The following is a 57,671-nucleotide window of genomic DNA, read 5'->3' as shown; positions in this document are numbered from 1 at the left end:
TATTTCTTCTTTTTTAGTTTTGCTTTCACCGCTGCAACAAGAAGTTTCTTTAACAATAGGGATAGTCGGAATTTCTTTTTTAGAAGAACAACATGATGGTGTTTCTTCTTTTGCAGGTGCGGGGGAAGAACCTTGACAGCAATTTTCTTGAGTGTCCTTCTCGTTCTTATCTGTCATGACAGTTTTCTCCTTTTTGAGATAAACAAGCATCGTTTTTATCACATGATGCTACTTCATTTTGTACTTCATGAAAGACAACATCAAACATAGTGAGTAACTGTTCAATTTGCTTATTACGTAAGGAGTAGTGGACATATTTTCCTTCTTGTCTACCTAGAATGATTCCGCATCCTTTTAAGCAGTTTAGATGCTGGGAGATATTTGACTGGTTTCCTTGGGTGATTTCTACAATTTCAGATACTGTTTTTTCACCATCCATCATACATTGAAGAATTTGTAGTCTTGTTTTATCAGCAAAGCCACGGATGAACTTGGCTTTTACATCTAAATCATGTGAGTTGCACAATTGTATCCTCTCCATTCGTATTAGTAATGACTAATATGTTTATTCTTTATTCATATTAGCACCCACTAATATGTGTGTCAAAATGAATCAAGAAAAGTCTGATATTTAACGGTATTTTATACGCTGAAAATGTAAAGAGAGCATTAATCAAAGAAGACCCTAAAAATAAAAACAAAGAGCTTTATACTGAAAATGCCGACAAGTATATATCAGAACTACAAAAATTACATGATGAAACAGTAAACAGAATTCATCAAATTCCTGAAGAAAAACGTTTCTTAATCTCTAATGATGAAATGGAATACAGATACAATTATTAATGGGTTACAAAAATAAAATCTAACTAGCGTAACTATTGGAATTTTATAAAATAAGAGAAGAAAGGGCCAACTCATGTGAGTTGGCCCTTTAATTTTTACGAGTTTTGATAGTGCATCTGTTACCTGTTTTGTTCTAGTTAAATGTGACTTTACTTCTCCTAGCATGGAGACAGTTTCAATTTGGAGAAAGCGTAATAGAAGTATTTATCGAGGGTAATGAATTATCTAAATCTGTAGGTAATCTTAAAATAGTATAATCATATAGAGCAAACGATTATACTATTTTAAGGAACCCATAAATATAAAGTTTCTTTTAATTAGACTTATTGAGCTTGTAAAGATAAAACATTGCTTTATCAATCGCATAAAAAATTTGCAACAAAACTAATGAAACCAACTGCTTCTGCTACAAGGGTTTTTATGGTCGGCCAATTCCAATATAATGTAAACCATTTTTTACTATTTCATTTTGTTCAAGACAATTGCGGCCATCAACGATTTTACATCCTCGCATTAATTTTTTTACTTGTTGCCAATCAAGTGTTTTAAATTCATCCCATTCTGTGGCAATAATTATACAATCCGAATCTGTAATAGAGGACTCCAATTCAGTATGTTGTGTAACTTGTTTTTTTACATGCGAAGGGAGAATAGCTATTGGATCATAGGTATGAATCTCGTAACCGAGTGGAATTAGTTTTTCAATAAGTGTTACAGCCAGAGAGTGGCGTGTATCATCTGTATTTGGTTTAAAGGAAATCCCTAAAATTGTTAATTTTTTCGAAGAAGGATCTTTTAAATTGTTTTTGATTTTTTCTATATAGAGATCTACTTGTGTCGAATTGATAGATTGCACAGCTTGTAAAATAGGGACTTGTACTTGTTTACTATTTGCGGTGTAAATTAATGAATTTAAATCTTTTGGAAAACAGGATCCTCCATAACCAAGTCCTGCTTGAAGAAAGTTGGAATTGATTCGGAAGTCATACCCAACTCCTTTTGCTACTTCAGTAATATCAATGTGATAAGCGTCACAAATTCTAGCAATTTCATTTATAAAAGATATTTTCGTAGCCAAAAATGCATTCGAGGCATATTTAATCATTTCCGCGCCATCTAAACTAGTATGAAAGACGGGTGCTTGAATACCTTTATATAGTGCTTGCATAATTTCTAGTGACTTTGTGTCATCTTTTTGTATACCTATGACTGTTCTATCTGGAAAGAGCATGTCACGAATAGCCGAACCTTCACGAAGAAACTCTGGATTAGAAACGATATTGAAAAGTGAGGAATCTACACCTTTCTTTATAAGCATTCCGCTCATAAATTGGTTGGTACCTGGTGGAACCGTACTTTTCGTAATAATAGTTTTATATGATTTTATATTTTGAGCTAATATATCAATTACAGAGTAAATATATTTTAAGTCTGTTTTTCCATTGGACATGGCAGGAGTTCCTACAGCAATAAGAACAACTGGTGTTTGTTGAATAACTTGACCAACATCACTCCGGAATTGTAACCGATTGCGATTTTTGTGCATAAGTTCTGTTAAACCCGGTTCATAGATAGGATACTCACCTTTTTGGAGAGCGTTAATTTTATTCTGATCTTTATCAACACAAATAACATGATGTCCTAAATCGGCTAATACTACTGCTGATGTTAGCCCAACATAGCCAGAACCTATAATACATATATCCATAAAAAAATCACCCTTCTGAAATTAGTACTAGTTTTTACTTAAATATTGGTGGATAAGTTCATCTAGGATATTATGGATTAATCGAGAAATGAACGCTCCAACATATAACGTTTTACCTTTTCAAGGCGATCTATCTTACCATATATATAAGAAATAGGCTATCTATTATACTCTCAATCTGGTTTAAAATAATAGCAGGTCGACGAATATAATGGCCAATAAACCGATGGTGTTCTTTTATGATCCCTTTTTAAAGTTTAGATTGAATATGATTCGTTTCACCTGAAGTATGTCTTTTGAAAGAATCTTACTCCAGTGTGATTGGAAGTATTCTTATACTATATTTGATTTTAATTTGTTCCAATAATTATGTCTATCTAAGATAATATGTTTCAGTATTTTTGGTTCCATGACTAAAAACTATCACAACCTGAATAGTTAGGATAGTTCCAAATTTTGTACGAAATCTAAACAAAAAACGTATATTTTCGTAGCTTATAAAAAAAGGATCAGATGTCTTTGTATTAGGGTTTTTGCATTGGTTGAAATTACCAAACAAAAATATGACAACTGCCGAAATATTTTTGTTGACACTTAACGTAAGCGCTTTTATAATCAAGTGGACAATAATGAAAATCACTATCACTTAGGGGTAGCAGGGGGAAGCCATTCATGACATTCAAATTAAAAGTATTATCTGCAGCAGCGGTAACATCTCTTCTTTTTACGGGTTGTGCAAAAGAGGAAACAAAAGTATCGGAAGCACAAAATAAAAAGACGGAACAGACAGTGAAAAAAGAAGAAACAAAACAACAAGAAGTGGATTTTGTACAAGCTTATAAGGATGGAGTAGCTGAACTTGAAAAAGCGAAAGAGGGCAAAGAGGTTGACTTTGATAAAGTAACAAAGTTATATAAAGAAAAATTACAACCTCTTGTTCAAAAGCGAGATGGTGAATTTAGCGAACAAATCGATCAAACAATTACGGCTGCATTAGAAGCAGGTAAAAAGAAAGAAATGGAACCAATGGTTGTAAAGCAGCTATTTGATAAATTAATGCAAAAAGAATTCTTCCAATCAATGCGTCATGATTTCAAAGAAGTAGATGAAAAATGGGGCAAAAAAGATGATGTGAAGAAAGAAATGGATGAAGCGCTTGCTTTCTATAAAGGTGTAGAGGGCACAGTTGGAAAACGTGATGCAGCGTATGGCACACAAATGGCTTCTCAAATTAAAGGCGGCTTTGATGAAATGCAAGCAGCCATTGATAAAGACGACAAACTTGCATTTGCACTTGGTAAGCAAGTTGTAGATAAAACGATAATGAAAACATTCTACCTAGCGACAGGTGGAGTTCCACATGGTTATGCTACAAAAATGGTAGAAGCAGCAAAAACTGATGAGAAGACAGCGAAGATTGAACAAGCAGAAGGATGGGCATTTTATCAAGCGATCTATCCGTATATCAAAAAAGCAGCTCCTGAAGATGCAGACTTTATCTTAAAGCAGTTTGATTTAAAAACTGATATAAAAACAGTTGATGCAAAAGCAGTAAATCAAGCGTTTGTACGTGGATTCTCAAAAGTTGCATTAGGTGAGTATAAAGAAAGCCAAGAGAACTTTGGAAAAGATAAAGGTCCGATTACAGCATTAGAAGGCGCGTTGTTCATTAATATCATCGAAAATGATTTGAAAACAGTACTTGGTGAACAGGAAACAGTAGAGTTAACAAAAACAGCACAGTCTTATTTAGAAGCAGTAAAAGCGAAGAAGAAAGAAGATGCTGATAAATTGTTACCACAACTTGAGGGTGCGTTAAATAAAGCTGTTGAAGCAGCGAAATAATCTGCTCATACGTATACCTTTTGGAAGAAACCTTGTCTTGACAAGGTTTCTTCTTTTACATAGTGTGGTAAAGGGTGGTGAAATGAATGAAAGTATTAATTACTGGAGGGGCTGGTTTTATCGGGAGTCATCTTGCTTTAAAGTTGTTAGAACAAGGAAAGCAAGTTGTACTACTTGATAATTTCCACTCCTATTATGCGAAATCACGAAAACAGTTTCAGCTTGAACGAGTGCAGCGATATGGAAATGTACCATTTTACGAGTGTGATATTTTACATAAAGAAGATGTGAAAGCTGTTATGCAGCAAGAGAAGGTTGATGCAGTTATTCATTTAGCTGGATTTCCAGGTGTGAGACCATCACTTGAAATGCCAGATGCTTATATTGATATTAATATAAAAGGGACAAGTAACGTATTAACATGCGCAGGAGAAGAAAATGTAAAGAAAGTTATTGTGGCATCCTCTTCTTCTGTGTATGGTGAGCAAACAGGAATGCCTTTGAAGGAGGAAATGGCAAATGGCCGTGTCTTATCTCCTTATGCAGCATCGAAATACGGGGCAGAGTCACTTTGCCATGCTTATCAATATATGTATGGATTTCAAATGAATATTTTACGATTCTTTACTGTATATGGTCCGTGGGGGCGCCCTGATATGGCGATAGCGAGCTTTATTCGAAAATTATTACGTGGTGAAGAAATTGTTGTATATGGAAAGGGAACAGGAAGAGATTACACATACATTGATGATATTACAGAAGGGATTGCTCTTGCGTTAGAGTCGAATAGAAGCGATGTCTACAATCTAGGTTCGAATGCACCAATTTTAATGACTGAATTGCTTGCACAGTTAGAGAAGCACTTCCCGCTTATGCGCGTAAAGAGAGAGGCGCATCGTCAAGGAGATGTAACATCGACATGGGCTGATATTTCGAAGGCGAGAAATCAGCTGGGATATGAACCTCGTGTATCATTTGCAGAAGGGTTGGAGCAGACTATTGCTTGGGCGAAAGAATATCCGGATACTGTTTAATCTTTGCGGTATTTTCTTGTTATGTGTTTTTTTTGTTATATCGTGGCAGTCATTTGAAATGTCTTCTTTGTGGGGAAAACTATATGAATTATGGAAACATCCTTATACCTTAATAGTTCTTATTGTGATGTATGGCATTGCATTTTTCTTTCGTGCATACGCTTGGAAATTGTATCTTCATCATCATATTACAATGAAAGAGGCTTTATATGGATTGTTTTATAGCTTGTTTATTAATCATGTTTCTCCATTGAAAGTAGGGGATGCTGTTCGCATTGCGATCATTACAAAAGAAAAGAAAGTGACGTTAGGAGAAGCGACACAATCAGTTGTTATTCTTCGTATATTAGATTTACTTATTCTTGGTGTATTTGGAACAGTAGGGATGTTTATATTGTGGGGGAATGTTTTACTGAATGTTCCCGTTATCCTCGCTTGTATATGTATCGGAAGTGGTGCATTGTTTCTTTTGTATAAGAAAGTACCACAATTTGTAGAGGGACAATGGGAGCAATTAAAGGCCGTTTTGTTTACAATGCAAGGCGTTATCATTATATTACTAATTGTAATGAGCTGGATTTGCGAGGCTTTTGTAATTTATGAGATTGCGAGTTCACTTACATTCATACAGGCGGTTTGGGTAAATAGTATGACCATAGCAGGACAAGTATTTCAATTAACACCAGGCGGTCTTGGGACATATGAAACGGTAATGACGTTTGCGCTAAGGGCGCTTGGAGTAGAGGAAGTGGCAGCATATGAATGGTCATTAATGAGTCACGGTTTTAAATTTATATTTTCTTACGGTGTGGGTGCAATCCTGCTCGTCTTATACCCAATGGAGTTGCGTTCACTAGTCAGTCAGAAGGAGGAAAACATCCGGTGGAAGAAGTAAAAAAAGCATCAAAGTTTGAAAAAGTTGCAGCCCGTTGCTGGAACTTACTGAATGAAGGAAAACCGTTTACGCCTATTTTTGTATTCGGTACATTTTTATTGTTTTCTATCCCGCAGTTTGGACAAAATGGTTTTATTTCAGCATTTTTTAGTAGTTTTGTCCTCATTGTACCTTTACTTGTTTTATATTATTTGTTTGATTTTCCACTGTTTTTAAGAAATTATTTATGGTTTCCGTTTATTGCATATTTAATTGTATTTAAGATGGTCCATTTGCCATTATTCTTTTTTGCATTAGGATTATATTTCTTCTTTACAATTCTATTTTGGGGAACCTTATATTATCATTTGCGAATTGGTACATCATGGTTGAACTTCACACGGTTTTGGAAGCTGGTTTTAAAAAATAGTGATTCTACAAGTGGGAATGCACAAGAACAGATGCCAAAGTTCTTACTATTACTTTCGCTTTGGTATTACTATTACGATTTCTTTCAAGAAGGCGGTACATTTAACGGTGTAGATTGGAAAGTGCTGTGTATATTTTATGGTGCTCTTCTTATATATACGCTTATTTTACACCGTAATTTATTTGATTGGCAGCCAAAGGCAATTTCTAGCTATACAGAAAACATGCCTGAAAATCAAGAGGCATTAAATGAAAAAGTAGTTGTGATTGTGATAGATGGTATGCGAAAAGATCGTTTTGAGGCAGCACATACACCGTACTTAGATTCCCTTCGAAAACAAGGGACAGAGTTTTTAAATATGGAAACTGTATATCCAGCTCGTACAGTTGTATGTTTCTCATCTATGTTTACAGGAACGTATTCTTTTGAACATGGAATTAAATCGAATATGGTTTGGAAGCATGGAGTGAACGTAGAGAGTATTTTTGATTCTCTTCGTAAAGTAGATAAAACAGGGAAGATGTTGGCGGTTGCTCATCTTGTCGACGCGTTTGGCGATGATGTGGAAACATTTACTGCTGTGATGAAAAATGATGTTGTTGACTCGAAAATTATGGAGAAAGCAAGAAAGATTATGGATGAACAAGATCCAGATCTATTTATCGTCCAGCTTATTTCTACAGATCAAACAGGTCATAGCCGCGGCGTACTATATGATGAATATTTACAAAAAATTCATGAAGCAGATCAGCATGTGAAGCAATTTATTGAGCATTTAGAGAAAACAGGAAAAGCAGAAAATACGACATTTATCATTTGTGCAGATCATGGACAAGCGGATGGGATTGGTGGTCATGGGCATTTAGACGAAGGAGAACGGTTTGTACCATTCTTTATGTTCGGCCCTCATATCGCTCAAGGTATAAAAGTAGAAGAAAAGAAGAGTCTTGTTTCTATGGCCCCTACAATTGCTTATTTATTAGGAGCGCCGTATCCATCTCATAGTCGTGGTCCTGTCTTAGTGGAGGCACTAAAGGAGCAGGAAAAAGAATGAAAGTAATTGTTTTTATACCCGCATTAAATGAAGAGGATTCTATTGCACATGTCATTCAAAAGGTACCGCGCCATTTTCATCCAAGTGTAAAGGTAGAAGTACTTGTTATCGATGATGGCTCAACTGATAGAACGGTAGATGTTGCAAAAAAGGCCGGGGCTGATCATATCGTTTCATTTGAAAAAAACGGAGGACTTGGTGCAGCCGTTCGAGCAGGTTTGCAGGAGAGCTATCGTCTTGGGGCTGACATTAGTGTAATGATTGATGCTGATGATGAGTACCCAGCTAATGAAATTCCGAATGTACTTGAACCTATCTTTACTGGAGAAGCAGATTATACGATGGGTTCTCGTTTTCGAGGAACCATTCAAGGGATGAGATTACATCGACGTCTTGGGAATTATTGTTTTACGACGCTGCAATGTTTGTTATTGCGAAAGTGGATTCGCGATGGACAATCAGGTATGCGTGCTTTTTCTAGACAAGCGATGGAGCATGGGGAAATTATTCATGATTATAACTATGCCCAAGTTATTACTTTGAATTTAGTACGAAAAGGCTTTCGAGTACAAGAAGTACCGATTACGTATAAAGTAAGAGAAACAGGCGATTCTTTCATATCTTTTCGTAAGTATATGACGCGTGTGCTTCCGGCAATTTGGAAAGAAATGAAGCGTCCAGTAGAGAAAGTTATAATTGACTATGCTGCACATGTATTAACAGAAGATAAGAGGTGCTCGTAGCGAGCAGTTCTTATCTTGACAATAATAATCAGTAACCTTGGGAGGAACTTTCATGAAAAGAATCATTACATCATTATTTGTTGGTATTTTCTTACTATTCTCTGTGCAAACAAGTGCATTTGCTTATTCGTATGGAAATCCGAACGAAGAAAAAGTAGCTGAAGCATACAAGCAGATGGTTACCAAGTTAGATGAAAATCCGGCAAACTTTAAAGAAGCAAAAAAAGCATATGAAAATGTGCAAGAAGAAATTGATCAGCATATGGGAAAAGAACCTTCTAAAGCAATGATGAAGGACTTTGATAAACAAAATAAAGAAGATATTATTGCTGATATGCAAAAAATTCTTGCGCTTAATATTAATCGTCGTTTAACAAATGTAGACGAAAATTTTAAAGACTATGATACAAGCAAACGTTTATTAGCTAAAGCATTTGCTACATATGAAGCGTTATCACCAGTTGTTGGTGAGCACAATAAAGAGCTGGATAACAAGCTAAAGGATGAATTTAATAAAGCGTTAGAATCATTAGGAAATCCAGGCTTATTTGGAGTAGGTCAAAAAGAAGCAAATCAAGAGGCTTTCAAGAAAAGCAAAGACGTTATTTTAACAGAGTTACAAAAAGAGTTTAAAATTAAAGACTTTAAAGTTGGACACTTTAGTGCAAATAGTCAAGAAGATAAAGCAGCTTCTGATAAAACGGAAAAAACAGAGTGGACAGATTTAAGCAGCCTGAAAAACTGGGCTCCAATCGTAATTATTGTACTTATACTTGTTGGGGTCATTGTATACGCTGTAAGAAAACGCAAGTAAGGGTGAGGGGGAAGAGCAATGCAACTTCAGGCATTTCTTATTACATTTCGTGAAGTATTAGAAGCGTTGCTTATCGTTGGGATTATTACAACGTACTTAAAGCGCACAGATAGTAAACAGTATGTGAAATATGTTTGGCTAGGAGCAGGGCTTGCGGTTGTAGCAAGTTATATTGTCGCCCTAGTCTTTCAAGTTGTATTTACTGGTTTTGCTGCTATGGGTAGCGAAATGTATTTAAAAATATCCATTATTTTCGTTTCAGCCATTTTACTTACACAAATGGTATTTTGGATGGCAGAACATAGTAAGAATATGACAGCCAATGTGGAAAATAAAATGAATCAGTATATTACGGCTGGGAATATAATTGGAATGGTCGTGCATTCTTTTCTTGTTGTACTTCGAGAAGGTGTAGAAACTGTATTCTTCTTCGCAGCTATTACCGGTGGAAATATTGGAGAAGCGATGAAAGGCTGGGGAGCAATATCTGGTCTACTCGTTGCAGCAGTTGTTAGCTTCTTATTCTTTAAAGGAACGATGCGTATTTCACTCAAAGTATTCTTTAAAGTAACAGGTGGATTTATCGTATTAATTGCAGCAGGACTTCTTGTACAAGGCGTTTCTATGCTTCAAGATTTAAAGATACTTGGCAGCGTAATGCCACACGTATATGATATTACATGGCTATTACCAGAGCATCCTATTGATTATGATCATTATCTCCGCGATCATGGTACTGCACCACTTCTTTCTGGTGATATCGGTATTTTCTTAAAAGCATTTTTAGGATATTCCTCGATGCCATCTATTGAAGAAGTACTTGTGTATATCGGATATTTTGTTGTGTTGTATATGTTAATTGTCTTTAAAAAGCCGGTTAAAAAAAAGAAAGAAATAATGGAAGAAAATAAGTCAGTTAGTTAAAGTACAAGGTGTTTTCCTTGTACTTTTTTTGCAGAAAGGAAATGAGATGAAACAAGTACTACGTATATGGGCAGTTATCCTTGTTATTAGTGTGATTTGTATTCGTTTTTTCTACGCAAGTCCGTTTGCAGCAACGTGGGACGAAGTCGATTTTACACTTGCATTAAAGCAATATGACATATTGGCGATGCAGCCCCATTTCCCAGGGTATCCTTTTTTTATTTTAGGGGGAATGATAACGCATATTTTTATAGAAAATCCTGTGCAATCGTTAGGGGTTTTTAATGCCATCATGGCACTCGGCGCAGCTTTTCCGATGTATTGGATTGCACGTTATTATGTAAGTAAAACGAGCGCTCTTATTGTTGTAGCTGTCTTACAAACGAGCGGGTATTTCTCTATTTTAGTAACGCAGCCTATGTCAGAAGGTGCAGCATTAGCAATTGTATGGTGGTATATATGGAGTATAGAACGTGCCTTTCGTACAAAGTGTTTTCGAGCTCAATTCTGGCCAATCCTCTTCTTTGCGCTATTAATGGGTATAAGGTTATCGTATGCACCGTTTGGAATTGCACTTATTTTGTTATTATGGCAACAATGGCATGAAGAAAAATGGCGATTTATAATCTTATTTTGTACAGCTGTCCTTTCGCAACTAGTTTGGGTCAGTGCTCTTATTTGGAACATTGGTGGAATCACGGGGTTGTGGGAAATTTCTTTTGGATTTGTAGAAGGACATTTTACCGAATGGGGTGGAGCAGTTACAGATACGAGTGAACCACTTATTTCACGCCTCTATCGTTTGCTTTCTGAAAACATCATCTTTGCAGGAATAGGTATCCACTCTTATTATTTGGTAGCTTTCTTTTTGTTCTTTTTGTTCCTGTTTGTTTTACAATGGAAAAACATACGTTGCTATCCAAAGGTTTTGATTGCTCTTGGAATTTTCTATTTTCTTTGGAATTTATTTGGACAAAATATTGATAAACCTCGTCACTCTTATCCGATTGTAGCGATGTTACTATGCGTACTTGCTATTTCATGGTTAAAAAACAATCGTGGTATTATCTTGCTTTTATTTGCAACGAGTCAACTTATGGTGAGTATACCGCTCATGAAAGAACAACAAGTGGAGGTACCAGCAACATATCAACTCGCGTCATATTTGGAGGAGAAACAAGAGCCGTTTATTGTATACACTTGGGAAGAGACGAGGGTTATGGAATATTTACAAGTGCCGTATGAACATAAACGGTTTTACACATATTCATATTTTTTACAAGATAAAAAATATCATAAAAATGATAATATATATGTTACCAATCATCTTATTGAAGGATTTCAAAAACAAGGAATTCATATAGAAGGACAAGTTGAAAAGGAAGCCGTCTTTCATTCAAACCCATTATTTGATCCTGTTTATCATGAAATAGTTTTATATAAATGGAAAAAGGATTCTGTTGTAAAGTAAGTTAAAGTGCAAGGAATATTGTGATAATTTATACTTTCATTAAGTGTGGGGCAGTATTTTTACCTGTAACGTTTATACTATTTGTTTTCAGAACGATAACTATGCCAATTCGTTTTTTTGATATAATAGATGCGAAGCAGGAAATAGATAGAAAGATACTGCTAGTAATTTATACTTAAAATGTAGGGAGATTGAACAGAGTTATGGGGAATGAAAAAGAAATTAGTTCCGCTAAATTAATATGGAAGATGACGCGCCCGCATACATTAACGGCGACGTTTTCTCCTGTAATATTAGGGACTGTGGCATCACTTTATGTTGCCGAGATTCATTGGCTTTTATTTATTGCGATGATGAGTGCATGTTTAGCATTGCAAATAGCAACGAATTTATTTAACGAGTATTATGACTTCAAACGTGGGTTAGATACTGCTGATTCTGTTGGAATTGGTGGTGGAATTGTCCGTCATGGATTAAAGCCAAAAAACGTTTTAACAGTTGCGCTTTTATTGTATGTCGTAGCAGCATTTATTGGCATTTATATTTGTATGAATAGTAGCTGGTGGTTAGTAGTCATTGGTTTAATTGGGATGGCGGTTGGCTATTTATATACAGGTGGTCCATTACCAATTGCGTACACCCCATTTGGAGAATTAGTTTCTGGCTTGTTAATGGGGACATGTTTTGTACTCATTGCTTTCTTTATTCAAACGAATACTTTAACGATTGAAAGTGTATTGATTTCCATTCCAATTGGGATTTTAGTAGGTGCAATCAACATGTCGAATAACATCCGAGATATCGATGAAGATATTAAAGGTGGAAGAAAGACGTTAGCTATCCTCCTTGGGAGAGAGAAAGCAGTGGTAACACTAGCTGTAGCCTTTTTTATTGCTTATTTATGGATCGTTGTGATTGTATTGATGGGTTATATAAGCCCTTGGGCATTAATTATGTTCCTAGGTTTGAAAAAGCCAATCTCTGCAATTCAAGGTTTCCAAAAAGGAGTAAAGGAACCTGGATATATGCGCATCGCAATGAAATCAACAGCGATGACAAATACGATTTTTGGTTTCTTATTATCAGCAGGATTATTAATCAGTTATTTGTTTTAAATAAAAACCCCCAACAATCGGGCAATATTGTTAAGTGATTAACCCTCTATTTCTCAATTTTAATACAGAGAAATGGGGGTTTTTATTTTGGGATTTACAACGCTAAGCTCATTTTCCTGACGATTACCTCGTTTTTAACAACGTTAAGAAAGCTTTAGTGGCCTTAAAGAATCTAATGATATCACTTTCTCCGAATAAAAATGGTATTCTCCTAAAAAATTACTATGTTCCCAGCCTAAAGGGGACATATGGTGCAATAAAGCTATGGAAAGGGAAGAAATAATCATTTCTTATTCCATTGGTGGCAGCACCTTTTATTAGAATTGTCCCCTTGGTTTAACAAATGCTTTTTTGTAAATAATATGTTCGTTAAACAATTAATTAAGGGGGACTTGTATGCCACAGGATCGAAAAGTAGAAGTTCAAAACGATGCATACGAAGAAAAAGAGATCATACCAGATAATCCACAATATGTACCGCGTCACATGCAAATGGAGCTGCCTCACGAATTTTCCATAAATCCTCTGTTTGCCCGCGAAGGAGAAGCAGTCGTTCCGCGCTTTCACATGCCTGATAAAGGCATGTTACCAGAAACAGCGTATCAAATCGTCCATGATGAAATTGCTCTTGATGGCAATGCCCGCTTGAATCTTGCAACATTCGTTGGCACATGGATGGAGCCTGCCGCAGAGCAATTATATGCCAAATCATTCGACAAGAACATGATTGACAAGGATGAATATCCACAGACAGCTGAAATTGAGGAGCGGTGTGTCCGCATTTTAGCCAACCTCTGGCATTCGCCCACCCCCATTACAACTATGGGTGTTTCAACAACTGGATCGTCGGAAGCATGTATGCTCGGGGGGCTTGCGTTAAAGAGACGCTGGCAAAACGCACGCAAAAGCGAAGGGAAACCGGTGGATCGTCCCAATATTGTGTTTAGTTCTGCTGTTCAAGTCGTTTGGGAAAAGTTCGCGAACTATTGGGAGGTTGAACCACGCTATGTGAAGGTTAGCCCAGAGCATCCCCAATTGGATCCTCAGGGGGTCCTCGCTGTCGTGGATGAAAATACGATTGGTGTAGTACCGATTCTCGGTGAGACTTATACCGGACTTTACGAACCGGTTGCCGCCATTGCGAAAGCGTTGGACGATTTACAGGAGAGGACGGGTCTCGACATTCCCATGCATGTGGATGCGGCTTCGGGGGGATTTATAGCACCGTTTCTTCAACCAGATTTAGTCTGGGATTTTCAATTACCGAGGGTGAAGTCCATCAATGTATCCGGACATAAATATGGATTAGTCTACCCTGGATTGGGTTGGATAATTTGGCGGGAAGCTGAAGATCTCCCTGAGGATCTAATCTTCCGCGTCTCCTATTTGGGCGGAAACATGCCGACTTTTGCTCTGAATTTCTCTCGTCCTGGCGCACAAGTGCTCCTGCAATATTACAATTACCTACGTTTGGGGAAAAGTGGGTACTATGATGTCCAGAGGGCTTCTCAGAAAGTCGCTCTTTTTCTTAGTAAGGCGATTCAGAAGATGGAACCGTTCGAACTTTTGTCCGATGGTTCGGATATTCCGGTTTTCGCTTGGCGACTGAAAGATGGTTACACATTAAACTGGAATCTTTATGATTTATCTCGACAATTGCGTGTGTTCGGCTGGCAAGTACCCGCTTACCCATTGCCTCCAGATATGGAAGAGGTGACGATTATGCGCGTTGTGGTTCGAAATGGATTATCAATGGATCTCGCGCATTTATTTTTGATGAACCTCAAACAGGCCGTTGCCTTTCTGGATTCCCTGGACGGGCCTATGCCACATGATACGAAATGTGATAATGGGTTTCATCACTAAATGGGGACAGATCCCGTAGTCATTAAGTTGAGCTAACCACCGGTGAAATTAACTATCTTAGATGAATCCTTCCATTAAGAAATTTATTGGAGGGACTTTTTATGGATATTAAATCGACCAATAAGAATATGCTTTATACAGAAGAAAAGTTTATATCAATTATCGGTTTGGGGAACAGATTAAGCACCCGATCTGATAAATAGACGGAGAGATTCCACCTATTGATTCAAAAAATATGAAAATGGGTAATAGAATCTTTAGCCTATGGGAAAAGTAACATTATAAAACAAACTAAAAGAGCCAGCTCATACGAGTAGGCTCTTTTAGTTATCTACTATTTCCAATTGTCCTCTTATTTTCTCCGGAATGTCCTTTTCAGAAATAACGTCGTAAGAATAGACATACTTACCTTTCACATGAATTTTCAAGTAAGTTTTTCTTATAAAATCATTAGGAGTGTTCGTTCCTACTGTATATTCTTTCTCATTCCTTAATTCATCAACACCTTTTAGTGAGTACATAGCTCTTCCTTTATGATGGTAATCTGGAACGCCATATCCCTTCGCAACGGCGTATACATTTTTTTCTTCAGCAATCGGATTAAATCTGTCTAAATCCCCGCGTAATATGAAAGGTAGTAAGTATATAGGGAGGCCTATTCCTATTATGCAAATTACAAATTTCTTCATGATTATTTCTCCTTTTGTTCATTTACATGTTTCAGTATAGAAAAAAATTCTTATGAATAAAGGGAGATTTTCTTAAGATTTTCTTAAAAAGAATTTTAAGGTTATTTTAACCAAAATTTTCATGGAAATCCCTTTAAAAAGAACAAGAGTTCGTATATAATGAGAACAAACGTTCTTTTATTAGGAGTGATTACCTTGTATGATTATTTTCTTTTACCTAATCGTATTATTCTATGTGTAGATCTTCGTAGCTTTTATGCGAGCGTATCATGTATTAAAAAAGGACTGGATCCACGTTATACAAAATTGGCCGTTGTAGGAGATGTGAATCAGAGCGGATCAATTGTGTTAGCAGCAACACCGCCATTAAAAGCGTTAGGGATCAGGAAGATGGCAAGATTGTACGAAATACCGAAGCGACCAGATATTATTATTGTGAATCCAATTATGCATACGTATATGAAGTGTTCAACTTTCATAACTGGTTTAGCTTTGCAGTATGTCGCGCCCGAAGATTTTCATCAATATAGTATCGATGAATTTTTCATGGATATGACTGCAAGTATTCATTTGTTTGCAAATAATCCGCGCGAGTTCGCATTAAAGTTCAAGCGAGAAATATATGAACGTACGCGGATTGACAGTACAGTTGGCATTGGTCCGAACTTATTATTGAGTAAAGTAGCGATGGATGTTGAAGCGAAAAAGAATAGGGATGGAATTGCGCAGTGGACGTATGACGATATACCCGAGAAGTTATGGAGCATTAGACCGCTCAGTAAATTTTGGGGTATATCGTATAAAACTGAAATGAAATTGAACCGAAAAGGTATACATACAATAGGGGAGTTAGCGCAGTATCCTTTGAAACATTTAAAGAAATCTTTCGGTGTAATAGGAGAGGAATTACATTTACATAGTAACGGGATTGATTTTAGCAGAATAGCAGAAAAATATGTTCCAGCGACAATATCTATAACAAAAACCCAAATATTATTACGTGATTATTCGGTAGAAGAGTTCAGAGTTATTTTATTAGAACATATAGAAGAGGTTTGTTATAGGTTGAGAAGAGAAAAGAAATACGCACAAACGATCCACTTTTCAGTTGGATATAGTAAGGAATATGGCGGGGGAATAAAAAAGGCACATACGTTAAACAGAGCAACAAATTTAACGATGGATATTTATAATGTTTGTACATATTTTTTATACGAGCGGTATAAAGGAGAACCGATTCGATCGATAAGTATTTCGCTAACTAATTTAATAAATGAAGGGGAAGAGCAAGTTTCACTTTTCGATAACATTATACAAAGAGAAAAAGAAGTGAGATTAACGAAAGTTATGGATGAAATTCGAACACGGTTTGGTAAGAACAGTATTTTACGAGGGATTTCCTACACAAGCGTCGCAACAGCAAGATATAGAAACACATTATTAGGAGGGCACAAATCGTGAAAAATGCTAACATGCCAAAAGGAAGAGGGATGGTAAAGTGGCAACCGTTTGCTAGTATGCCAGAGCAATTTGCAGTTATTAAAGAAATGATACAGGAACAAACAAAAATCCCGCGTCCAATCTTAACGCAAGATGCAAAAGAAATGATTGAAAATAAGCTATTAACTTCATATTTAGGTGAGGAAGAGGTTTTACTTACATATTATAAAGATGGCTATTTATATAAAAATTACATAACAGTAGTTGATATAAATCCAATAAATGAGACGGTTACTTGTACAGATGCTTTTTGTAATGAACGGATTTTTAAGTTTGTTGATGTGATTGAAGTGAATTAGAGAGGGGGAATAGAAGTGATGATCTCTTCCTAACTTAATTATACCACGTAAATAACGTTCAAAATAGACTGTTTCTTCTCATTTACTACTGCTACAATCAAGAACACATGCAAAATAAGGAGAGATGTTACATGAGTTCTTTCGTTCTCGATTTTCAGGAAATAGAAAAGGTGCAGCTTTCGCTCGTTGGCGGAAAAGGATTGAATTTAGGGGCGTTATCAAACATACAAGGGATACAAGTGCCAGAAGGATTTTGTGTTACAACGGTAGGGTATGAAAAGGCCATCGAACAAAATGAAACATTCCAAACTTTGTTGCAGCAGCTAACAAAGTTGAAAATTGAAGACCGAGCTCAAGTTAGTGAAATTAGCAGGAAGATTAGAGAAGTCATTATGGAAGTAGATATTTCTTCGGATGTTGAGAAAGCAGTTACTCATTATCTCTCACGTTTTGGCGATGAGCATGCCTATGCAGTACGTTCTAGTGCTACTGCTGAAGATTTACCACATGCCTCGTTTGCAGGTCAACAAGATACGTATTTAAATGTGATTGGAAGAGAAGCAATTTTGCAGCATATTAAAAAATGTTGGGCTTCTTTATTTACAGATCGAGCGGTTATATACCGCATGCAAAACGGCTTTGATCATAAACAAGTTTCTATAAGTGTTGTCGTGCAACGGATGGTATTCCCGGAGACATCGGGAATTTTATTTACTGCTGATCCAATCACTTCTAACAGAAAGGTGTTATCGATTGATGCCAGTTTTGGACTTGGTGAGGCGCTAGTATCAGGACTCGTCTCTGCCGATAATTATAAAGTAAAAGAGGGCGAAATCGTCGATAAGATGATCGCGACTAAAAAAATAGCTATATATGGGCGGAAAGAAGGCGGAACAGAGACAAAGCAAATTGCCCCTAATGAGCAAACTGTTCAAACCCTTACTAACCAACAAATATTACAACTAGCACGTATCGGAAGACAAATTGAAGCTTATTTTGGTTGTCCACAAGATATCGAATGGTGCTTAGTTGAGGGGACATTTTATATTGTCCAAAGTAGGCCAATTACGACTCTATATCCAATTCCAGAAGCAAACGATCAAGAAAATCATGTGTATGTATCGGTTGGTCATCAACAAATGATGACGGATCCTTTGAAACCATTAGGGATGTCATTATTTCAGTTAACATCTTTTGGTCCGAGGTTTATGGCGGGAGGAAGGCTGTTTGTTGATGTTGCACAAAGATTGGCTTCGCCTACTGGTCGAGAAATGTTGTTAAATACAATAGGAAAATCGGAGCCGCTTAGTAAAGATGCATTAATGACGGTCATAGAGCGAGACGATTTTATAAAACTGTTACCAGAGGATAGTACCGGTAACAGCAAGCCATCTACATCGGCGCAACCACAAATTGAAAACGACCCGGCAATCGTTATGGATTTAATCAAGAATAGTGAAGCGTCGATTGAAGAGTTAAAACAAAATATGCAAACGAAATCAGGGTTGGATGTAGTTGATTTTATTTTGGAAGACATAAAGCAATTAAGGAAAGTATTATTTGACCCGCAAAGTATGGCTGTCATTATGGCAGGTATGGATGCTTCATCATGGATTAATGAAAAGATGGAGCAATGGCTAGGTGAAAAAAATGCAGCAGACACGCTTTCTCAATCTGTACAAAACAATATTACTTCAGAAATGGGGCTAGCATTAATGGACGTTGCAGATGTGATCCGCCCTTATCCAGAGGTCATTGAATATTTACAATATGTAAAAGATAATAGCTTTTTAGATGAATTAGTTACGTTTGAAGGCGGAGAAAAATCTCGAGATGCGATTTACGATTTTCTGAATAAATACGGAATGAGATGCAGCGGAGAAATTGATATTACGAAAACGCGCTGGAGTGAAAAGCCAGCTTCTATTATCCCAATGATTTTAAATAATATAAGAGACTTTGAATATGGTGCTAGTAAGCGGAAATTTGAAGAAGGATTGCAGGAAGCTTTGAAAAAAGAAGAAGAGTTAGTAGATCGATTGCAGCACTTGCCGGATGGTAAACAAAAAGTAGAAGAAACGAAGCGAATGATCAGTAACATCCGAAATTTCATCGGTTATCGTGAATACCCGAAATACGGCATGATTAATCGCTATTTTATATATAAGCAGGCACTACTGAAAGAAGCTGAGCGACTGGTGCAAAACAGCATTATTCGTGAAATAGAAGATATATACTACCTAACTTTTGAAGAACTTCACGAAGTCGTCCGTACGAATACACTGGATTACAAGGTTATTCATAAACAAAAAAATGATTATAAATTATATGAAAAACTAACGCCTCCGCGTGTTATCACGTCTGATGGAGAAATCATTACAGGTAAGTACAAACGAGAAAATCTTCCTGCAGAAGCAATTGTAGGTTTGCCTGTTTCTTCTGGAGTCATTGAGGGAAGAGCACGTGTTATTTTAAATATGGAAGATGCGAATTTAGAAGATGGAGATATATTAGTTACGGCATTTACGGACCCTGGCTGGACACCATTGTTTGTATCGATAAAAGGTTTAGTAACAGAAGTCGGCGGACTTATGACACACGGAGCGGTTATCGCACGTGAATATGGCTTGCCAGCAGTCGTTGGAGTGGAGAACGCTACGAAATTAATAAAAGATGGGCAACGAATTCGGGTACATGGAACAGAAGGGTATATTGAAGTGTTGTAATTAAGTGAAAGATCATCCGCTATTATAGTGGATGATCTTTTTATGTTTTTAAGCCAGCTGCTATTACCTGAAACTGAAGGTCGAAATAAAAATGAGCATATGAATTGGATTTCTTTGAATGTGCCTGTCGTAAACCAAAAATTGATATTTCCTGAAAATATCGATGAATCATAATGTATGCTAATCTAAAACGATGGATTTTTTCAAAAATATTACAAATTCAGACAATATCTTGTTAATTATCTGAATTTTCATTATTATATAAACGTTGTACTGTATTTAATATTGGGGAGGAATAGGGATGAAGAAAAAGCCTTTTAAAGTGCTGTCTACGCTTGCGGCGGCAGCTGTGCTTAGTTGCACATTTGGGTATGGGGGACAATCTGTTTATGCGGCAACGCCGTCTAATGCAGGAACTTTAAGTCCAATTGATGAAAATTTAATTCAAGAGGAGCGTTTAGCAGATGCGCTCAAGAAACGCGGTGTAATTAGTGAATCTACGTCGAAAGAAGACACATTAAAAGCTGTTGAAAAATACGTAGAGAAGAAAAAAGGCGAAAATGCTGGAAAAGAACCAGCAGCGGGGGACAGTGTTACAAGAGAAGCTGCTGACTTTTTGAAAAAAGTTAAAGATGCAAAAGCAGATGAGAAAGAAAAAGCACATCAACCTGTTAGTGGCCCGGTAGCTGGACAAGAGCCGGTTAAAGGGGGATTAAACGGCAAAGTACCAACTACTTCAGCGAAGCAAAAACAATATAACGGTGATGTTCGTAAAGATAAAGTTCTTGTATTGCTAGTAGAGTTTGATGACTTTAAGCATAACAATATTGATCAAGTACCAGGTTATATGTATTCAAATGATTTTAATCCAGAACATTATCAAAAAATGCTATTTGGTGATGAGCCGTTTACACTCTTTGATGGTTCAAAAATCCCAACATTTAAACAATATTATGAAGAGCAATCTGGTGGCAGCTATTCAGTCGATGGGACAGTGACAAAGTGGTTGACAGTTCCTGGTAAAGCAGCGGATTATGGTGCAGATGCTGGCGATGGCGGTCATGATAATAAAGGACCAAAAGGACCTCGTGATTTTGTAAAAGAGGCATTAAATGCAGCTGTAGAAAGTGGTATTGATTTATCTGAATTTGACCAATACGATCAATATGACAATAATGGAGATGGCAATAAAAACGAACCAGATGGTCTTATTGATCATTTAATGGTCATTCACGCTGGAGTTGGGCAAGATGGAGGCGGTGGTAGACTAGGTGATGACGCAATTTGGTCACATCGCTGGAACCTTGGAGCACCATATCCAATTGAAGGAACAAAAGCAAAAGTTGATAACTGGGGCGGTAAAATGGCAGCATACGATTACACAATTGAGCCAGAAGACGGAGCAGTTGGTGTATTCGCACATGAATTTGGCCATGATCTAGGTCTTCCAGATGAGTATGATACGAAGTATTCCGGATCAGGTGAGCCAATTAACTCTTGGTCTGTTATGAGCGGCGGCAGCTGGGCTGGTAAAATTGCAGGTTCAACGCCACCGAGTTTCTCTCCGCAAAACAAAGAGTTCTTTCAAAAGAACATGGGTGGAAACTGGGCAAATATTGTAGAGGTTGACTATGATAAATTAAACCGCGGTATCGGCCTTGCGACGTACTTAGATCAAAGTGTAACGAAATCAGCTCGTCCTGGTCTGATTCGGGTTAACTTACCAGACAAAGATGTAAAAGGTATTCAGCCTGCATTTGGTAAGAAATATTACTATAGTACAAAAGGCGATGATCTTCATACAACATTAGAAACGCCAGTGTTTGATTTAACAAATGCAGCAAATGCGAAGTTTGATTACAAATCATTGTATGAAATTGAAACAGGGTATGACTTCCTTGAAGTACATGCAGTGACAGAAGATGGTACGAAAACGTTAGTGGATCGAATTGGTGAAAAGAATGTGAAAAATGGCCTAGACACAACAGATGGTAAATGGGTAGATAAGTCATATGACTTAAGCAAATTTAAAGGTCAAAAAGTAAAATTAGTATTCGAATACATTACAGATGGTGGTTTAGCACCGAACGGATTTACTCTTGATAATGCTACATTAACTGTAGATGGAAATGTTGTGTTCTCTGATGATGCAGAAGGCGAAGCGAAATTAAAATTAAATGGTTTCGTTGCAGCAAACGGTTTTGATAAGAAGAAACATAACTACTATTTAGAGTGGAGAAACTACGCTGGTGCTGATCAAGCATTAAAATATAGCAGCGGTGTACCGTATAATACAGGTCTTGTTGTATGGTATGCAGACTCTAGCTTTACAGATAATTGGGTTGGTATGCATCCAGGCGAAGGTTTCTTAGGGGTTGTCGACTCTCACCCAGAGGCAATTGTTGGAACGCTAAACGGCAAACCAACTGTTAAAAATAGTACACGATTCCAAATCGCAGATGCTGCGTTCTCCTTTAACCAAGCGCCAGCATGGAAAGTTGTATCTCCAACACGCGGAACATATGATTACAAAGGGTTACCAGGTGTAACGAAGTTTGATGATTCTAAATCGTATATGAACGATTTAATCCCAGATGCAGGACGTAAAGTACCGAAGCTTGGATTGAAATTTGAAGTGGTTGGACAAGCAGATGATAATTCTGCAGGTGCAGTTCGTTTATATCGTTAATAATGGAGAAGCTGTTGAAGAGGATTCCTCTCAACAGCTTTTTTCGTAGGAACATAAATTTTAAGTTATTAATAAAATAGTAACTACTTAGCCTAGAAATTTGGTAAAGGGTATTATTCCAATGAAAATATGCTTACACTTATATGAAAATTAGATAACAGAGTTGATATAAATCCATTAAATGAGACGGTTATATGCAACTGATGCTCTTAGTAGTAAGCGCACTTTTAAGTTTGTTAATGTAATTGAGATTGATTAAAACATGTTTCTATGCAACAGGCCTATTTCTTCAAGCCAGCTGCATAAAAAGGTCCATGAACTGCGATTGTTGATAAAATGTGAGCAATTTCCTCCGGTGTTTCTTTTTGCCCACTATTTAACCATTGCTGAATGACACCTATATGAGCAGATGCCATATAAGAAGCTAAGTATTGGCTCGGGACAAGTAAATTTTCTTTCTTAATAAGAGCATCATTCGTATCTTCAAACAGTGTTTTCCACATAAAGTCTTTCAGTTTTGTTTGGAATGATAAATCTCCTTTTGGACTAAGTACAGCTTTTATAAAATCACTATTTTCATTTAGAAATTCAAGTATAGAAGCGATAAGTACAAATGGAGTCGTTGGGGAAGGATTTGATCCAAGATCCGCAATAACTTCCGGAAATTTCTTTTTTGCAATGCTAGACATCTCGTACATAATTTCTTCTTGGCATCTCGTCATTAAATCAAATTTATCTAGATAGTGTGTATAAAATGTACCACGGTTTATGTTCGCTTTCGTTGTAATATCTTTTACTGTAATGGCGTCAAAGCCTTTTTCTTCAATTAATTCCACAAATGCATTTCGTATTGCCGTTTTCGTACGAATCACGCGTAAATCTAAATTACTATCTCGCAAAGTATGTCCCTCCTAAATTTTCTTCAACATATTTATCAAATGTGTCTTATAACCGACACATTTGCGTTTTTTGATTATTGTATAAGGTTCAATGCAAACATATAATTCAACATATAAATAAACAACACGTTGTTCACTTATTGTAACTGAAATTAAAGGAGGGGAAAAGAACATGTTTAAAAATAAACTTTTATTATTATCACCAGTCATTGCACTACTTATTGTCTTTATTTTTTCATTAACATTATTCCCGACAGTTCAACCACAGCCGAAAAACTTGCCAATTGCAATTGTAAATGAGGATCAAGGAGTAGAAATTCCGAACCAACCTAAAATGAATATGGGGCAAACGATTGTTGATACGATTAAAAACAAATCTAAATCAGATGAAGAACCTGCGGTGAAGTGGGTAGAAGTAAAAAATAAGGAATCGGTTCAAAAGGGGTTAAACAATAAAGAGTATTACGCGGCATTAGTTATTCCGAAAGAATTTAGCGCAAAACAAGCTTCATTACGAACACCACAGCCATCATCACCAGAGGTAGAAATATTCATAAATCAAGGAATGAATACAGCTGCATCAACTATGGCAGGGCAAATGTTAAATGGTGTAGTTGATAATATGAACAATACTGTTCGTACGCAGCTACTAGATGGGTTTAAAGCAAAAGGTGCTACTTTAACAACAGATCAAGCTTCAAATTTAGTAACACCTATTGCGAAGAAAGTGACAAATGTGAATGAGGTCGGAAAAAATAGTGCGAACGGTAACTCGCCAATTTCTTTATTCCAACCGCTATGGATTGCAAGTTTAGCGAGTGCCGCAATTATCTTTATTGCGATTCGTAAAATGACAGTCGGCTCACGAAAAGAAAACTTTGTATTAAAAGTAAAACAAATAGTAACAGGAGCTGTTGCGGCGCTTGTAATTGGATTTGGTCTTACATGGATTGCAGATGGAATGGTAGGATTAAATATTTCGAATGTAACGGATACGGCGTTGTTCTTATCTATTACAGCGTTTAGTTTCTTCTTAATGATTACAGCGGTGCTCTCATTAGTTGGACTAAATGGAATCGGATTATTCGCTTTATTGCTATTCTTCGGAGTACCATTATTATCGCTAGCGCCCGAAATGTTACCCTCGTTTTATCAAGATTGGGTATACTCATGGTTGCCAATGAGATTTATGATCGAAGGACTAAGAGAAATCTTCTTCTTCGGAAAAGGTTTAAGCTGGAATACACCTGTTACTGTCCTCGTTTGGATTGGTGTAGTAAGTATGGTTACTATATTAGCAACTGCTTTCAAACGTAGTGCAGTAAAAGGGCGTAAAACAGAATTGAATGTTTAAAAAAAGCCGTTTCACTATTTAGTGAAACGGCTTGTTGTGGTGAAATCTATAAACTGAAGAATTCGTATTTGCTGTTGTAGCCTTGGAACAAAGTATGATAATTTTTATGATTTTTGCTCAATTTAAACGCCCGATTGTTGCAAATTGTTGTGCTTGGCATTAAGTCGGGATCTCTAAAGATCGCGCACGTTCCAAACAATCTCACCGCGCTCGTCCTCCCACGTACTGTGATGCCGCTTAAACCCTATTTTTTCTAGCACTCGGAGGGAAGCAACATTCCAAGCGCCTACAGTCGACCAAAGTCTGTGGCGCCCAGTAGCAATCGCAGCGTCCAGCACAACGGATGCTGCCTCAGTCGCGTAGCCTTTACCATGAGCACTGCGGAACAGCTCGTATGCAATTTCTGGCTCTTCAAGTGTGGAACGCCCGATAATCAAGCCACAGTATCCGATGAAATCGCCTTCGTCTCGCCTTCGAATAGTGAGAAGGGAAATGCCATTTTCGTCTGCCTTCTTGCGCATCTCAATAAGACGGCTACGAACGGAGTCAACGGTCGGCATGTCCACACCACGTTCGCCAATTAATTTTCTCAGCCAAACTGAATCGGATTCCTCCCACATACTCAGCTCAAGTCGTTCAGTTTTTAGCTGGAACTCCATAGTTTTAAATAAAGATGGCATAGTGGAACCTCCTAGTTATGTCACTGCACTCATAATAGCTTCGCATCACCACATCAGGTTGGAAATCCGGTTAATTCGCGAATTTATAGCAACAGTGTACAAAAAATTAGTGATATTTTATCCCACATTCACGAGCAGTAAAACGGCCACCTCAAAATTCGGCTGGAGCAAAGAAGTTAGGTGGAAGCCCTGCTGCCCGTAAACCCCCACTGATTATAGTTTCACTTTATGCATAAGCAATTCCTTTGCAAAATAGACCATTATATCAAACTTTCTTTTAAAGCTACAGCTGTCCCGTTATATACACATGCTCCGAATATTTCAAAATGCATAAAATGTTATGCGAAATTAAGGAGGGGATACGATGTATAATTCGAATTATCATGATTGGTATAGACAGAATGATAAGTTGATTAGTGATATTGAAAAAGCGATTAACGGAGAGTATAGCGCCATCAGTTGCTATGCGAAATTAGCGAACATGGCTCCAAATCAAGTAGAACAAAAACAAATTCTTGAAATCCGTAATGATGAAATAAGACATTTTCATCATTTTGTACAAATTTATACGAACTTAACTGGCAGGCAGCCGAAACCACAGATTACTGAAGACTGCCCGAATACGTACTTACAAGGATTAGAATTCGCTATACAAGATGAGCAAAAGACCGTAGATTTTTATTTAGAAATTTCAGATGAAGCATCAGATGCATCTATGAAAGATTTATTGCGCAGAATAGCTGCAGATGAACAAAATCATGCGGTGTGGTTTTTATATTATTTTGTGAAGTCGAAGTGAATGTTAAAAATGAATGGCTGATGTGGTGAATATATTAGAAATGATTTTAAAATGTAGTGCAGTAATTGAATGCAATACTTAAATATAATTAGAAGGAAACCGTTTCACAGTAGTGGAACGGTTTTTTTGCGATGAAATGCAAGTTACATAGGATCGACAAAATATAGTAGTTGAATTTGGTATATAATGTATGAAATGAAAATAAATAAAGTGAAACTTTAATCAGTGGGGATCAAAAAGCGATTGAATTGATGTATGAAAACGCACTCGATTTAGGATTTTACGTGGAATATGTTACAGACGAAAATGATGGCAGAACGCATTTGTCAGTATGGTAGCGCTAGGAAAGGGGAACGGAAATATGGAGAGAACTACAGTTCAAGAATATACAATTCGAATTGCTTCTGAAGAGGAAAGTGATAGCATTATAACGCTATTAAAAGAGGTAGCACAGTGGCTACAACATAAAGAAGTGGATTAATGGCAGTATCTATTAGGAGGAGAAGCTACGGCTGAAATACTAGAAGGTATAAGAGAGAAATATACGTATGTTGTTACGAAAGAAGATGAAATTGTCGGCACGGTTACAGTATCTCCTAAACAAAGTGAATGGGATGAATATATTTTTGGTAAAGAGGAAGTTTCTAATTCATTATATATTCATAGATTTGCGGTGAAGCGGAAGTATAAAGGGAATGGAATAGGAGAATGGATTTTACAGTGGATAGAAGAGAATGTACAAAGGGATAAAAAGTATTTGAAGTTAGATTGCGCCCGGCATAATCGTACATTGAATGATTTTTATAAGGAAAACGGTTTTGAATATGTTGGCAGTACGGATGGACTTAGTAAGTTTCAAAAGAGGAGGAGAAAATGAATGAATTCAATTAACGTAAATTTAGTTGAAAAGTTAATACAGGAACAGTTTCCTGAATGGGCACATTTAGAAGTGAAACCTGTAAAGCTTAGCGGGCATGATAATAGAACGTTTCATCTAGGCGATCAGATGAGTGTAAGGTTACCAAGTGATGCAGCATATGCACCGCAAGTAGAGAAGGAAAACAAGTGGCTTCCTATATTAAGTAAGGAACTTTCTTTACCAATTTCGGCCCCAATTGCGAAGGGGAATCCGTCTGAAGAATATCCGTGGCCTTGGTCTATTAATAAGTGGATAGAAGGAGAGACAGTTACGAAAGAAAATGTACATGACTTAAATGAATTCGCAACGGATTTAGGATCATTTCTAGTAGCATTGCAATCAATCGATGCGAGTAACGGACTAATAGCGGGTGCGCATAATTTTTATCGAGGCGGATTGATATCTGTATACGATCAAGAAGCGAGAGTGGCTATCGAAAATAATAAAGATGTTTTTGATGAAACATTATTAAAGCATCTTTGGAATTTAGCACTTCGGTCAACGTGGAAGCGTAAACCAGTTTGGGTGCATGGAGATATAGCGCCAGGGAACTTACTCGTTAAAGACGGAAAGCTTAGTGCCGTAATTGATTTTGGCATATTAGGAGTAGGAGATCCTGCTTGTGATGCAGCGATGGCTTGGACATTCTTTGATAAAAATAGTAGAAACATATTTAAAGAAATATTACGTATGGACGAAGAAACGTGGAATAGAGCGAGAGGCTGGGCGCTTTGGAAGGCGTTAATTACATATGATGCGAATAAAGGGAGTAATAAGGGAGGGGCAGAAGAATCTCATCGTGTGATCCAAGTGATTGTGGATGATTATTAAATAAAGTGAAAAGGTTTAATAATATATAGCATCAGTTTTGATTGAAGTTACTTGACGTTTACTGTGCAATAAAAAGGAGGGAACATGATTGAAAGTCAAGCAAGGAAAATATGAAGAAATAAAATTGCGTGATAGAATTCCAGGTATGGTTGAATATATAGATAGTACAAGGCTTCCAGCTGATTTTCACTACTATATTCCTCCACACTGGCATAGAAGTATTGAAATTAGTTTAGTAATATATGGAGACGTTTTTTTATATGTAAATGGGCAAAAAAAGAAAGTATCAGCTGGTGAGTTTATCTTTGTAAACAGTGGAGATGTGCACGAATTTGAAAAAGTTGAGAATGTAAGTTGTGCAGTAATGATGTTAATAGTTTCTTATGAATTTCTTAAAGAGCTAAATGATGATTTTGATAAATATAGATTTAATCTAAAAGAATCCGTTGTTCAGAAAACAAAGCTCCAACAAATATTTTATGAATTAAAGGAGTTAGTCACAAATTCTGATGATTTAAGCTATATAAAAATTAATAGTTTAATTTATGAGATTGTTTATATTTTATTGCGCCATTGTAAAGATGGGGAGAAAGTAGATAATGATTTTCAACTTGGAAATAAACAAAAAGAGATGATTACATATATTTATGAACATTACGATGAAGAGCTTAAAATGAAAGATGTGGCGAAACACTTTTTTGTCACTGAGGAACATTTTTCCCGTATGTTCAAAAAGTCTTTCGGATCAAATTTCACCTCTTTTTTAACGAGATACAGGCTTCATAAAGCTTATGAAGATATTATTAGTAGTACAAATTCTATACAAGATATAGCAATAAAACATGGATTTCCCAATGTAAAGTCATTCATTTCACAGTTTAAGGGGAAATATGGATATACACCATTACAATATAGGAAAAATATGATATCAAAAAATGACAATAATTGAATCAAATATGAACAACAATAAAAATACGTTCCGTGTTACATTTTGTACATGGAACGTATTTTTATTTAGTAAATGGAAATATACACGATTATATGATTTTTTAAAAAATGTAAGCGTTTTAATACGAGGTAGGGGGAATAAAAGATGACTAGACAATATAGCTTAAATTTATTAGAAAAAATTCAAGAAAAGCAAGAAACCATCAATGTACAAGGTGCAGAAGTCTTAGTGAAAAACATACCAGATTGCGATGAAAAGGGAGCAATGGATCCACGTCTTTATAAAGACATGAAGGTTCAAATGAATATAATGAGGTTTATGCCTAAAAATATGATAAAAATGGACGCTTCCGAAAAATCAGTAAGGAATATGAGAAAACAGTTTAATGGTATTAAAAGCGTTCCGATCGTCACTAAAGATATAAATATTACGAATGAAACAGTTAAAGCGGAAGATGGATATGATATTCCGATAAGGATTTATAATAGTATTTCGAAACGAGAGAATGCTCCAATTCTATACTTTATTCATGGTGGCGGATTTATGGCGGGATCACCAGATGTGGTAGAAGAACTTGTGAAATTAATAGTAGAAAAAACAGATATACTAGCTGTTTCCGTAGATTATCGATTAGCTCCAGAACATCCTTTTCCAACTGGGCATACAGATTGTTACACTACTTTAAAATGGATTTATGAGAATGCTGAAGCATTCGGCGGTGATAAGAATAATATCTTTGTTGCTGGTGATAGTGCTGGAGGGAACTTAACCCAGTATTGTACAACGAGAGATATGGAAGATGGTAGAAACCTCGTTAAAGGACAACTGCTTCTGTACCCTACACTTAATATGTGTGACTATGAAGACGAGTTTTATTCTTGGAGTATAGATAAGTATGAGATTGCTCCGAAGTATAAAAAAGGATTAGAAAAAATGCTTAATGTGATGCATTCAATGGCCGGAGGGATGGCAGAAATACTTGGTACGCAAGAAATTAATTCGAAGTATTTAAGTCCATATGTTGATGTATCTCCAGACTATCCATGTACATTTATTACGGTAGGAGAACATGATTTTTTAATGATAGAATGTTTGGCATATGCGGCTAAATTGACTAAAAAAGGAGTGGATACTGAAACAGTCCTCTATCGTGGTTTAGGGCACGCATATGGAGATAATGTAGGTGTCTATCCTCAAAGTGAAGATTTAGCGATTGAGATGGGGAATTTTATATTAAAACATAGTGGGAAGTAAGGGAAATGATGAAAAATAAAAAAGTGATAGTAAGTCTAACTTTCGCTATTTTACTATGTATATTCGCATTTACAGACCTACAGATATCCCATAGTTTATATGAACCAACTAATAAGATCGCTCTTTTTTTACAAGCTATAGGAGAAATTCCAGCGATGCTTATTGCCTTACTTTCTAGTATGTATTTATTTAAAGTTAGAAAGAATAAAGGTTCAAGAGGGTATTATCTATCTGGAATCGGCTATGGATTAATCATTCTTTTGTTCGCTTTTATAGCTTCATTTATGCTAGTGAAGTATTTAGTCATTTCAAAATTTTTAATTCCAATTTTTATGATATGCTTTATTGCAGTTTGCTATATGATTTCTAAATCATGGAGTAAGTATGATGATGCAAGATTGAGAGATATTGCGTTAATTGGATTATTAAGTGTAGTGATCGTGTTAATTACATTTAATCTAATAAAATTAGGATGGGATAGAGAACGCTATCGTCATATGATTTCTATAGGATCTTTTGAAGGATTTTCAAAATGGTTTATACCTCAAGGAATTGCTAAAAGTGATGAGTTTATGTCATTTCCTTCAGGCCATAGTGCGAATGCAGCGCTCGTTATTTGGTTGAGTTTATTACCGGAGTATTTTGCTTCATTAAAACGTAAAAAAATAGGTGTTTGGATTTTCATTCTTATATGGATGATACTAGTGCCAGTTAGTCGTATTATGGTAGGGGCTCATTTTGCTTCAGATGTTACAGTTGGAGTCGCTATTTCATTGATTGTCTTTATGACTATAAAAAAGTATATATGGAGAAAAAAGAAAGTTGATGTGCAGAGTATTCATGAAAGTATGTAAACACTCATTGAAATTTATCGACGGATATTCCGTTAAAAGTATCTGAACTTATTATTTTGTATGTGCAGAGAACGATATTAACGTTGCTTATTATTACACCGATTGCTTATTTATTGCTTTGAACTACTATGTTTTCTGACTTATATAATCAATAAAAGGGAAGTCATTTTGATTCGAATGACTTCTTTTTGTTTGCCGTAAAAGTCAAATTTAACGTTCGAATATTCCTTGACAGGAATATTCGAACTTGGATATAATTGATTCAATAGGAAGATAATATTAGTGATGATATTGATGTGTTATAACCGGAGACCATCACTTAACGAGGTGAGTGATATGTCGGGGAAATTTCCGGGCGTGAACATAGCGACGCTGAATGCTTTATCTGAACCGAATCGTATGAATATCGTTGAACTTTTACGTGACGGTCCTCTAACTGTTGGGGAAATTGCGGACCATCTAGGATTAAGGCAACCACAAACTTCGAAACACCTAAAAGTGTTAAGCGATACAGGGATTGTGGAAGTGCAAGCTGAAGCTAATCGTCGGATTTACAAGCTCCGACCTGAGCCTTTCCAAGCGCTGGATTGTTGGGTACAGTCATTTAAGCGTGTCATGGAAGAGAGATTCGATAATTTAGATGAGTATTTGAAGGAATTGCAAAACAAGGAAAAGCCTTAAGGAGGAATTAAGATGTCAAACAATACAATGGTATCGAGAGTAGAGAACGACCGAGTATTAGTACTAGAGCGCGTTTTCGATGCGCCGCGTAATCTTGTATTCAGTATGTTTAAAGAACCAGAGCATTTGAAGCATTGGTGGGGACCAAAGGGTTGGGAAATGCCATCATGTACTGTCGATTTCCGTCTAGGAGGCGTTTGGCACTACTGCATGAAGTGTGTCGATCAGAACCTTAGGCAATTCTTTGGTATGGAATCATGGGGAAAAGGGGTCTATAAAGAGATTATTGAGCCAGAGAAAATCGTCTACACTGATTACTTTTCAGATGCTGAAGGCAATGTAAATGATTCTATGCCGTCAACCGAGATGACATTGGAATTCATCGATTTAGGTGGAAAGACAAAGTTAATAAACCGTGCTGAATATGTTAACAAAGAGGCACTTAAGAGTGTTATGGACATGGGTATGCTGCAAGGCATTACTGAAACTTGGGATCGTTTGAACGAGCGATTGGAGTCGCTGAAATAAATGATTAAATCGTAATTTTATTTTTAGTGATAATGGAATTTAATAAAAAATTGTAAGGGAGAGTTAAAATAAATGATTAATAATGTTGGTCAAATTATGTTGTATGTGAATAACCAAGATGAAGTGAAGGAATTTTGGACAGAAAAAGTAGGGTTTGTTGTCATTTCAGAAGAAGATAACGGTCAAGGAATGCGATGGATTGAAATTGCTCCGACGAAAGAAGCTGAAACAAGTATTATTCTCCATAATAAAGAGTTAATTGCTAAAATGCAGCCTGAGTTAAATCTTGGTACACCTTCTTTAATGTTCTTCTCAAAAGACTTTGATCGTCTATATAGCGATTTAGTAAACAAAAACGTTACAGTTGGGGAAATTGTAACTATGCCTACAGGTAGAATATTTAATTTTGCAGATAGTGAAAATAACTATTTTGCCGTAATGGAAAAGAAATAAATTTTAATTCAAATTATGAGTGCGATGCTTGAATAAAGGCATCGCATTTTTTATTATTTTTTCAAAAACAAATTAATTCTATATAATGATAAAACGATATAAAATAGTATGTTATAGTAACAACAAAGGGGGATTACAAATGGAAATTATTCACGAAAGTGCAAAGTTACGGTTAATAGATAACAATGATGTCGAAACTTTGTTTTCAATTATAGAAGGAAATCGGGATATTTGGGCGTATTTAATCTCTAAAATGGATAGTGTTCAAGATATGCAGCAATACGTTCAAAAAGCAATAAAGGGCTACGGAAGGGGGACTCAAATACCTTTCGTTGTAGTGGATCAAAAAACGAATAAAATTGTAGGAAGTACACGTTTATATAATATTTCTGTAGAAGATAAGACAGTCGAGTTAGGGCAGACGTGGTATCATCCAAGTGTACAACGTACGAGTATAAATACAGAGTGTAAATATATGCTTCTCCAGTATGCTTTTGAAAAAATGCATATGCTAAGAGTGCAAATTAAGACGGATGTAAGAAATGAACAGGCACAACGAGCAATCGAAAGGTTAGGCGCGGTGAAAGAGGGCGTACTGAGAAACGAAAGAAGATTGCCAAGTGGATATGTGAGAGATGCAGTTGTGTACAGTATAATTGCAAGTGAATGGCCAATTGTGAAAACGCGTTTATTAGAAAAACTAGAGTTGTATAAAGAAAAGTTATAATTCGTGTTTTGAAAGGTATATGGATCGTGATACATGAAAAATATGCCTTTTTTCTTACAAAATGCTACTATATTTTAATTACTTTTGTTTCATCGTTCCCTTCTGATAAAAAATTCGTTACAATGGAGTTGTATGGTAATAAACTTATATTACAAAAAGTAATGATAACCGCAAACGAAAAACGAATTGATAATCCTCAATTTTAAATGAAAACCCTTTTATATAAATAAAACAAGAAAAATTTCTTCTTTTAAATAAATTCAAACAAACTGATTTGATATATACGTTTTTTATAGAAGTATGGATGATGTACGGAGGCAATTAAATGAAAGAAAATAAGAAAAGTAAAAAAAGACGAATCTTTCAAGTATTTTTACTAATGATTTGTTCTATTATTTTATATGTAAGTTATGCAGCTTACGATATTTGGAGTTACCGCTTTAAAACAGATGATAATGTGAAGACAGATGCTGGTATCGTACTAGGAGCAGCTTCATGGAACGGAAAACCATCTCCTGTATTTAAAGAAAGAATTAATCATGCAATCTCTTTATATAAGAACGGAAATATTAAAAAGATTATTTTTACAGGTGGTACAAAGTTTGAGGCAGAGCTTGAGGAATCGCGTACTGCTAGAGTGTATGCACTGAAACATGGTGTAAAAGAAGAGGATATTCTAATTGAAACAAAGTCCCTTTTCACAGAGGAGAATTTAAAGAATGCTAAGCAAGTTGGAATAGAGAACGGAATCGACACATATACGATCGTGAGTGATCCACTTCATATGAAACGTGCGATGAGAATTGCAAAACATATTAAAATTGATGCGTATGCGTCACCAACGCCAACGTCAGCTTATAAAACGTTAGATACAGAAATCCCATTCTTCTTTAAAGAATTATTCTCGTATATTGGCTATGTAACCTCATTGCCATTAAAGACATTGAAGGGAGACTAATATAAGGAAAGAACCTATTTTAAAATAGGGATTTTTCTTATTGTTCAAAAACATTGTATTTTTATCGGAATAGTGAAACAATAGAGAGGTAGCTTCATATAATCATAATGACAAAATGAACGGTTGATGAATCGGACATAAAGGAGATTATAATATGGCACTCTCATTTGTGGAAACAGAAGAACAGTCTTATATTATTAAGCAGTTAAATGCTTTAATTCCAAAGTTTATGGAAAGAGAATCGGAGTTAGATGAACTAGGTTCTTTTCCATATGAAAATATACGAAACTTAAAAGAAATCGGATATACGAAATTAACACTACCGAAAGAATGTGGAGGGAATGCAATTTCCTTATACGACTTCGTATTGTATCAAGAGAAAATTGCAGAAGGTTGCGGAGCTACTGCGTTATCAATTGGATGGCATATTGGTATTGTGAAAGAGCTAGCGGAAAATCGTTCTTGGAGTGAAGAGATGTTCCAATGGCTTTGCGAGGAAGTGCGTAATGGTGCGCTCTTTAACCGGGCAGCAACAGAGCCGAAAACAGGGAGTCCGACGCGTGGCGGAAAACCAGAAACAATAGCGGTTCAAAAAGGTGATAAGTGGATTATAAATGGAAGAAAAACTTTTACAACGATGGCGCCAGTACTTGATTATTTTATTATTTCAGCAAGTATTGAAGGCCGAGAAGAAGTTGGTGAGTTTGTCATTCCAAGAAATGCGCAAGGCGTGTCAATTGAAGAAACGTGGGATAGCGTCGCAATGCGAGGGACTGCTAGCCACGACCTCGTCTTACAAAATGTAGAAATAGAGAACCGCTTTTTTACGGATATAAAGGGCGGGAAAGTGAAACAAAAGGGGATTGGCTGGTTGCTACATATACCAGCATGTTATTTAGGAATCGCACAATCAGCAAGAAATTATGCAGTTCAGTTTGCGGAATCATACAAGCCAAATAGTTTAAATCATTCAATTAGTTTATTGCCGAATGTTAGAAGATTAGTCGGAGAATTAGAACTTGAGCTTATGCAAGCTCGCGTCTTTTTATATCAAATTGCGAAAAAGTATGATGAAGCAGAAGATAAGCTTTCACTACAAGCAGAGCTAGCGGCAGTGAAATACGCCGTAACAAATGCAGCAATATCCATTGTAGATAAATCAATGCGCATTGCCGGGGCGAAAAGTTTATCAGAAAAAAATCCGCTTCATCGCTACTATTTAAATGTCAGAGCAGGATTACACAATCCGCCGATGGATGATGCGACACTTTCTATGTTGGCGGATGCGGCGTTTCGGTCGTGATGAATAAGTTAAAAGGCTGTTCCAAAGCGGAACAGCCTTTTTGTCATTTCAATTATTATCTCTATGTAGTTTGTTTACTGAGGCTGCACCTTAAGCCTCATATTACTCTCAGATCCATCTTCATTATAAGCGGATAAATAATAGTACCCTGGCTCTGAAGAAGAAACGAATGAACGCAAAGTAAATGTTTTACTTTCATTTGGTTGTATTGTATGTCTTACTAGTTGTTCTTCATTTTTTGTTTTGATTGAATATGTAAATGCATTTTTACCAGTATTTTTAGGTCACCGAGACCACTAAAGTCAAATCCAGTACCTACGCTTCCGCGGAATGTATGTGTATTATTGAATGATGACGAACGAAATGTTGGAATGTCGTTTGTTTCACTTGATGAGAGAGTAATGGTTTCGGTTGCTTCTACTTTAGTAGGAGTGGAATCTAGTTGTGATTTTGTAAATAAAGTAATTGTGAAAAGTGATGCGATGAGAATAAACGAACTAGAAATAACAAACTGTTTTTTTGTAAGAAGCATAGTTTGTTCTCCTTATAGTAGTGTTGTATACGAAAAACATACCATTACCAATAATTGTTATCAATTAAAAAATCTTTCTTTTCATTCTTCTTTTTATAGTTTTATAGTGGAATGCTATGCTTCTTATTTCACCTACTGTATAATAAGAAAAAAGCACGAAAAGAGGTTAACTCATGCTAGAGGTTATTGCAACATGTTTAGAAGATGTGAAACGAATTGAACGAGCTGGCGGGAAGCGAATTGAATTAATTTCATCTTATACAGAAGGTGGCTTAACACCGAGCTATGCTTTTATAAAAAAAGCGGTAGAAGCGGTACATATACCAATTCACGTTATGATTCGTCCGCATGCCAAGTCTTTTACATATACGGAAGAAGAAATTGAAATGATGAAAGAAGATATTATAGTTGCGCAGAAGTTGGGTGCAGCAGGCGTTGTATTAGGCGTATTAAATGAAAAAAATGAAGTGAATGAAGAGAAATTAGCAGATTTATTGTCTGTTGTAGATGGAATAAATGTAACGTATCACCGTGCGATAGATGATACCGAAAATCCAGTGGAAGCGATGAAAACTTTAAAGAAATTTCATAAAGTGACTCACGTTTTAACTTCAGGTGGACAAGGAAATATAGTCGATAATATTCCAGTGCTTACAGAGATGCAAAAGGTAAGCGATGGTCAAATTCAACTTGTTGCTGGAAGCGGTGTAACGAAAGAGAATATAAAGAAACTACTAGATGAAACTGGAATTACGCAGGCGCATGTCGGTACAGCTGTAAGAGAAGGAAAATCATGTTTTTCTGAAATTGATCTAAAGTTAGTACAAGAATTAGTTGAAATAATAAAGTAAGTATTAAAGAAAGAGGAGAAACGATGAAGAAAAATACGAAGAGAGAATTGATCTCATGGACTAAAACGATAGGTATTACACTTGCGATTGCTTTTATCGTTCGTGGGGTACTATTTACGCCCTCATTAGTACAAGGTGAGTCGATGATGCCAACTTTAGAAAATAACGAGCGAGTTCTCGTGAATAAGATTGGTTATAATATAAGTGGATTAGATCGCTTTGATATTATTATTTTCCACGGAAAAGAAGGATACGATTTAGTAAAACGAGTAATCGGTTTACCAGGTGATACAGTTGAGTATAAAAATGATGTTTTATATGTAAACGGAAAAGCGATGGAAGAGCCATATTTAAAAGAATTTAAAGAAAAAGCAGCTGGCCGTGTATTAACTCCAGACTTTACGCTAGAACAAATAACAGGGAAAACGAAAGTACCAGAAGGGCAAGTATTTGTTTTAGGCGATAATCGTGAAGTTTCTAAGGATGGTCGTATGTTTGGTTTTATTTCAGAAGATGAAATTGTCGGAAAAGGACAAGCTGTTTTCTGGCCGTTGAAACAAGTAAGAGCGTTATAAAGTAAAAAAGTATGGGAGAAATATTCTTCCATACTTTTTTTGTGTCTTTTTATTTAAATTGTTGGTTTTGCTATAACTTGAGCTTTTGAAAGAGTATCTTCGTTTGTCGCAAATGTCACATTATAACCCATACAAAAAGATAGCATAATTGCAGGGATCACTAGCAATTTTTTCAAAAGAATCCCTCCTTATATTTTATATGTTATTAATCCTAATTACATAATAAATGGAATGAATAGAAAGATTAGTAGTTTAATATAATAATTTACAAATTTATATAATTATTTGCATTTTTTGAATTACTGACAAAATATATCGGGTTATGAACTCTAAAAAAAATATTGATAGAATTGAAAGAATATTTTATAATTTTAAATTATACGCTTGTTTCGAAAAACGGAATTCAAGTTCCGAAATTCGGAACAAAAAGGAGATAGGATGAGTATAAATAAAACAGCAGTAAAGACAATGGATATTTTGGAGTTGTTTTATGAGCATGACGAGCTAAGTTTAACAGAAATGGTTCAGCTTACAAATATGCCGAAAACATCTGTTTATCGTTTAATTGGCTCGCTAGAAGAAATGGAGTTTTTACAAAAAAGCGAGAAAGGGAGATATCGTCTAGGAGTCGTTTTTTTACGATTTGGTCAACTTGTTTCGCAAAGATTATCAGTAAGAAATATTGCGATTCCATATATGAAAGAGCTTAGAGATAGTTTAGGGCAAGCAGTTAATTTAATTATTCAAGATGGTAATGATGCGATTTACGTTGAAAAGATGGAAGGAGTTCAGCCGGTACGTGTTTATACGGCGGTTGGAAGAAGAGCTCCTCTATATGCAGGTGCATGTCCTAGAATTTTACTATCGTATTTTTCTGAGGAAGAGAAAAGAAAGTACATAGAGGAAACAGATTTAAAGCAGTTTGCAGATGGAACAATTGTGAATAAGGAGCATTTACTAGAAGTGTTACATATGGCAAAACAAGCTGGATATACAATTAGTTATTCTGAATTAGAAAATCATACAGCAGCTATAGCAGCGCCAATTTTCGCAAATGATGGAACGGTTGTAGCAGGTATTAGTATTTCAGGTGTAGCAATTGAGTATAGCGAAAGTAACATTTCATATTTTATTGCGAAAGTGAAAGAAACAGCATATCGTATTTCGAAAGAACTTGGCTTTTGGGCATAGAAAGAGGGAATGGAATGAAATTTTCTGCATTAGGGGATCAAGCAATTATTGTTACATTTGGCGAAGAAATTAGGATGGATATATACGAAAAAGTACAACGATTATTTCAAGCACTGCAGCAGCACCCGTTTGCGGGAATGATTGAATGCGTTCCGTCGTTTACTTCACTGGCCGTTTACTACAATTTGTATGAAGTATGGAAGGGAAATGAGAGAAGTGAAAGGCCATATGATTACGTTTGCCAATATATACGGGAGCTATATGATTCATATAAAGAAGAAGTGAACCAAGATGTGAAACATATTTCTATACCAGTTTGTTACGGGGGAGAATATGGGCCAGATTTAGAAGAGGTCGCAAATTATCATGGATTACAAGTAGAAGATGTTATTCGAATACATAGTGAAACAACATATTTTGTGTATATGTTAGGTTTCACACCAGGGTTCCCGTATTTAGGCGGATTACCGAAAGAACTAGAAACACCTAGAAAAGAAACACCACGGTTACAAATTGCACCTGGTTCAGTAGGTATTGGTGGGAATCAGACGGGGATATATCCACTAGAAACACCGGGTGGATGGAATATTATTGGTCGAACACCGATTTCACTATTTAATCCGAAAGAAGAGACACCAACATATATTCAAAGCGGTATGTATTTACGATTTATACCGATAACAAAGGAAGAGTACGTATCGCTTGAGGGGGCTAAAGAATGGATGTAGAGGTTTTGCATGCAGGAATGTTTACAACAGTCCAAGATTTAGGGAGATCTCATTATCAACAATACGGTGTACCTGTTGGCGGGGCTATGGATCAAAGTGCACTTAGAATGATTAATATGTTAGTTGGTAATGAAGAGAATGAAGCGGGACTCGAAATGACGATTATGGGACCTAAATTGTTAATAAAGAAAACGACTTTACTCGCGATTGGCGGTGCGGATATGGAACCGTTGTTAAATGGTGAACGCATCCCGTTATGGCGTCCGATCCTAGCAGAAGAAGGTAGCATGCTTTGTTTCGGAAAAGCGAAAAGCGGGTGTAGGACATATGTAACCTTTGCAGGCGGTATAAATATTGATCGTATGATGGGAAGTAAAAGTACTTACATACGTGCTGCTCTTGGCGGTATTGAAGGGAGAATGCTGAAAAAAGGAGATTATTTTCAAATTGGTAAAGGGGCAGACATTGCGAGTCGCTTCATTCAAAATTTACAAGATGAAGAGCGTATAAAAACAAAATGGGCGATTTGTAACAATTCTTTACCAAAATATAAGAAGCATCCTACTCTTCGCGTCATAACAGACTTTGAATATGATCAATTTACAGAAAAGAGTATAGAATCATTTTTTACGAAAGAGTATAAAGTGTCTAATTATGCTGATCGTATGGGGTATAGGATTGACGGAGAAGTTTTAAATAGAGTTAAAGAGATAGAAATTTTATCGAGCCCAGTTACATTCGGAACCATTCAAGTTCCAAATGGTGGACAGCCTATTATATTAATGGCAGATAGACAAACGACAGGTGGCTATCCGAGAATTGGCAATGTCATTTCAGTAGATTTACCTCTTCTTGCTCAGCTAAAACCAGGGGACTATGTTTCTTTTGGGAAAATTACGATAGAGGAAGCAGAGCAATTATATATAGAACAGGAAAAAGATATGAGTCTATTAAAGAAATTCATCGCTTTACGAAGCTGAAATTAGGAGGAAAACATCATGAAGACAATCGATTTAAATTGTGATTTAGGAGAAAGTTTTGGAGCCTATAAGATGGGGAATGACGATGAAATCCTTCCATTCGTTTCCTCTATAAATATTGCTTGCGGTTTTCACGCTGGTGACCCGACCGTTATGAGGCAAACTGTTGAAAAGGCCTTGGAGCATAACGTAGCAATAGGCGCACATCCTGGATTTTCTGATTTAATTGGATTTGGGAGAAGAAATATGAACGTTTCAGCAAGTGAAGTATACGATTATGTTTTATATCAAATCGGCGCATTAGACGGGTTTGTGAAAGTGGCTGGAGGGACTATGCAGCACGTAAAACCGCACGGTGCGTTATATAATATGGCGGCAACGAATGCAGAAATTGCAGATGCAATTACAAAGGCAATTTCACATATAAATCCAAATCTATCACTTTACGGGTTAGCAAATAGCGAGGCGTTTATACGGGCTGCGAAAAAATATAACGTAACTCTCGTGCAAGAAGCTTTTGCGGATCGTACGTATAAGCAGGATGGAACATTAACGAGTCGTACAGAAGAAAATGCGCTCATAAAAAATGAAGACGAAGCAATAAAGCAAGTGCTTCAAATGGTGAAAGAAGGATATGTAGAAGCGGTGAACGGAGGGAAAGTAGCAGTTCAGGCACAAACAATTTGTTTACATGGTGATGGGGAGAAAGCGGTACAATTTGCGAAAAGAATATACGGAACATTCGAACTTAATGATGTTACTATATGTGCGCCGAAATAAAAAATGAGGGGAAGTGCTAGAAATGATTAAATTAATCGGGATACTAATCGTTGCAGTTGGGTTTTTATTTAGACTAAATACATTGTTAGTAGTTATGGTTGCAGGTATTGTTACTGGTATGGTTTCTGGTTTAAGCTTTTATGATGTGATCAGCATGTTCGGTAAATTTTTCATAGAAAATAGATATATGTCTATGCCTATTATACTAACTTTACCGGTAATCGGAATTTTAGAGCGTTATGGCTTAAAAGAAAGAGCAGAAGCACTTATAACGAAATCAAAAGGAGCAACAACTGGAAGAGTATTAATGTCCTATTTTACGATAAGAGAATCATCAGCAGCACTAGGGCTTAACATTGGTGGTCATGCACAAACGGTAAGACCACTCGTTGCCCCGATGGCAGAAGGAGCTGCGCAAGGAAGATACGGTAAACTCCCTGAAAAATTGAGAGAAAAGATTAAAGCAAACGCAGCAGCTGCGGAAAATACAGCTTGGTTTTTCGGAGAAGATATTTTTATCGCAACTGGTGCCATTTTATTAATGAAAGGATTCTTCGATTCAGTAGGTATGCATGTCGGAGTATGGGATATGGCACTTTGGGGTATTCCAACTGCAATATCCGCACTAATTGTGAGCTGGATTAGGTTTAGAAGATTGGATAAATATATAGAGAAAACAATGAAGGCAGAAGAAAAACAAGAGAAGGAGGCAATATAAGATGAACATCATAACTATGGATACAATCTACTATGTATTAGGTATAATCGTTGCCTTTATCGCTGTGCGTATTGCATTTGATCGTGAACATCCAAACAGATTTGGTTCTAGCTTGTTTTGGGCATTGTTCGCAGTTACATTTTTATTTGGAAATGTAATACCTTCGTTTTACGTTGGCTGTATCGTACTCGCTATGGTCGTGTTAGCTTCATTGAACAAAGTAACAAAATCCGAGGAGAAAGAAGTAGCTGTAGAAGAACGTGTGAAACATGCTGAGAAATTAAAGAATAAAATTTTTATGCCTGCACTGTTAATACCTATTTTTACAATTATCGGTACACTGACATTAGGGAAAATCAAATGGGGAAATGTCTCTCTTGTTGATCCTGATAAAGTAACGTTAGTTGCATTAGCGTTAGGTGCATTGCTCGCATTCGTTGCAGCGATGCGTATTACAAAAGCGAAAATAACAACGCCTGTTCAAGAAGGAAGCAGATTACTACAGGCTGTCGGCTGGGCTGTTATTTTACCACAAATGTTAGCGGCACTTGGCGGTATTTTCGCGAAGTCTGGCGTTGGACAAGTTGTTTCTGATCTAGTCGGACAAGTGTTACCAACAGAGTATCCATTCGTTGCCGTTATGGCGTACTGTTTAGGAATGATGCTATTTACTGTTGTAATGGGAAATGCATTCGCAGCGTTTGCAGTAATTACTGGCGGAATCGGCTTGCCTTTAATTGTTCAAATGCACGGCGGGAACCCGGCAATTATGGCAGCACTCGGTATGTTTGCTGGATATTGCGGAACGCTCATTACGCCAATGGCAGCAAACTTTAATATCGTTCCGGCGATGCTTTTAGAACTGAAAGATAAGAACGCTGTTATTAAAGCGCAAGTACCAATTGCTCTTTCCATTTTTATTATCAATATGTTTATCATGTACGGCCTTGTATATCGTTTCTAATTAGGAGAGTGAAACTATGAAAACAGTATTATTAACAGGATTCGATCCATTTGGCGGAGAGAGCATCAATCCAGCTTGGGAAGTTGCAAAAAGTTTACATGAAAAAACAATTGGAGAATACAAGGTTATTAGTAAACAAGTTCCAACGGTATTTCATAAATCGATACAAGTATTAAAAGCGTATATAGAAGAGTTGTCGCCTGACATTATTATATGTATTGGACAAGCTGGGGGCAGACCAGATGTTACGATAGAGCGAATAGCAATTAATGTTGATGATGCAAGAATTGCTGATAATGAAAGAAATCAGCCGGTAGATGTACCGGTTGTAGAAGAAGGACCGATTGCGTATTGGTCTACGCTACCGATGAAAGCAATTGTAAAAAAACTTCATGAAGAAGGTATACCAGCTTCCGTTTCACAAACAGCAGGTACATTCGTTTGTAATCATTTATTCTATGGTCTCATGCATGAACTAGAGAAACATGATAAGAAAATAAAAGGCGGATTTGTTCATATTCCGTTCTTACCAGAACAAGCTACTAACTATCCAGGTCAACCGAGTATGTCACTTTCTACTATTAGTAAAGGGATAGCATTAGCAATTGAGGTAACGACGGAAGTGGAAGTAGATATTGTAGCGTGCGGCGGTGCGACGCATTAAGTAAAAAGTATGTTAATTAAAGAGGGCTGATGCAGCCCTCTTTGTATTTTTTATTGAAGATGCATTATAGAATATAAAAAGGAATATTGCTGTAATAAGAGCAGTCTAACATATACAGAATTGTTTCAAACTAAAGGTTAAAGGTAAATAGTATACTTTTAAAGTTAACTGTTTTCAATGTGAGAAATTTATATGATATTAATTGTATATTAATGAAACGTCACTACGTAATGTTTTGTGTATATTAGAAATAAATGATATACGATAGAGTTGAACAAATCCTACTTCGCTAGCTAATTCTTCCCAGGCATTGGGTGACATATGTTGTTGTAATTCTTGAGAAAACAATTGTAGTTCATCAGAAATCGATAAATTCATAATAAAAACGCCATCCTTTCTGTATATTTCTACAAAAAGAATAGCGTTTTTTTAATTATATAGACATAAAATCAACTTATTTTGATGGACACTGGGCGGGATTCCATGAAGAACCCTCTATAGATTTTTTTATTTATTAAAAATATCTGAACCTTTTTGCGTAAAAGAGCGAATATAAGAGTGAAGAATATTTTTAGAGAAGAAGAAAGATTTACAAAATCCTTATATCTAGTCACAAATGGGACCAAATATATTTTGGACACGACTGTGAATATAGTAAAGGTTGTTGAAAGGATGGTGAGTTATAAAAATTGATATTATTAAAGTTACAATAAGGGGAAAGTTTTCGTTTTGGGGGTATTTATATTTCTTAGCTTGATAGCGATGCGGCAGGACCCCTACTTGGCATCATTCTGAGATTCCAGGTAAAATGGAATTAGTACCATTTGGAATACATAATAGCATATTTCATAAAGGTTGGGCGGAGTGAAGGGCATTGGTCTTATAGATCTAAAGGTAGGTAAAGAATTGGAGGAATTAAAATGAAGATTAAAAATGGTAGTGAACTTCAATCGCCAAATGATGAATTAATTGAATCATTTGAGGAATATTGTGAGATAAAATTACCAACTGATTTTATAGATTTTTTGAAAAAATATAATGGCTCTATTCCTATTACTAATGTTTTTTTACATGAAAAAAACGAACTTTTAATTGAACGTTTCTTATGTTTGTTGGAGGACCCAGAAGATGATGATGAAAATGGTTGGTATGATATAGAGGTTGTATTATCTGATATCGATACTCGTTTAACGGATGATGAAGATTTAACAGGAGTAAATGTTATTCCGTTTGCTGTTTTATTCGCAGGTGATTTTCTTTGTTTAGATTTTAGAGAAAAAGAAATACCATCTGTTGTGGTATGGTATCATGAAGAATCAGAAGAGTTGCATCCAGTAACTAGTGAAGTTGCAGATAATTTTAGTGATTTTTTAAGTATGCTAAAAGAATAATGTAAGAAACGTAATTAAATTTTTATTTATGGGTTTGAATTTGTATTAAAGTTTTTTGGTCTTTTATTCGCAAATTTCCCGGTCATCGAGTAAATCGATGACGCAGTCTTTATGTTTAAGAAGCTCCTCTTTAGATAAATAGTCAGCTCTCTTACCAAGTTGCATTAGTCTATTAGGTATGTTTTGTTTTCCTAGAAATATCATTGCTCCAGCATACATTATATTGCGTTTGTGTGGAGATTGCTATGGTTATACAAAAAAAGAGTAACCTGTTTGGCTACTCTTTACATAGAAACTTGTATTTGTTCATTTCAATAAGAGACCGTTATTGAAGTCCCTTCATGAAGTTTTGGATTTTTGATGATAATGCAAATAGCAGGATGCTAACTAAAATGGAGATAGCACCAATAACACCAAAGTAAATTGCTTCTGTTGCAGGATTATATAGTTTAACAACTTGGGCATTTATTGCTTGCGCAGACGCAGTTGATAAGAACCATAAGCTCATGGTTTGCGAAGAGAAAGCAGCTGGAGCCAGCTTCGTCGTTATTGATAACCCTGAAGGAGATAAACAAACTTCTCCAATTACAATTAAAAAGAAGCTAAGGACTAACCACATAGGATTCACTAAAGAGTGAGTACCGTTGATTAAAGCCGGAAAAATCATAACTAAGAATGATAAACCTGCAAATAGCAATCCAATAGCGAATTTTTTTGCCGTTGAAGGCTGCTTCTTGCCTAATTTTATCCAAATCCATGCGAAAATCGGGGCAAGCGTTACGATAAAGATTGGACTTAATGATTGGAACCAAGCAGAATGCAATGTAATTCCATTGAACTGTAATTGAGTTCGTTGATCCGCGTATGTCGCTAAGATAATAGCACCTTGTTCTTGTATAGACCAAAATATTGTAGCTGCAATAAAGAGTGGTATATACGCAAGAAGACGAGATTGCTCTACTTTTGTTGTTTTAGGACTACGATACATATAAATGAAATAATAGGCTGGAATAACAATCCCTAAGATACTAATCAGGAATGTAAAACGATTTATAGTTAACAACCCAGTTGGAATTGTAACCACACCTAGCAATGTTAATACAACCAGACCAACACTGAAATACTTAATAGTCTTTTTTCTTTCCGAATCTGATAATGGATTAGGTACTTGTGTACCGATTAGACCAAGGTTTTTCTTTTTTGTTCCAACAAATACCCCTAACCCAATTGCCATACCAATTGCCGCAACTCCAAAACCAAGGTGGAAATTATATTGCTGACCTAATGTTCCGACAACTAAAGGTGCAAGTAAGGCACCTAAGTTAATACCCATGTAGAATATACTGAACCCTGAGTCACGACGCGCATCTGTTTTACTGTATAAACTTCCTACGATGTTCGATATGTTAGGCTTTAACAACCCTGTTCCTAGAATTAAGAAGACCATAGAGATAAATAACGCACTTTTACTACCCGGTAAAGCTAAAATAAGATGGCCAATCATAATTAAAACGCCACCAAAGAATACGGTTTTACTTGGACCAAATAAACGATCCGATATCCATCCACCGATAATACTAGACATGAACAGTAAGGAACCGTAAATTGCCATTATCGAGGTTGCGGTAGATTGATCAATTCCTAATCCACCTTTTGCGACCGAATAGTACATATAATACAGCAAAATAGCTCTCATTCCGTAATGAGAAAACCTTTCCCAAAACTCAGTGAAGAATAAAGTGAATAATCCTTTTGGATGTCCAAAAAATCCTGTTTGAGGAATACTTTGAACAAGTTCGTTTTTTTCTTTCATAATGTTAATATTACCCCTTATTAATTTTTGATATTATACAAGTATAACTTAAGAGGCTCCCAGTAGTCCATAACTATCTAAGCCCATCGATGAAGAAAAGCAGCCTTCTGGCTGCTTTCTAAAAAAATTGAAAAATCGTCATTTGCTCATTAGACACACCTTTCACTGAATTTACCTCTAAACAATCCAGAATTGATTGTGAGAGTACTTTAGCTACTAAGAATGCTACGACTCCATTACCAACAAGTGTATATTGTTGACTTAATGGTATATGAGGCGGAATAACGTATGTATCTAGAACACTCATTAATCTTAAGCATTCTCGAACGGTTAACCTTCTATTTTCTTGCGGATGAATAAACTCTCTACTATCCTTTGCAATATGAGAAGTGATAGTGTAGGATGGTTGATCCCAAGATAACTTTCTTACACCATTAAATTGGTTTGGGTTTAGATAATGCAACGTAGTAAGTAAACCGAATTGTACAACACCTACTGTAAACAACTGGTATAATAAGTATAGGAAAATACATAGAGGTGATTTTTGTGCAACAATTTGAAGAAGTACGTTCAATTTTAGAAAAAGCGAAGAAAATTACAGTATTAACAGGTGCTGGTGCAAGTACGGAAAGCGGTATACCAGATTTTCGTTCATCAAATGGATTGTATGCTGATGCGAATGTAGAGATGTATTTGTCGAGAGGCTATTATAATAGAAGTCCGAAAGAATTTTGGAAGCATTATAAAGAAATCTTTCAAATTAATACATTTCACCAGTATAAAGCAAATCGTGGGCATCGCTTTTTGGCTGAGCTAGAAGAACAAGGGAAAGATATAACGATTTTAACGCAAAATATTGATGGATTGCATCAAGTAGGTGGTAGTAAACATGTCATTGATTTACACGGAACACTTCAAACAGCACATTGTCCGAAGTGTAAAGCGGGATATGATTTACAGTATATGATTGATCATGAAGTACCGCGTTGTGAGAAGTGTAATTTCATTTTAAATCCAGATGTTGTTTTATACGGAGACACATTACCTCAATATCAAAATGCGATTAAACGTTTATATGAAACAGATGTACTTCTCGTAATGGGAACGTCACTTAAAGTACAGCCTGTCGCTTCATTCCCAGAAATCGCAAAGAGGGAAATTGGAGCAACAACGATTTTAGTAAATGAAGAATTAACAGGACAGGAATATAACTTTGATTTTGTTTTTCAAGAAAAAATTGGTGAATTTGTTGAAGGGTTATCTTCAATTAAATAAATTGATGTTTTCGTAAAGAAACTGAGGTGTATAGAGAGCACCTCAGTTTTTTATTTGGGTAATCGTTGTTTTAAACCACATGAAAACATGTCGATAATGTAGTAACCACATCTCTATAATTTATAAAAAAGTGTTTGGTAGGTAAAATAGCAGCGTAAGAAGAAATATTATCTTTAGCGAATACACAATCGTCATAAAGTAAGTTAATATGTAGCTGGTATAAAGGTTCTATTTGATTTTGCTTAAGATATAAAACTAAGTCGTTATAAAGTTGCTCACTATACTCACTTACAGAATGTTCTAGTGAAAGCTGACCTGCTATGCTAGTCCACCATACTTTAAAACTACATATCAATTCTTTGAATGATTCTTCATTACATAAATGGGTGTCAAAAAGCTTTTCATAAAACATATGATTCTCCTCATGGAAAATCTGTAAATCATAGCTCCCATTAGCAATTTGTTTACGAAGTGTATGCCATAATTCTTTGAAATTTGCTTCAAAATCATTAGAGAAATTTAATTTTCTTGCTATGTAAGGGAATCGTAAATTCCCTTTGTTCTCTTTTTGATTGAGATAAATATTTTGAATATAAATCATAAAGTTTAAACAATGTGACGTATTAATATGTATCGTAAACGAATCAGGCATTTTCATTTGCTCCTTCGTAATGTCTTTTATTGATTCATTTCTTTAGTATACAAAGAAATGTAAACGAATGGTATGAAAAACCAGTTGTATACCATCTTTCTTTTTGAATACCATTCATGTTATTGCGCATTAAGGGAATGGTAATAAATAGGATGTTGAATTAAAAAACTGAAAATTAAATCTTTTATTTCTTTTGTAATTAATATAAAATTCTATATATATCATATAAATAAATTTGATACATAATCATTTAAGCGTAGAAGTTAATAGAATGAAGCGAGGGAGCGAAATGAGGCAGAAAAAGGAGAAGCAGAAACAGAAACAGCCGAAAAAGAAAAAGACTCATATTCCATTTCGGTTAAATGTACTATTTTTTATCGTCTTTCTTTTATTTTCAGCTATTATAATTCAATTAGGTAAAGTACAAATCATTGATGGAGAAACGTATAGAAATGAAGTGAATAAAAAGGAAGATGTGACGGTGAGCACTCCGGTTCCTAGAGGGAAGATGTATGATCGGGAAGGTCAAGTGATTGTAAATAATAAACCGTTACGAACTGTTACATATACGAAAATGAAAGGAGTAGACTCGAAAGAGGTTTTACAAGTAGCAAGGGATTTAGCACAACTAATTGAAATGCCGCAAGAGGATATGGATAAGTTAACGGAGACTGATAAGAAAGATTTTTGGATGCAGTTAAATGAAAAGCGTGCCGCAACAAAAGTAACGAAAGAAGATGAAAGTAAATTTAGAAAGCAGGAAGTAGAAGGGAAAGAATTAGATAAAAAAGTAGAAGAATTGCGCCGAGAAAGAATTACACAAGAAGAATTAAATGAACTTTCAAAAGAGGATATAGAAGTGTTAGCAATTAAAAGTAAAATGAATACGGGATATAAAATGACACCGCAAATTGTCAAAAAAGATGTAAGTCTAAATGAATATGCAGTCGTAAGTGAAAGGTTGGCAAGCTTGCCAGGAGTAGATACGACTGTGGATTGGGAACGTGAATATCCAAATGATAAAATACTCCGTTCGGTCCTTGGTAGTGTTTCTAGTGAAAATGAAGGATTACCGAGGGAGCAATTAGACTACTATTTAGTACGAGATTATAATCGAAATGATCGTATTGGTAAGAGTTATATCGAAAAACAATACGAAGATGCACTGCATGGCACGAAAGAACAGACGAAAAATATTACAGATAAAACTGGAAATATAGTTCGGACTGAAAAAGTGACAAAAGGAAAAAGTGGAAATAATTTAATGTTAACAGTTGATATGGAGTTACAGAAAAAAGTGGAGGAAAGTCTTGAAAAGAATTTACGAGCATTTCATTCTTCAGAACCGATGATGGATCGCGCATTCGTTGTAATGATGAATCCGAAAAACGGTCAAATTTTATCAATGGCAGGAAAAAGAATTGTAAATAAAGACGGCGAGATGCAAATAGAAGACTACGCTTTAGGAACGATGATAAGCTCTTATGAGTTAGGATCGACGGTGAAAGGAGCTACGTTATTAGCTGGATATCAAACAGGAGCGATTAAGCCATATACGCATTTTTTTGATGCACCAATGTACTTTAAAGGAAGTTCGAAGCCGAAGAAATCGTGGAAAGACTTTGGAGATATTGATGATTTAAGAGCATTGCAAGTTTCATCCAATGTCTACATGTTTAATACAGCGTTAAAGATTGCAGGGATTGATTATGTACCAAACAATCCGCTAGATATTAAACAAGAAGCGTTTAATAAAATGCGTTATTACTTTAGACAATTTGGTTTAGGTGTGCCAACTGGTATTGACCTGCCGAATGAATCGATTGGTCAAGTAGGTAGAACTGATAATATACCTGGTTTTTTACTTGATTATGCGATTGGACAATATGATACATATACACCGCTTCAGCTCGCACAATATATTTCAACGATTGCAAATGGTGGTTACCGAATGAAACCACAAATTGTGCAAGAAGTTAGGGAACAACCAAATAGACCAGAGGATGTTGGAAGAGTCATTCGGACGATTGAACCAACTGTATTAAATCGAGTAGATATGGACATTTCCTATATAAATCATGTGAAAGAAGGATTTAGAAGAGTATTCCAAGAAGGGGATGGAACAGGTACTGGAACGTTTAAAGGGTTGCCGTATAAACCAGCTGGAAAAACAGGAACAGCTGAGACAGTGTATGGTGGAGAAAGTGATATTGGAAGAGATGAGAACTATAACCGAAAAAAATGTTATAATTTAACTCTTGCCGGTTATGCGCCATATGATGCTGATCCGGAAGTCGCTTTTTCAGTTGTTGTACCGTGGGTGAATGATGATAAATCAGGAATTAATTCCGCGATTGGTAAAGAAATTTTGGATGCGTATTTTGAATTGAAAACGAAAAGATCGGGTGCAAATCCAGTCCCAATAGAGCAACAGAACAAGGCACAGTAAAAATAGTATCATTGCACAGAGACAAATTGTGCAGTGATACTATTTTTGGAGTTAAAAAGCGTTTGAATAAGGTGGGAATGGATATGAAAGAGGAGATTAAGAGAGGTTGGGGGAAGTACATATTATTTATATTCGTCATGGTAATAGCGTACCATTCGTTTACTTTATGTAAGGTGGAAGGGAAATCAATGCAGCCGACTTTATATGAAGGAGACTACGTATTTGTAAATAAAGCAGCAGTTCATTTTTCAAATTTACAGCACGGAGAAATTATCATTATTAAAGAAGAGGATGAATCGAAATATTATGTGAAACGTGTAATAGGGCTTCCAGGTGATGTAATTAACATCACGAATGGAACTGTATATGTAAATGATAAAAAGAAAGATGAACCTTATATAAATAAAGATTTATATAATAATACACAAGTGTTTTACAACTTTCAAAAGACAAAGATTCCACCCAATAAGTTATTTGTAATGGGGGATAACCGCGAACTTAGTAGGGATAGTCGCAATGGTTTAGGATATATTGAAGAAGATAATGTAATCGGAAAGGTAGAATTTGTGTATTATCCTTTTTCAAAAATGAAAATCATAGAATAAGTGGGGAATTCATAAAACCCCACTTATTAAAGTATCATTTTATTTTCTTTAAAAAACCTTTTGGATTAAAAGATATGAAAAATTTATGTTTAGATTCGTCGATTATGAAATTGTTGTTTTTAGTTAAAAACTCTTCCACAGCTTCCATCGGACCAAGACCCCAATCGGGAAGAAGAGGGTTCCCGTTAATAGATGTATCCTCTACAATAATATAACTGCCAGTAGTGACGATAGATTTATATAGTAAGAGTTCTTTTGATACATGCTCTTTACTATGATCAGAATCTAAAATAACTAAAATGACATCATCAGGTTTGCGCATACTTACTATTGTTTGTACGGCCTGTACAGAAACAGAAGAAGCTGTTAAATAGGTAATCCGATTATGTGATGGCCGATTTGGTTGAGGAGTTATATCGATAGTAAGTACGTGACCTTTTCCAATTAAATCTAACATAGAAGCTAAATACAGTGCGCTACCGCCGTGAAAAGTTCCACATTCAATAATTAAATCAGGCTTTAGTTCATAAATGATTTCTTGGTACAAAAAGAGATCGGAGGGAAGTTTGTAGATTGGAACACCGAACCAGTGTGTATCTTTTACCCAAACGAGGCTGTCGTAGTATTGTTTTAGAAATTCACTGCTTATAGTATCGATTTTAAATGCTCCTTTCTAAAAAGGATTCTTTCGTTTGCTGTAAAGTGTTTATGAATGAAAGTTGTACTATATATTATGTGGTAAGGAATTGTAAGGAGATTGTTTTCGCTAAAAAATAAGCCAAATAACTCATGTGGAAAATGAATTCCTTACAAAAGAAGGTGTAAATGAAAGGGAATGATTGTATGTATAAATACACAATTTGCTTTATTAGAAAAGGAAATGAAATACTCTTATTAAATAGAAATAAAAAACCGAATATGGGAATGTGGAATGGTGTTGGAGGGAAAATAGAAGATAATGAAACACCGTACGAAGGAATAATTAGAGAAGCGTTTGAGGAAACAGGTATAGAGCTTCAAAATGTAACTTATAAGGGGAATGTTATCTTTAAAGATAAAGACGATACTCAGGGTAATGAGGGAATGTATGTATTCCTTGCTGATTTACCAGATGGAGTACATATGGACACACCAATAAGCACAGATGAAGGCATCTTAGAATGGAAATCAATTGATTGGATAGTAGATTGTGATAATAGAGGTGTAGTAAGCAATTTACAAAGATATTTACCAATAGTATTAGCAGAGGAAAATAATTTAGATCATATATTCACATATGATAACCGGAATATTATTAATTACACAACTGTACTTTTGACAGAGGATGATATGAAAAAACGTTATAAAAAACAACTTGTTTCCCAATAGAAGGTATGATTAAAAATCACTCTAATACTCTAGTTAATAAAATTTTTTGCATAGAGCAATCGGCAAGTAGATGTCGATTGCTCTCACTATAATAGAGAATATATAATTGTAATAAGAGGTGGCAAAGCCACCTCCTTTTTTAGCTGCGAATCGCTTTAATCATAAAGCGATGTTGCTTCACATCAAAATATCCTTTTTGCAAGATAATCGTATGTATGCGATATAATTCCTCATAATATCTTTCGACAGTAAAATCAGGAATTTGCCACGGAATTGCTTTTAAATAATAGACGATAGCGCCAATATCATAAAAACGTTGAAAAGGGAATTCTTCCTTCGCATCTAAAATAGTAAATCCATTTTCCTCTAACTCACCACATGCCGTTTCGAGTGACCAACTTGCAAATTCGCTATTTAGAGGTGTACCAAACTGTTCGTTAAGTTCAGCGCAATCAAGACCGCCAACTTGCTGTGTAAGAAATATCCCATTAGGAGAAAGGATTCTGCTTACCTCAGAAGCAGCATAGGATTCATGTTGATTCATAATGAAATCAAACTGACCATCTTGAAATGGTAAAGCAGTATCATCGGTAACCTCTACAACAGTAACCCCTAAAGGTTCTAATTTCTTTCGAGCAATTGGAACGTTCGGAGCATAGCCTTCAGTCGCAAAAATAGTTGGTGGGAACGGTTGTAACATAGATAAAAACTCTCCGCCTCCAGTACCCATATCTAGCACAGATTTTGCACGTTGCATAAGCTGGAAGGCTGTACTGCCGTATGACCATGACAAAGGTTCACTCTTCATTCGACCAGTTTCTGAAATGAAAGAAAAATCCCAGCCACTAAAGTTGGTCTTTGCACTTTCTAATAGAGTTAAAAATAATGGATCACATTTCATAAGTTTGTCCTCCTATTTTTTAAATGAGTGAAATGATGAGAAAAGAAAAAGGGAGGACCTCTTATAAAAGTGAAGCAGTTTTACGTTTCGTGTTCGAATAGATTCATAGAAATTTGCTCCTTGTGAGAATGGTTATTTATATATTCGGGATTTTTGAGTAAAAATCCTTTGAAGTTATAAGAGAAGGCAGTTGTTTAATGAAAAAATGGATTGAGTTTGTCGTGTAATTGTTCATTCATATGCTATAAAAAATAATTTTATTTACTCCATAAAATGGTAAAATTATGTTGGAGGTGAAATTGTGAAAAGATTTAGTATATTATCAATAACCTTGATGATTTTTGGACTGTTATTGTTTGGATTAAATTGGATAATAGATGGCTATTCTGAGCCTATTGTCCTTTTGGGTTATATCTCTTTTTTAGTCGGCATTGTTCTAAGTTTTATCGCGATTGTTAAACGTGAAGATGGAACCTTAAAATTCATATCACTTATTTCTTTCTTCGTTGTGATGTTTTTAATTACTTGGTTTGAGTCGTTTCAGGTACTACGAATTATTACGTGGTTAAAAAATATCTATTAAAATCTAAAATGTCGGTAAAAATGGGGAACCTTAAATTTAGGTTTCCCTTTAATTTATTCAATTATCAATATTAAAATTAACAGAGCCATTAATAAAAGAAATATATATATACTGAATATAAAAACTTTTAATTCTTTGAAAATATTTTATAATTTAGTATTGTTTATATATGAAATGTTTTGTTTGTACGAAAGAGGGATAAGGTGTTATATGAAAAGAATGAAAAATGTAATGTTGCTAGTGTTATGTTTCTTATGTTTAAGTGGTTGTAATTATGAAGATGAAGATCAGGTAAAAAAATATGTGAAAAAAAAGCACGGAATCGATGTGGTTGTAACAAATTGGGGTGCTATACATGAAGGGAATATGGGACATACATACCATACTGTTCAAGCGAAAAACAACAAAAATATTCAATTTAGAGTAGAGGTAAATGGCATCATCTATTCAAGAATAAAAGGTGATGAATACGAATACGGGAAAAACACATATGAGGAATATAAGAAATTCAAACCAATGCTAGAAGAAATTAAAAAATTAGGTTACGTGGAATCTGAAACTGAAAATACTCTCCAATATATATTGGATGATGATAATACAGGGGGAAAACCAACTGATAAGTTATTATTAACTTTAAAAACAAGTGATAAGATTGATTACAGTCAATTTGAATCAAAAGAATTAGATTGTTTATATGCTCTATTCCAATTCATTCAGAAGAGTAATAGAAAGATAACAGAACTTGAAATTGAGGATCAAAATGGTGAATCTATAGGCTTCCCTTTTAATAATGTGCAAAAAGCTATAACGAAAGAAGAACTGCTTCTAACAATGAAAAATACCGTAAGCAGTTATTGGACATATTTGATTCAAACTCAAACAAAAGTAGGAGAAAGGTTAAATGAAATTCAAAATGATCGCTTTGTAATTAAAGATATTACATGTCCACACCCGAAAGGAGGCAATTGTCCAGAGTATAAATTGACTTTAGTTTTTAATGACAGTGAGATTAAATATCAAAATGATTCTTATGTAATAGAGGATTTGAGAAAGGTGGTTACTATCCTTAAAGAAGAACTATATAATGAGAAATTTGACATATTTTTAACGAACAAGGATGGAACAAGTTATTCACTCTGGCTATCATCAGAAACAATCAAGAAAAGTAATAATATAGAAGAACTTATAAAATAATGGTATAAAGAAGAAATTTAAAACACTTTTTACGTGTGATATTTCTTTATTCAAAAGGAAAAAACGCTTATACTTCATTTTTGAAGCATAAGCGTTTTTGTTTAAAATACTTAAAAAGAAAAATCTTTTGGTAAAGTACCATTTTTTATCACCGTTCTTAACCCATGTTTTATAATCCAAGGGTTAACAGGATGCTGTTTATCACGCAATTGCTGCAACCATTGAAAAACGAGTTCTTTATCTTCTTTCGTAATATCGTTAATATGATTAGCTACAGATTTTTGAACGTATTTAGAAGGATCATTCATTAATGGTTCAAGAAGCTTTAAATTGTTCTTAAAATCACCTTTCAGAGCTCCAATTTTTTTTGCCCAAGGAAGTCTTGGTCTAGTACCTTCTGACACTAATCGCCTAATGTGGCTGTTTTCGTCATGTATCCACTGTTGTAATATGTTTAGTGTGTCTTCATGATATGTTTCAAGAAAAGGACGAATGGCATATTCAGCAGTATTCCTTTTTGTTATTTCATACATAGCATTGAATGAGGATTCAAAATCGTTAAGTCCATATTTTTCAACGTATTTTGCAATAGGCATATACATGTATCCGTTTGTAAATGTGCCTACTTCTGTTGTATTTTCTGGTCCTAATGTTTTCAGTAATATATGTATTGCTTCCTTAAAATCTTTTTGTAATGCATTGTGTAATTCATCTGCTATTACTTCAATACGTTGCTTTAACTCTAAATTTTCAACTTTATATGTAACAGAAGCTACAAAATTTCTTTTAGAGAAATGGGGATTGTGTTTACAAATAGAATCAGCCATTTTTTCTGCTAATTCTTCATTAAATAAAAATTTCAATGGAACATATTTACCCATTTTTTCACCTCATTAGTCAAATGAAAACAATTTTTATTTTTTAATCGACAACCCATAAACCAAAGTCTCACTCGGAGTCGTAATACTAAAACCAGTCGTCTTATAATCAAGTTTCACCGTATCACCAGTATAGTCTTTCGTGAATGAATCCATTTGTACGATAAGATCTGTATCTTCATATACAACATCATCTGCATTATATGTATCCCAAATTAAATCCACATCAACGAAAATACTACAAGAGTTTGTCATTGTTCCTCTAATACGAACGATTTTTTTGCCTTCACGTTCTAATCTATGTATAGCTGCTTTTGCTTCATCAGTAATACGAATGTTCATGTAATCCCAACCTTTATGTATATTTCCTTTATTATTGCAAAAACAAAAGAAATAGGGAAGTAAAGAGGGTTGTAATAAAAAACGAGCAAACAAATTTGTTTGCTCGTTTTACTTTATTTTAGTTCACATTTATCAAGAGGAATCACTTTTGTTTTTTTCGTAAATTTATAACCTAACCATAGTACTAAGAAAAGTGGTAAACCGATGTAAGAAACGAATACACCGTTCCAATCGATAGATTCTCCCGTAAATGCGCCATAGTTTTGTCCTAAAATGACAATGACACAAAGTGCAAATGCAAAGATTGGACCGAACGGGAACCATTTTGCTCGGTAAGGTAAGTCTTTTAAATCTTTTCCTTGTGCGATATATGCTTTACGGAAACGATAATGACTAATTGCAATTCCAACCCATGCGATAA

Annotated in this window: 60 protein-coding genes and 3 pseudogenes (2 of these 63 running past the window's edge); 46 read left to right on the top strand and 17 right to left on the bottom strand. The window is 35.6% G+C overall.

Features of this window, described 5'->3' with window-relative positions; genetic code table 11:
• Positions 1-177, bottom strand: the 5' end (the start) of a protein-coding gene (locus tag MR065_RS06685) for a heavy metal translocating P-type ATPase (RefSeq protein WP_242212994.1). It extends 2,325 nt beyond the left edge of the window; only the first 177 of its 2,502 coding nucleotides appear in the window; it begins with the start codon at positions 175-177; its stop codon lies off the left edge, out of view.
• Positions 167-526, bottom strand: a complete 360-nt coding sequence (locus MR065_RS06680) for an ArsR/SmtB family transcription factor (protein WP_242212993.1) — start codon at positions 524-526, stop codon at positions 167-169. The genes MR065_RS06685 and MR065_RS06680 overlap by 11 nt, the downstream gene beginning before the upstream one ends.
• Before the next feature lie 101 nt (positions 527-627).
• Here MR065_RS06680 and MR065_RS06675 point away from each other — a divergent pair.
• Positions 628-819 (top strand): annotated as a pseudogene (locus MR065_RS06675) (metal ABC transporter solute-binding protein, Zn/Mn family); the annotation flags it as partial.
• Positions 820-1,264: 445 nt separating this feature from the next.
• Here MR065_RS06675 and MR065_RS06670 read toward each other — a convergent pair.
• Positions 1,265-2,554 (bottom strand): UDP-glucose dehydrogenase family protein, encoded by a 1,290-nt coding sequence (locus MR065_RS06670; RefSeq protein WP_242212992.1) that lies wholly within the window; start codon positions 2,552-2,554, stop codon positions 1,265-1,267.
• Between the two features lie 672 nt (positions 2,555-3,226).
• On the opposite strand from MR065_RS06670, the gene MR065_RS06665 reads away from it, so the two are divergent.
• The 10 genes from MR065_RS06665 (at position 3,227) to MR065_RS06620 (ending at position 14,724) form a co-directional block, all read left to right on the top strand.
• Positions 3,227-4,399 carry a hypothetical protein gene (locus MR065_RS06665; RefSeq protein WP_242212991.1) on the top strand — a complete coding sequence of 391 codons (1,173 nt, stop codon included), beginning with the start codon at positions 3,227-3,229 and terminating at the stop codon, positions 4,397-4,399.
• Between the two features lie 86 nt (positions 4,400-4,485).
• Positions 4,486-5,433: an SDR family NAD(P)-dependent oxidoreductase gene (locus MR065_RS06660; protein ID WP_242212990.1), complete on the top strand. Its 948-nt coding sequence runs from the start codon at positions 4,486-4,488 to the stop codon at positions 5,431-5,433.
• The gene (locus MR065_RS06655) at positions 5,399-6,328 is read left to right on the top strand and encodes a lysylphosphatidylglycerol synthase transmembrane domain-containing protein (protein WP_313895152.1); all 930 of its coding nucleotides are present in this window, start codon (positions 5,399-5,401) and stop codon (positions 6,326-6,328) included. The genes MR065_RS06660 and MR065_RS06655 overlap by 35 nt, the downstream gene beginning before the upstream one ends.
• Positions 6,316-7,791 (top strand): alkaline phosphatase family protein, encoded by a 1,476-nt coding sequence (locus MR065_RS06650; protein WP_242212988.1) that lies wholly within the window; start codon positions 6,316-6,318, stop codon positions 7,789-7,791. Before MR065_RS06655 ends, MR065_RS06650 begins: the two co-directional genes overlap by 13 nt.
• The gene (locus MR065_RS06645; RefSeq protein ID WP_033731175.1) at positions 7,788-8,534 is read left to right on the top strand and encodes a glycosyltransferase family 2 protein; all 747 of its coding nucleotides are present in this window, start codon (positions 7,788-7,790) and stop codon (positions 8,532-8,534) included. Before MR065_RS06650 ends, MR065_RS06645 begins: the two co-directional genes overlap by 4 nt.
• 52 nt (positions 8,535-8,586) lie before the next feature.
• On the top strand, positions 8,587-9,348 hold the full coding sequence (locus tag MR065_RS06640) for a hypothetical protein (RefSeq protein ID WP_242212987.1): 762 nt from the start codon (positions 8,587-8,589) through the stop codon (positions 9,346-9,348).
• An 18-nt stretch (positions 9,349-9,366) separates the two neighbouring features.
• A complete protein-coding gene (locus MR065_RS06635; RefSeq protein ID WP_242212985.1) occupies positions 9,367-10,272 on the top strand; it encodes an FTR1 family iron permease in 906 nt (301 codons plus the stop codon).
• 46 nt (positions 10,273-10,318) lie between these two features.
• The gene (locus tag MR065_RS06630) at positions 10,319-11,743 is read left to right on the top strand and encodes a hypothetical protein (protein WP_242212984.1); all 1,425 of its coding nucleotides are present in this window, start codon (positions 10,319-10,321) and stop codon (positions 11,741-11,743) included.
• A 203-nt stretch (positions 11,744-11,946) separates the two neighbouring features.
• Complete coding sequence (menA, locus tag MR065_RS06625) at positions 11,947-12,858, top strand: 1,4-dihydroxy-2-naphthoate polyprenyltransferase (protein WP_098266257.1); 912 nt, start codon at positions 11,947-11,949, stop codon at positions 12,856-12,858.
• 396 nt (positions 12,859-13,254) lie between these two features.
• Positions 13,255-14,724, top strand: coding sequence for a glutamate decarboxylase (locus MR065_RS06620; protein ID WP_242212983.1), 1,470 nt, complete (start codon positions 13,255-13,257; stop codon positions 14,722-14,724).
• A 323-nt stretch (positions 14,725-15,047) separates the two neighbouring features.
• Here the strand turns inward: MR065_RS06620 and MR065_RS06615 are convergent, their stop codons facing one another.
• A complete protein-coding gene (locus MR065_RS06615; protein ID WP_098540143.1) occupies positions 15,048-15,413 on the bottom strand; it encodes a YxeA family protein in 366 nt (121 codons plus the stop codon).
• A gap of 195 nt (positions 15,414-15,608) precedes the next feature.
• On the opposite strand from MR065_RS06615, the gene MR065_RS06610 reads away from it, so the two are divergent.
• The 4 genes from MR065_RS06610 to MR065_RS06595 all read left to right on the top strand — a co-directional run bounded on the left by MR065_RS06610 (position 15,609) and on the right by MR065_RS06595 (position 22,627).
• Positions 15,609-16,874 (top strand): Y-family DNA polymerase, encoded by a 1,266-nt coding sequence (locus MR065_RS06610; RefSeq protein WP_242213039.1) that lies wholly within the window; start codon positions 15,609-15,611, stop codon positions 16,872-16,874.
• Positions 16,871-17,212, top strand: coding sequence for a YolD-like family protein (locus MR065_RS06605; RefSeq protein ID WP_242212982.1), 342 nt, complete (start codon positions 16,871-16,873; stop codon positions 17,210-17,212). Before MR065_RS06610 ends, MR065_RS06605 begins: the two co-directional genes overlap by 4 nt.
• Before the next feature lie 131 nt (positions 17,213-17,343).
• The gene (gene ppsA / locus MR065_RS06600; protein ID WP_242212981.1) at positions 17,344-19,938 is read left to right on the top strand and encodes a phosphoenolpyruvate synthase; all 2,595 of its coding nucleotides are present in this window, start codon (positions 17,344-17,346) and stop codon (positions 19,936-19,938) included.
• 301 nt (positions 19,939-20,239) lie between these two features.
• Positions 20,240-22,627 carry an immune inhibitor A domain-containing protein gene (locus MR065_RS06595; RefSeq protein ID WP_242212980.1) on the top strand — a complete coding sequence of 796 codons (2,388 nt, stop codon included), beginning with the start codon at positions 20,240-20,242 and terminating at the stop codon, positions 22,625-22,627.
• 281 nt (positions 22,628-22,908) lie between these two features.
• On the opposite strand, the gene MR065_RS06590 is transcribed toward MR065_RS06595, so the two are convergent.
• Entirely contained in the window at positions 22,909-23,526 is a 618-nt protein-coding gene (locus MR065_RS06590) for a TetR/AcrR family transcriptional regulator (protein ID WP_097906273.1), read from the bottom strand.
• A 172-nt stretch (positions 23,527-23,698) separates the two neighbouring features.
• Here MR065_RS06590 and MR065_RS06585 point away from each other — a divergent pair, with 172 nt between their 5' ends.
• Positions 23,699-24,880, top strand: a complete 1,182-nt coding sequence (locus MR065_RS06585) for a YhgE/Pip domain-containing protein (RefSeq protein WP_242212979.1) — start codon at positions 23,699-23,701, stop codon at positions 24,878-24,880.
• Positions 24,881-25,053: 173 nt separating this feature from the next.
• On the opposite strand, the gene MR065_RS06580 is transcribed toward MR065_RS06585, so the two are convergent.
• Positions 25,054-25,560 (bottom strand): GNAT family N-acetyltransferase, encoded by a 507-nt coding sequence (locus MR065_RS06580; RefSeq protein ID WP_242212978.1) that lies wholly within the window; start codon positions 25,558-25,560, stop codon positions 25,054-25,056.
• A gap of 364 nt (positions 25,561-25,924) precedes the next feature.
• Here MR065_RS06580 and MR065_RS06575 point away from each other — a divergent pair, with 364 nt between their 5' ends.
• The 13 genes and pseudogenes from MR065_RS06575 (at position 25,925) to MR065_RS06515 (ending at position 35,816) form a co-directional block, all read left to right on the top strand.
• Entirely contained in the window at positions 25,925-26,359 is a 435-nt protein-coding gene (locus tag MR065_RS06575) for a ferritin-like domain-containing protein (protein WP_242212976.1), read from the top strand.
• Between the two features lie 230 nt (positions 26,360-26,589).
• A pseudogene (locus MR065_RS06570) lies at positions 26,590-26,697 on the top strand (DUF2691 family protein); the annotation flags it as partial.
• 23 nt (positions 26,698-26,720) lie between these two features.
• Positions 26,721-27,236: pseudogene (locus MR065_RS06565) on the top strand (GNAT family N-acetyltransferase).
• The gene (locus tag MR065_RS06560; protein ID WP_242212974.1) at positions 27,237-28,109 is read left to right on the top strand and encodes an aminoglycoside phosphotransferase family protein; all 873 of its coding nucleotides are present in this window, start codon (positions 27,237-27,239) and stop codon (positions 28,107-28,109) included. It abuts the pseudogene before it with no gap.
• Between the two features lie 88 nt (positions 28,110-28,197).
• Positions 28,198-29,058, top strand: a complete 861-nt coding sequence (locus MR065_RS06555) for an AraC family transcriptional regulator (RefSeq protein WP_242212973.1) — start codon at positions 28,198-28,200, stop codon at positions 29,056-29,058.
• A gap of 144 nt (positions 29,059-29,202) precedes the next feature.
• Positions 29,203-30,312, top strand: a complete 1,110-nt coding sequence (locus tag MR065_RS06550; RefSeq protein ID WP_242212972.1) for an alpha/beta hydrolase — start codon at positions 29,203-29,205, stop codon at positions 30,310-30,312.
• An 8-nt stretch (positions 30,313-30,320) separates the two neighbouring features.
• Positions 30,321-31,166 (top strand): phosphatase PAP2 family protein, encoded by an 846-nt coding sequence (locus tag MR065_RS06545; RefSeq protein ID WP_242213038.1) that lies wholly within the window; start codon positions 30,321-30,323, stop codon positions 31,164-31,166.
• A 336-nt stretch (positions 31,167-31,502) separates the two neighbouring features.
• Complete coding sequence (locus MR065_RS06540; protein WP_242212970.1) at positions 31,503-31,847, top strand: ArsR/SmtB family transcription factor; 345 nt, start codon at positions 31,503-31,505, stop codon at positions 31,845-31,847.
• Positions 31,848-31,859: 12 nt separating this feature from the next.
• Positions 31,860-32,375 (top strand): SRPBCC domain-containing protein, encoded by a 516-nt coding sequence (locus MR065_RS06535; RefSeq protein ID WP_242212968.1) that lies wholly within the window; start codon positions 31,860-31,862, stop codon positions 32,373-32,375.
• Between the two features lie 72 nt (positions 32,376-32,447).
• The gene (locus MR065_RS06530; protein ID WP_098541507.1) at positions 32,448-32,828 is read left to right on the top strand and encodes a VOC family protein; all 381 of its coding nucleotides are present in this window, start codon (positions 32,448-32,450) and stop codon (positions 32,826-32,828) included.
• Positions 32,829-32,967: 139 nt separating this feature from the next.
• Positions 32,968-33,555 carry a GNAT family N-acetyltransferase gene (locus tag MR065_RS06525; protein ID WP_242212967.1) on the top strand — a complete coding sequence of 196 codons (588 nt, stop codon included), beginning with the start codon at positions 32,968-32,970 and terminating at the stop codon, positions 33,553-33,555.
• Between the two features lie 325 nt (positions 33,556-33,880).
• Positions 33,881-34,513, top strand: a complete 633-nt coding sequence (locus tag MR065_RS06520) for a YdcF family protein (RefSeq protein WP_098991067.1) — start codon at positions 33,881-33,883, stop codon at positions 34,511-34,513.
• 154 nt (positions 34,514-34,667) lie between these two features.
• Complete coding sequence (locus MR065_RS06515; RefSeq protein ID WP_242212966.1) at positions 34,668-35,816, top strand: acyl-CoA dehydrogenase family protein; 1,149 nt, start codon at positions 34,668-34,670, stop codon at positions 35,814-35,816.
• 220 nt (positions 35,817-36,036) lie between these two features.
• Here the strand turns inward: MR065_RS06515 and MR065_RS06510 are convergent, their stop codons facing one another.
• A complete protein-coding gene (locus MR065_RS06510; RefSeq protein WP_242212965.1) occupies positions 36,037-36,348 on the bottom strand; it encodes a hypothetical protein in 312 nt (103 codons plus the stop codon).
• A gap of 173 nt (positions 36,349-36,521) precedes the next feature.
• Between MR065_RS06510 and MR065_RS06505 the strand changes: the two genes are divergently transcribed.
• Together MR065_RS06505 and lepB (MR065_RS06500) are read left to right on the top strand one after the other, a co-directional pair.
• Positions 36,522-37,199: a copper homeostasis protein CutC gene (locus MR065_RS06505; protein WP_242212964.1), complete on the top strand. Its 678-nt coding sequence runs from the start codon at positions 36,522-36,524 to the stop codon at positions 37,197-37,199.
• Positions 37,200-37,222: 23 nt separating this feature from the next.
• Positions 37,223-37,774 (top strand): signal peptidase I, encoded by a 552-nt coding sequence (gene lepB / locus MR065_RS06500; RefSeq protein ID WP_242212963.1) that lies wholly within the window; start codon positions 37,223-37,225, stop codon positions 37,772-37,774.
• 53 nt (positions 37,775-37,827) lie between these two features.
• On the opposite strand, the gene MR065_RS27415 is transcribed toward lepB (MR065_RS06500), so the two are convergent.
• Positions 37,828-37,950, bottom strand: a complete 123-nt coding sequence (locus MR065_RS27415; protein WP_277927341.1) for a hypothetical protein — start codon at positions 37,948-37,950, stop codon at positions 37,828-37,830.
• 262 nt (positions 37,951-38,212) lie between these two features.
• On the opposite strand from MR065_RS27415, the gene MR065_RS06495 reads away from it, so the two are divergent.
• Genes MR065_RS06495 through pcp form a run of 7 tightly spaced genes read left to right on the top strand, consistent with a single transcriptional unit; the run spans position 38,213 to position 43,799 of the window.
• Positions 38,213-38,965 carry an IclR family transcriptional regulator gene (locus MR065_RS06495; RefSeq protein ID WP_097905526.1) on the top strand — a complete coding sequence of 251 codons (753 nt, stop codon included), beginning with the start codon at positions 38,213-38,215 and terminating at the stop codon, positions 38,963-38,965.
• Positions 38,966-38,979: 14 nt separating this feature from the next.
• Positions 38,980-39,693: a 5-oxoprolinase subunit PxpB gene (pxpB, locus tag MR065_RS06490; RefSeq protein WP_242212962.1), complete on the top strand. Its 714-nt coding sequence runs from the start codon at positions 38,980-38,982 to the stop codon at positions 39,691-39,693.
• Positions 39,684-40,673: a 5-oxoprolinase subunit C family protein gene (locus tag MR065_RS06485; RefSeq protein WP_242212953.1), complete on the top strand. Its 990-nt coding sequence runs from the start codon at positions 39,684-39,686 to the stop codon at positions 40,671-40,673. Before pxpB ends, MR065_RS06485 begins: the two co-directional genes overlap by 10 nt.
• Before the next feature lie 18 nt (positions 40,674-40,691).
• Positions 40,692-41,453: a 5-oxoprolinase subunit PxpA gene (gene pxpA / locus MR065_RS06480; protein ID WP_242212952.1), complete on the top strand. Its 762-nt coding sequence runs from the start codon at positions 40,692-40,694 to the stop codon at positions 41,451-41,453.
• A gap of 22 nt (positions 41,454-41,475) precedes the next feature.
• Entirely contained in the window at positions 41,476-42,171 is a 696-nt protein-coding gene (locus MR065_RS06475) for a DUF969 domain-containing protein (protein WP_242212951.1), read from the top strand.
• 1 nt (position 42,172) lies between these two features.
• Positions 42,173-43,135, top strand: a complete 963-nt coding sequence (locus MR065_RS06470; RefSeq protein WP_097905521.1) for a DUF979 domain-containing protein — start codon at positions 42,173-42,175, stop codon at positions 43,133-43,135.
• A gap of 16 nt (positions 43,136-43,151) precedes the next feature.
• On the top strand, positions 43,152-43,799 hold the full coding sequence (gene pcp, locus MR065_RS06465) for a pyroglutamyl-peptidase I (RefSeq protein ID WP_242212950.1): 648 nt from the start codon (positions 43,152-43,154) through the stop codon (positions 43,797-43,799).
• Between the two features lie 198 nt (positions 43,800-43,997).
• Here pcp and MR065_RS06460 read toward each other — a convergent pair whose 3' ends face one another.
• Positions 43,998-44,177, bottom strand: a complete 180-nt coding sequence (locus MR065_RS06460) for a hypothetical protein (protein ID WP_242213040.1) — start codon at positions 44,175-44,177, stop codon at positions 43,998-44,000.
• Positions 44,178-44,607: 430 nt separating this feature from the next.
• On the opposite strand from MR065_RS06460, the gene MR065_RS06455 reads away from it, so the two are divergent.
• Both MR065_RS06455 and MR065_RS06450 read left to right on the top strand, forming a co-directional pair.
• Positions 44,608-44,667, top strand: coding sequence for a hypothetical protein (locus MR065_RS06455; protein ID WP_242213037.1), 60 nt, complete (start codon positions 44,608-44,610; stop codon positions 44,665-44,667).
• Between the two features lie 52 nt (positions 44,668-44,719).
• Positions 44,720-45,190 carry an SMI1/KNR4 family protein gene (locus tag MR065_RS06450; RefSeq protein ID WP_242212949.1) on the top strand — a complete coding sequence of 157 codons (471 nt, stop codon included), beginning with the start codon at positions 44,720-44,722 and terminating at the stop codon, positions 45,188-45,190.
• Between the two features lie 325 nt (positions 45,191-45,515).
• Here MR065_RS06450 and MR065_RS06445 read toward each other — a convergent pair whose 3' ends face one another.
• Both MR065_RS06445 and MR065_RS06440 read right to left on the bottom strand, forming a co-directional pair.
• Entirely contained in the window at positions 45,516-47,003 is a 1,488-nt protein-coding gene (locus tag MR065_RS06445; RefSeq protein ID WP_242212948.1) for a peptide MFS transporter, read from the bottom strand.
• 118 nt (positions 47,004-47,121) lie between these two features.
• Positions 47,122-47,466 (bottom strand): DNA cytosine methyltransferase, encoded by a 345-nt coding sequence (locus tag MR065_RS06440; RefSeq protein ID WP_242212947.1) that lies wholly within the window; start codon positions 47,464-47,466, stop codon positions 47,122-47,124.
• An 83-nt stretch (positions 47,467-47,549) separates the two neighbouring features.
• Between MR065_RS06440 and MR065_RS06435 the strand changes: the two genes are divergently transcribed.
• Positions 47,550-48,278, top strand: coding sequence for an NAD-dependent protein deacylase (locus MR065_RS06435; protein ID WP_242212946.1), 729 nt, complete (start codon positions 47,550-47,552; stop codon positions 48,276-48,278).
• 70 nt (positions 48,279-48,348) lie between these two features.
• Here MR065_RS06435 and MR065_RS06430 read toward each other — a convergent pair whose 3' ends face one another.
• Positions 48,349-48,930 (bottom strand): hypothetical protein, encoded by a 582-nt coding sequence (locus MR065_RS06430; protein WP_242212945.1) that lies wholly within the window; start codon positions 48,928-48,930, stop codon positions 48,349-48,351.
• A gap of 271 nt (positions 48,931-49,201) precedes the next feature.
• Here MR065_RS06430 and MR065_RS06425 point away from each other — a divergent pair, with 271 nt between their 5' ends.
• Positions 49,202-51,379: a peptidoglycan D,D-transpeptidase FtsI family protein gene (locus tag MR065_RS06425; protein WP_242212943.1), complete on the top strand. Its 2,178-nt coding sequence runs from the start codon at positions 49,202-49,204 to the stop codon at positions 51,377-51,379.
• A gap of 83 nt (positions 51,380-51,462) precedes the next feature.
• The gene (gene lepB, locus MR065_RS06420; protein WP_242212942.1) at positions 51,463-51,984 is read left to right on the top strand and encodes a signal peptidase I; all 522 of its coding nucleotides are present in this window, start codon (positions 51,463-51,465) and stop codon (positions 51,982-51,984) included.
• A gap of 34 nt (positions 51,985-52,018) precedes the next feature.
• Here lepB (MR065_RS06420) and MR065_RS06415 read toward each other — a convergent pair whose 3' ends face one another.
• Entirely contained in the window at positions 52,019-52,642 is a 624-nt protein-coding gene (locus tag MR065_RS06415; protein WP_242213036.1) for a cephalosporin hydroxylase family protein, read from the bottom strand.
• 185 nt (positions 52,643-52,827) lie between these two features.
• Here MR065_RS06415 and MR065_RS06410 point away from each other — a divergent pair, with 185 nt between their 5' ends.
• A complete protein-coding gene (locus MR065_RS06410) occupies positions 52,828-53,352 on the top strand; it encodes an NUDIX hydrolase (RefSeq protein WP_242212940.1) in 525 nt (174 codons plus the stop codon).
• A 139-nt stretch (positions 53,353-53,491) separates the two neighbouring features.
• Here MR065_RS06410 and MR065_RS06405 read toward each other — a convergent pair whose 3' ends face one another.
• Entirely contained in the window at positions 53,492-54,253 is a 762-nt protein-coding gene (locus MR065_RS06405; RefSeq protein WP_242212935.1) for a class I SAM-dependent methyltransferase, read from the bottom strand.
• A 301-nt stretch (positions 54,254-54,554) separates the two neighbouring features.
• Between MR065_RS06405 and MR065_RS06400 the strand changes: the two genes are divergently transcribed.
• Both MR065_RS06400 and MR065_RS06395 read left to right on the top strand, forming a co-directional pair.
• The gene (locus tag MR065_RS06400; protein ID WP_242212934.1) at positions 54,555-54,836 is read left to right on the top strand and encodes a hypothetical protein; all 282 of its coding nucleotides are present in this window, start codon (positions 54,555-54,557) and stop codon (positions 54,834-54,836) included.
• A gap of 210 nt (positions 54,837-55,046) precedes the next feature.
• Positions 55,047-56,030 (top strand): hypothetical protein, encoded by a 984-nt coding sequence (locus MR065_RS06395; RefSeq protein ID WP_242212933.1) that lies wholly within the window; start codon positions 55,047-55,049, stop codon positions 56,028-56,030.
• A gap of 110 nt (positions 56,031-56,140) precedes the next feature.
• Here MR065_RS06395 and MR065_RS06390 read toward each other — a convergent pair whose 3' ends face one another.
• The 3 genes from MR065_RS06390 to MR065_RS06380 form a co-directional block, all read right to left on the bottom strand.
• Positions 56,141-56,911, bottom strand: a complete 771-nt coding sequence (locus tag MR065_RS06390; protein WP_242212931.1) for a DNA alkylation repair protein — start codon at positions 56,909-56,911, stop codon at positions 56,141-56,143.
• A 33-nt stretch (positions 56,912-56,944) separates the two neighbouring features.
• Entirely contained in the window at positions 56,945-57,250 is a 306-nt protein-coding gene (locus MR065_RS06385) for an iron-sulfur cluster biosynthesis family protein (protein ID WP_242212929.1), read from the bottom strand.
• A gap of 113 nt (positions 57,251-57,363) precedes the next feature.
• On the bottom strand, positions 57,364-57,671 hold the 3' portion of the coding sequence (locus MR065_RS06380; protein ID WP_242212928.1) for an amino acid permease. 1,159 nt of this gene lie beyond the right edge of the window; the window shows 308 of its 1,467 coding nt (coding positions 1,160-1,467); its start codon lies beyond the right edge, outside the window; it ends in the stop codon at positions 57,364-57,366.

It is taken from the genome of Bacillus cereus group sp. BfR-BA-01383 (genome assembly GCF_022663495.1).
In the GTDB taxonomy this organism is placed as follows: Bacteria; Bacillota; Bacilli; order Bacillales; family Bacillaceae_G; genus Bacillus_A; species Bacillus_A cereus_AU.
The sequence above is the reverse complement of the archived record's forward strand: the minus strand, read 5'-3'. Positions and strand labels throughout refer to the sequence as shown.

Excerpts from the sequence above, each read along its gene's own strand:
- MR065_RS06670 (WP_242212992.1), bottom strand. The coding sequence starts at position 2,554 with ATGGATATATGTATTATAGGTTCTGGCTATGTTGGGCTAACATCAGCA.
- MR065_RS06665 (WP_242212991.1), top strand. The coding sequence starts at position 3,227 with ATGACATTCAAATTAAAAGTATTATCTGCAGCAGCGGTAACATCTCTT.
- MR065_RS06660 (WP_242212990.1), top strand. The coding sequence starts at position 4,486 with ATGAAAGTATTAATTACTGGAGGGGCTGGTTTTATCGGGAGTCATCTT.
- MR065_RS06645 (WP_033731175.1), top strand. The coding sequence starts at position 7,788 with ATGAAAGTAATTGTTTTTATACCCGCATTAAATGAAGAGGATTCTATT.
- MR065_RS06640 (WP_242212987.1), top strand. The coding sequence starts at position 8,587 with ATGAAAAGAATCATTACATCATTATTTGTTGGTATTTTCTTACTATTC.
- MR065_RS06635 (WP_242212985.1), top strand. The coding sequence starts at position 9,367 with ATGCAACTTCAGGCATTTCTTATTACATTTCGTGAAGTATTAGAAGCG.
- MR065_RS06630 (WP_242212984.1), top strand. The coding sequence starts at position 10,319 with ATGAAACAAGTACTACGTATATGGGCAGTTATCCTTGTTATTAGTGTG.
- menA (WP_098266257.1), top strand. The coding sequence starts at position 11,947 with ATGGGGAATGAAAAAGAAATTAGTTCCGCTAAATTAATATGGAAGATG.
- MR065_RS06620 (WP_242212983.1), top strand. The coding sequence starts at position 13,255 with ATGCCACAGGATCGAAAAGTAGAAGTTCAAAACGATGCATACGAAGAA.
- MR065_RS06615 (WP_098540143.1), bottom strand. The coding sequence starts at position 15,413 with ATGAAGAAATTTGTAATTTGCATAATAGGAATAGGCCTCCCTATATAC.
- ppsA (WP_242212981.1), top strand. The coding sequence starts at position 17,344 with ATGAGTTCTTTCGTTCTCGATTTTCAGGAAATAGAAAAGGTGCAGCTT.
- MR065_RS06595 (WP_242212980.1), top strand. The coding sequence starts at position 20,240 with ATGAAGAAAAAGCCTTTTAAAGTGCTGTCTACGCTTGCGGCGGCAGCT.
- MR065_RS06585 (WP_242212979.1), top strand. The coding sequence starts at position 23,699 with ATGTTTAAAAATAAACTTTTATTATTATCACCAGTCATTGCACTACTT.
- MR065_RS06580 (WP_242212978.1), bottom strand. The coding sequence starts at position 25,560 with ATGCCATCTTTATTTAAAACTATGGAGTTCCAGCTAAAAACTGAACGA.
- MR065_RS06575 (WP_242212976.1), top strand. The coding sequence starts at position 25,925 with ATGTATAATTCGAATTATCATGATTGGTATAGACAGAATGATAAGTTG.
- MR065_RS06560 (WP_242212974.1), top strand. The coding sequence starts at position 27,237 with ATGAATTCAATTAACGTAAATTTAGTTGAAAAGTTAATACAGGAACAG.
- MR065_RS06550 (WP_242212972.1), top strand. The coding sequence starts at position 29,203 with ATGACTAGACAATATAGCTTAAATTTATTAGAAAAAATTCAAGAAAAG.
- MR065_RS06545 (WP_242213038.1), top strand. The coding sequence starts at position 30,321 with ATGAAAAATAAAAAAGTGATAGTAAGTCTAACTTTCGCTATTTTACTA.
- MR065_RS06540 (WP_242212970.1), top strand. The coding sequence starts at position 31,503 with ATGTCGGGGAAATTTCCGGGCGTGAACATAGCGACGCTGAATGCTTTA.
- MR065_RS06535 (WP_242212968.1), top strand. The coding sequence starts at position 31,860 with ATGTCAAACAATACAATGGTATCGAGAGTAGAGAACGACCGAGTATTA.
- MR065_RS06530 (WP_098541507.1), top strand. The coding sequence starts at position 32,448 with ATGATTAATAATGTTGGTCAAATTATGTTGTATGTGAATAACCAAGAT.
- MR065_RS06525 (WP_242212967.1), top strand. The coding sequence starts at position 32,968 with ATGGAAATTATTCACGAAAGTGCAAAGTTACGGTTAATAGATAACAAT.
- MR065_RS06520 (WP_098991067.1), top strand. The coding sequence starts at position 33,881 with ATGAAAGAAAATAAGAAAAGTAAAAAAAGACGAATCTTTCAAGTATTT.
- MR065_RS06515 (WP_242212966.1), top strand. The coding sequence starts at position 34,668 with ATGGCACTCTCATTTGTGGAAACAGAAGAACAGTCTTATATTATTAAG.
- MR065_RS06510 (WP_242212965.1), bottom strand. The coding sequence starts at position 36,348 with ATGCTTCTTACAAAAAAACAGTTTGTTATTTCTAGTTCGTTTATTCTC.
- MR065_RS06505 (WP_242212964.1), top strand. The coding sequence starts at position 36,522 with ATGCTAGAGGTTATTGCAACATGTTTAGAAGATGTGAAACGAATTGAA.
- lepB (WP_242212963.1), top strand. The coding sequence starts at position 37,223 with ATGAAGAAAAATACGAAGAGAGAATTGATCTCATGGACTAAAACGATA.
- MR065_RS06495 (WP_097905526.1), top strand. The coding sequence starts at position 38,213 with ATGAGTATAAATAAAACAGCAGTAAAGACAATGGATATTTTGGAGTTG.
- pxpB (WP_242212962.1), top strand. The coding sequence starts at position 38,980 with ATGAAATTTTCTGCATTAGGGGATCAAGCAATTATTGTTACATTTGGC.
- MR065_RS06485 (WP_242212953.1), top strand. The coding sequence starts at position 39,684 with ATGGATGTAGAGGTTTTGCATGCAGGAATGTTTACAACAGTCCAAGAT.
- pxpA (WP_242212952.1), top strand. The coding sequence starts at position 40,692 with ATGAAGACAATCGATTTAAATTGTGATTTAGGAGAAAGTTTTGGAGCC.
- MR065_RS06475 (WP_242212951.1), top strand. The coding sequence starts at position 41,476 with ATGATTAAATTAATCGGGATACTAATCGTTGCAGTTGGGTTTTTATTT.
- MR065_RS06470 (WP_097905521.1), top strand. The coding sequence starts at position 42,173 with ATGAACATCATAACTATGGATACAATCTACTATGTATTAGGTATAATC.
- pcp (WP_242212950.1), top strand. The coding sequence starts at position 43,152 with ATGAAAACAGTATTATTAACAGGATTCGATCCATTTGGCGGAGAGAGC.
- MR065_RS06460 (WP_242213040.1), bottom strand. The coding sequence starts at position 44,177 with ATGAATTTATCGATTTCTGATGAACTACAATTGTTTTCTCAAGAATTA.
- MR065_RS06450 (WP_242212949.1), top strand. The coding sequence starts at position 44,720 with ATGAAGATTAAAAATGGTAGTGAACTTCAATCGCCAAATGATGAATTA.
- MR065_RS06445 (WP_242212948.1), bottom strand. The coding sequence starts at position 47,003 with ATGAAAGAAAAAAACGAACTTGTTCAAAGTATTCCTCAAACAGGATTT.
- MR065_RS06430 (WP_242212945.1), bottom strand. The coding sequence starts at position 48,930 with ATGCCTGATTCGTTTACGATACATATTAATACGTCACATTGTTTAAAC.
- MR065_RS06425 (WP_242212943.1), top strand. The coding sequence starts at position 49,202 with ATGAAGCGAGGGAGCGAAATGAGGCAGAAAAAGGAGAAGCAGAAACAG.
- lepB (WP_242212942.1), top strand. The coding sequence starts at position 51,463 with ATGAAAGAGGAGATTAAGAGAGGTTGGGGGAAGTACATATTATTTATA.
- MR065_RS06410 (WP_242212940.1), top strand. The coding sequence starts at position 52,828 with ATGTATAAATACACAATTTGCTTTATTAGAAAAGGAAATGAAATACTC.
- MR065_RS06405 (WP_242212935.1), bottom strand. The coding sequence starts at position 54,253 with ATGAAATGTGATCCATTATTTTTAACTCTATTAGAAAGTGCAAAGACC.
- MR065_RS06395 (WP_242212933.1), top strand. The coding sequence starts at position 55,047 with ATGAAAAGAATGAAAAATGTAATGTTGCTAGTGTTATGTTTCTTATGT.
- MR065_RS06390 (WP_242212931.1), bottom strand. The coding sequence starts at position 56,911 with ATGGGTAAATATGTTCCATTGAAATTTTTATTTAATGAAGAATTAGCA.
- MR065_RS06385 (WP_242212929.1), bottom strand. The coding sequence starts at position 57,250 with ATGAACATTCGTATTACTGATGAAGCAAAAGCAGCTATACATAGATTA.